This is a genomic window from Mangrovimonas sp. ST2L15 (genome assembly GCF_001280515.1).
In the GTDB taxonomy this organism is placed as follows: domain Bacteria; phylum Bacteroidota; class Bacteroidia; order Flavobacteriales; family Flavobacteriaceae; genus Mangrovimonas; species Mangrovimonas futianensis.
On the sequence record NZ_LBIQ01000030.1, the window covers coordinates 1382501 to 1440171 of the forward strand.

A 57671-nucleotide genomic window follows, 5' to 3' on the forward strand; every position below is an offset into this window, starting at 1 on the left:
TTCATCCCTATTTGGTTTAGGATTTGTGCTCATAAACGGAATATTATCAATCTCCAACCGTTCAGAAGTGGAAAAGAAAGTCATTTTTAAAGGATAGTTAAACAAGGAGTTTGTTAATGCTCCCTTGTCTAATACCAAGTAATCCCAACCTTTTTTCTTACATTCAAGAGCACAAGCGATTCCGATAGGACCAGCTCCTATAATAACGACATCTTTCATAATTTATAATTCCATTTCAAAATGAGGGCCTAAATTTTTTCTTCTTTTAATGTGAAGATTAAGAAACATCAAAAGTAATACACATAGGACTGCTAAAAAAGTTATGAGTAACCAAGTTGTGTTAAAACCTAACCCATCCACCATATGTAAGCCGGCATTATGGGCAATAATGTGAGAAATAGAAAAAGCAACACTGTAAAGTGCCATGTATTCTCCTTGGTTTCCTCTTTTGGCCTGTTGTAATGCAAAAGCATTTGAGAAGGGAAAGGTTATCATTTCTCCAACAGACATTAAAACCATTCCAACAATTAAAATTCCTACCCAAGAGAACATGTTTAAAATAATAAAGCTTAAACCTGTTAAAAGTGCCCCAAAAAGCATCAACCCAGTTTTGGTAAAAGTTTTTGTTTCTAACCACTTAATTAATGGCATTTCTATTATAAAAATTAAAAAGCCGTTGAGTCCCAAAAGCAGTCCTATATATTTTTCATTTAAACCATACACCTCCTTGTAATATATGGGCATTGTGGAGAAATATTGTAGAAATATGACACCAAATAGAATCATGGCCAATAGGAAAATCATAAACGGGAAATCTGTAAAGGCTGATTTTGGTTGCATATTTTTATAGTCATCTAAAACTTTAACTTTTTTGGGATGCAATACTTTCAAAAGGACTAAGCTTGCTGCAATACAAGTAATACCATCCACCCAAAAAAGACCTCCATATGACATGGAAGTTATAATATAACCACCAATGGCTGGACCAGCAGAAAAACCAAGGTTTATTGCAAGTCTTATTAATGTAATAGATCTTGTTTTATTTTCAATTTTGCTATAGCTGTTTAGAGCTACAAACATGGCAGGTCTAAAAAGATCGGCAACGGTCATCACCAAAAATATTCCCAGGCAAATCAGATTGAAAGTTTTTAAAAACTGTAGCGAGATAAATAATATTCCTGATAAAAAAAGACTGAAAACCATGACTTTATAAAAGCCAATTTTATCAGTGAGTTTTCCTCCCAACCAAGATCCGGCTACTGATCCTAAACCAAAGGCACTCATAATCCATCCAACCTGTCCCAATGAAAAATTTAGATCAGTTGTTAAGTAAAGTGATAAAAACGGTATAACCATAGTCCCCGCTCTATTGATTAGAGTAATCAAGGCCAACCACCAAACCTCTCTGGATAGACCAGAAAAAGTATTGAAGTACATTTTTATTAATTTAATCATGACTCTAGGATATAAAAAAAGTCCAACTGTGAAGTTGGACTTTTTAAAATTGTTTTCGTTAACAGTTATAGCATAATCACAATAGTAAAACCATCCATCTTCCTGATTCAGAAGCGGTTCTTTGTTTGCAAATTGTGACGTAAGATTTCATTAGATATTATTTTGTGAATCAAAACTAGTAAAAAATGTTTTAAGTTGTACTTTTAGAAACAAAAATAACGATGAAACTTTTTCAAATTTTCTTTCTATTATTAGCGATTTCTGCATGTTCCCAAAAAAGAGAGACTTTACCTGGAGACACAGAATGGCAAAAACAAATGAATGCTGATTTTAAAGATGCTACTAAATCACCTTTAAAAGAAAAGGATAGAAAAACGTTTAAGGGATTGGAATTTTTTCCTTTTGATTCCATCTATGTTGTTGATGCGATACTTACAAGAACACCAGAAGAAAAGCCATTTAAAATGAAAACAACTACCGACAGGCTTGCCGACTATGTCAAATACGGAATTGTTCAGTTTGAAATTGAAGGTCAATCCTTTAAACTAGATATATATCAAAATTTAGGTTTAATGGAAGAGGAAGGCTATGAAGATTATTTATTTCTACCATTTTTAGATAATACTAATGGCAAAGACAGCTATGGTGGTGGCAGATATGTTGAAGCACGTATTCCAAAAGGAAATAATATTGTCATCAATTTTAATGAAGCCTACAATCCTTATTGTGCTTATAATGATAAATATTCGTGTCCTATTGTACCAAGAAATAATTACTTAAATAGGAAAATAGAAGCTGGCGTAAAAGCATATGATGAGCACTAAACTAAAACCATTTTACAAGGTACATTCCAGCAAAAACAGCTAAAAACCCTATAATAAAACTGGCAATGGTATAAATAGCAAAGCTGGTAAAATCTCCTGTTTTTAAAAACACATGATTTTCATAAGCAAAGGTGGAGAAGGTTGTAAAGCCACCACAAAAGCCCGTTGCCATTAATAGGGTTTGTTCATGTGATAGTCCATTATTTTTAGAGGCATATCCAAGTATCAATCCAATGAGAAGGCTACCTAAAATATTAGCTACAAACGTACCGTATGGGATTCCTGTTTCTGAGCTGTTTAAGAATTTTCCAATTAAAAAGCGAAGGACACTACCTAGTCCACCTCCCAAAAAAACAAGAGCTAAGTGTTTCATTAAAGCAATTATTCTGCTGGTTGTTCTATAGCCACATATAATTCTGTAATCCAGTTGGCAGGATTGGGCTCCCGAGTTGGATCGGTGACATAAGATTCAATCATTGGGCCTGTTTCGGCGGGTTTTAAATCGTATTGTTTTAAATAAGCCATTGTTTGGTCCCAAGCTTGAGAAAGATTGCTGTAATCTCCTTTCAAGGTAGTTTTGACACCTTTAAAGGGATCCAATTGCCCAGTTAAAATATCCCCTTCTGGTATAATCACCCTATCAGTAGTAGGAATACAACAAGAAAACATAGTGGTGCCTAATGTTTCATCCCAAGAATGGTAAATGGTAAATGGCGGGCCTGCCATGGTAAGGTTGTTTTTCATGGCATAGGAGCTTACTTCGGTCATCATTTTTTCAATAGCTGTGCTCATTTCATCGAATCTACTGGATGTGGTCTTATAAATGTAAAAACCACCTCCGTGTTCGGAAATACCATTCACTTTAATGTCAAATTTCTTCATGGCAGCCATGGATATACTATCTAATTTTTCTAGACCTCGTTCAAAATCTGGACCAACCATTTTATCGAAACCTCCACTTAATGCAGCAAATCCTTTAAAAATAAATGGGAGGTTATCACCTGTCATGGTCCAAGTAACATTGGTTTTTCCATCATCTGTAGATTCAAAATCCCACAAAATATGGGATGGTTCATAATCATCAAATTGGATTTCCTGTATGATAGATTTATCAGTGTTAGCTGAAAGAGTTTTCATTTTTCCAATACCATCTTTGCCCTCCCAAGAATAGGATCCTCCTTCACCTTCAGTTTTATCGGCATAAGCTAATTTGATTGTGGGCTCCTTTTCAATCCAAGGAGACCAAGCTTCCCATTTTTTATAGTCAATGACTTCATCGTAAACTACCGACGGTGGAGCGTCAATGGTTTTGGTTCTAGAAACTTCATAGGAGTTTGGCTGAACGGCTACATAAATGGCAACACCAATAAAAGCTATAAGTAGTATAAATACTATTAATTTAAGGAATTTCATTAGAGAGAGTTGATTGTTAACAATCAAAGATAATCAATTTTACAAACATGTATGAAATGTTTAATTTTGTGGGAATACTAATTTAATTAAAATGATGTTTAAAACAAGTTTAAGGTTAATGCTGGTACTTCTACTAGTATTATCATGTGGTAAGGAAAAGTCTGAGCCAGAAGTAATGGTTAATGAGGAAAAATCAGAATCCTTTGAGTACGTTGTTGATCAATTTGCTGACCTTAAAATTTTAAGGTATCAAATTCCTGGATGGGAACAATTAAGCCTAAAAGAGCAAAAGTTGGTTTATTATTTAACCCAAGCCGGTTTATCAGGTCGAGATATTATCTGGGATCAAAACTACCGACATAATTTAACAATCAGAAAAGCTTTAGAGACGGTTTACTCTGATTTTTCTGGAGATAAAAATACTGAGGAGTGGAAGGCTTTTGAAGATTACCTAAAGCGTGTTTGGTTTAGTAATGGAATTCACCATCATTACTCCAACATGAAAATTAAACCAGGATTTTCAGCAGATTATCTAAAAGAATTATTAGCTTCTTCTGGAGCAACTTTAGAAGGAGATGCATTTGATGTTATATTTAATGAAAATGACTCAAAAAAAGTGAATTTAGCTCAGGGTGTTGATAATATTGCTGTTTCTGCCACCAACTTTTACGGTCCTAATGTGACTAGTTCTGATGTAGAATCTTTTTATGGGAACATGAAATCCCCAAATCCTGAAAAGCCATTGTCATTTGGTTTAAATGCGCAATTGGTCAAAGAAAATGGAGTGGTCAAGGAACGTGTATATAAATCGGGAGGTTTATATGGAGTAGCCATTGATGAAATTATTAAGTGGTTGGAATTGGCCAAGGGAGTTGCCGAAAATCAACCACAGGCCGATGCTTTAGGTTTATTGATTGAGTATTATAAAAGTGGTGATTTAAAAACTTGGGACGACTACAATGTAACCTGGACAGCTGCTACAGAAGGTAATGTGGACTATATAAATAGTTTTATAGAGGTTTATAATGATCCGTTAGGGTATAAAGGGTCTTATGAAAGTATCATTCAAATTAAGGATTTTGACATGTCTCAAAAAATGGCAGTACTTTCAGAAAATGCCCAATGGTTTGAAGATAATTCTCCATTAATGGATGATCATAAGAAGAAAAATGTCGTTGGAGTAAGCTACAAGGTTGTCAATGTAGCTGGAGAGTCTGGAGATGCTTCTCCCAGTACCCCTATAGGGGTCAACTTGCCAAACTCTAGTTGGATTAGAAAAGAGGTAGGTAGTAAATCTGTTTCCTTGGGAAATATTATCCACTCTTATAACAACGCAGGAAGCACTGGTAGGTTAAAGGAATTTTCCAATGACGAAGAAGAAGTTATGTTGGAAGAGAAGTATGGTCAATTGGCCGATAAACTTCATACAGCCTTGCACGAGGTGATAGGGCATGCTTCAGGACAATTGAATCCAGGTGTTGGAACAACCAAAGAAACTCTAAAAAATTATGCATCAACCTTGGAAGAAGGTCGAGCTGATTTAGTAGGATTATATTATTTATACAGCCCAAAATTGCAAGAATTAGGATTAGTTGATGATTGGAAATCTGTTGGGAAGGCTGCATATGATGGTTATATAAGAAATGGCTTGATGACTCAACTTATTCGATTGGAATTGGGTGATGATGTTGAAGAGGCCCATATGAGAAACCGCCAATGGGTGAGTGCCTGGGTTTTTGAAAAGGGAAAGAAAGATAACGTGATTGAAAAAGTATCCAGAGATGGAAAAACGTATTTCAACATCAATGATTATGAAAAGCTTCACGAATTATTTGGGGAACTATTAAGAGAAACACAACGTATTAAATCTGAAGGTGATTTCAAAGCAGTTCAAGAACTTGTGGAGACTTATGGCGTCAAAGTAGATCAAGATTTGCACTCTGAGATTTTAGAAAGAAATAAACAATTTAATTCAGCCCCTTACAGTGGTTTTGTAAATCCTGTATTGGTTCCAGAGATGAATGATCAAGGAGAGATTATTGCGATTAAAGTAACGCAACCGGATTCCTTTGAGGAACAAATGATGAATTACAGTAAACTATATCATTTTTTACCAGAGGTAAATTAAGTTATATGTTGAGACAAAAAAGAAAGAGGATGTGAAAACATCCTCTTTTTTATTTTTAGTTATTGGTTTACATGAATATAAACTTCAACATGGCTATAAAAGCAATAAACGATATAAAAGCAATCAAAACCCATATGGTACCTTTGTAGTATTTTTTATGAAGTTTTAAATCTCGTCTGTAAGTATAAGCAATCACTACAAAAAACACAACTGCAAATAAAATTGCAAAAACCAATTGTCCTTTACTGAACATATATTTATTTTTAAGCAAAAATAGACAAACAAGATATAATTATTGTGAAATGAAAGATAAAATTGAAGCCGTTAAACAATTCCATACAGCCTTTAAATTGGGATATTTAGAAGCGCCTAAGGCAGATCTTGGACCGGATAAAAATTTACTTCGCTACAAGTTGATGCGTGAAGAGAATGAAGAATATTTGGAAGCTGCCAATAACAATGATTTAGTAGAGGTCGCAGACGCTTTAGGAGATATGTTATATATATTATGTGGTACCATAATAGAGCATGGACTTCAACATAAAATAGAAGAAGTCTTTGAAGAAATACAAAGAAGTAATATGAGTAAATTAGGTTCTGATGGGGAGCCTATTTATAGAGAAGATGGTAAAGTTTTAAAGGGGCCTCATTATTTTAAACCAGATATAGAAACCATTCTTAACAAATAAAAAAAACGGAACCTTTAAGGTTCCGTTTTTTGAACTAGTCAACTTTGACTCTCCAACCAAATGGGTCTTCTGAGCGATTATATTGTATATCGGTAATTAATTTTTTCAATTTACTAGCATAACTATCTGCTAATTCAGGAAGATCATAGTCTGTTCCTTCATAGCCAAAGCCTGCAATAGGAGAAATAACGGCTGCGGTTCCAGATCCAAACATTTCTTTAAGTGAACCTTTCTCGGCAGCTTCAATAATTTCCTTAACAGAAACTTTTCTAACCTCTACAGGGATGCCATTGGCTTCTGCAATTTCAATAATACTTTTTCGGGTTATTCCGTCTAAAATTCTATCGCTTGTAGGAGCAGTTAATAAGGTGTTGTTAATTCGAACAAAAATGTTCATAGCACCAGCTTCCTCAATAAACTCATGGGTGTTATCGTCTGTCCAAATAACTTGGTTATATCCTTTTTCGATGGCTAATTGAGTTGGATAGAATTGACCAGCATAATTTCCGCCAGCTTTTGCATACCCAACACCACCATTAGCCGATCTCGAGTACTTTTGCTCAATAGCTACTTTAACTTTTCCAGAAAAATAAGATCCAGAAGGAGCAGTAGCAATAATGAAAGTATACTCCTCAGCTGGTGAGGCATGGAAGCCATTTCCTGAGGCAAAAATAAAAGGTCTAATGTAAAGAGAACTGCCACTGTCTGTGGGTATCCAATCAGCATCTACCTTTAATAGCGCTTTTAAGCCTTCCATGAAGTAGTCTTCTGGTACTTCTGGGATGGCTAATCTTTTAGCAGAAATATTCAAACGCTTGCAGTTATCTTCTGGTCTAAATAAATAGATATCATTGTTCTCATCTTTATAGGCTTTCATTCCTTCAAAGACAGATTGACCATAGTGAAATATCTTACTTGCAGGATCCAAGGTAAGGGGTTGATATGGTACAACTTTAGGCTCATTCCAAGAACCATTCTTGTAATGGCAAATTAGCATGTGATCAGAAAAAACTTTTCCGAATGATAAATTGTCAAAATCAGTTTCAGATAATTTTGAGTTCTTGGTTTTTTCAACCTTAATGTTTTCAGCTAAAATTGTAGACATTTTTTAAAAGTTTAAGAAGAGGCAAAAATACTGAATTTAAGCCTGATATAAAACTTAATGTTTACTTAAAAATACAGTATATTTGGCCCTAAATACTTTAATATTAAGCTATCATGAAACATCTTTTAAAAATTTTATTTATTACATTATTTGTTATTTCCTGTAAAAACGGAGGGGAAAATAGTCCAGAACCTTCTGAGGCTCAGGATGAAATAGCCTATGTGTCTTTTGGTGAAAAAATTCAAGCCGATCAGGCTTTGGCCGCTAAGGAGATGAATGAAAAATTTAAAGATTTAACACCAGGAGATAGTGTTCGGGTTAAAATGACTTCTAAGGTTAATAGTGTTTGTCAAACTAAAGGTTGCTGGATGCGTTTGGATCTTGGAAATGAAGAAGAAGTCATGGTGAAGTTTAAAGATTACGGGTTTTTTATGCCAAAAAATATTGCTGGCCAAGAGGTAATTATTGATGGTACTGCTTTTGTTGATGAAATGACCGTAGAAGAGCAAAAACACTATGCTCAAGATGCTGGTAAATCTGAAGAAGAAATAGCAGCTATTACTGAACCAAGAAGAACCTACACCTTTGTTGCTGACGGTGTTTTACTAAAAGAAGAATAATGAGAATACCAAGTATAGTCATCGTTCTTTTAATCTTTGCTACTGCTTGCAAAAGCAAGGAGACGGAAACACCAAAAGATAAAAAGGTCTATGATATGTATGAATTTTCAGAGATGGCTCTTTTGATGGAGCAAATGTATGGACATAATCAAAGAATCAAACAGGAAATTTTGGAGGGAAAAATTCCCACGACATTTCCTGTCGATTTTTTAAGAATTCACTCAGCAGAGATGACTAAGCCTGAGGAGCGTAATGCTAATTTTGAGGCATTTTCCAAAGTGTTTTTAGAAGCACAAAAGGAAATTTTTAATGATTCATCTAAAGTGTCTTTACCCGACAGGTTCAACACCATGGTAGATGCCTGTATTTCATGTCATCAAACTTCATGTACGGGGCCAATTCCAAGGATCAATAAATTGCGTATCCAATAGTTTGAAACGTCAAATAATTACAACGGGTGACGGTTCAAAAACCATTCAAATTGAAGAGTGGAATGAGCAGTATCATTCTGTCCATGGCGCCATTCAAGAGGCAAAGCACGTTTTTTTAAAGCATGGTTTACATTATTTTTTAGATCAGGGACAAGTTGTAAATGATGGCGGTAAAACCCTTTCTCAAAATGTTTCGATTTTAGAAATAGGTTTTGGTACGGGTTTGAATGCGTTTTTGACACTTTTGGAATCAAGGTCCAATAATTTACTTATTGATTACGTAGGGATTGAAGCTTATCCAGTTTCTGAAACTGAAATTTTAGAATTAAATTATCCAGATCAACTTCAATCAAAAAAAGGTTCAGATTTATACGAAAGGTTGCATCAAGTATCATGGGAGAAACCTCATTTAATTACTTCAGGTTTTCAACTCACCAAAATTCAAAAATTCTTTCATCAGATCACATTTAAGGAAACATTTGATATTATTTACTTTGATGCCTTTGGGTCTCGGGTTCAGCCCGAATTGTGGACGGAGTCAATTTTTGAAATAATGTTTTTAGCATTAAAAAGCGGTGGAGTTTTGGTCACTTATTCGGCAAAAGGTTCTGTGAGAAGAGCTATGCTAGCTGTAGGGTTTTTGGTCGAAAAATTACCCGGTCCACCAGGAAAACGAGAAATGCTAAGAGCGGTCAAACCTTTTTCTTGAATTTTTTTTGAATAGATTATTTTCTGTTAAAAGTTTCAAATAGTCGTGTTAAACCTAAATTAAATGATACAAGTATACTCTTACAAATATGTACCTTTGTTGATATATATTGAGAGTTTATGAGGGTTTTAATTACAGGAGCGACTGGTTTAGTGGGGAAGGAGATAGTAAAAAAATGTCTTGAGAATGATATTTCCGTTCATTATTTGACAACTTCAAAACATAAACTTCAAAATCAAAAAAATTATAAAGGCTTTTACTGGAATCCTTCCAAAAATGAATTGGATGCAGGTTGTTTTGATGGTGTTGATGCCATAATCAATCTTGCTGGTGCCACTATTGGAAGTCGATGGACCAAAAGCAACAAACAAGCTATTTTAGAGAGTAGGACCCAGAGTCTCCATGTTTTGAAGGAGGCCCTGTCAAAACAAGATCATTTAATTAGCCACCTTATTTCAGCCAGTGCTATTGGAATTTATAAGGATTCCTTGACCAAATATTATGAAGAAGGATGCAACCATTTATCAGATAATTTTCTAGGGATGGTTGTTAAGAATTGGGAAGCAGCTGCAGATGAATTCATGGATTTAGGAATAGCCGTTGCAAAAGTAAGAATCGGGTTAGTACTCGATACTAACTCTGGAGCCTTACCGCAAATGTTAAAGCCAATTAAGTATGGTTTGGGCGCTGTTTTTGGTAAAGGCAATCAATGGCAATCTTGGATTCATATTGAAGATTTGGCTGATATTTTTGTTTTTATTTTAAGAGAAGAATTACATGGGATATATAATGGAGTAGCTCCAAACCCCGTCACCAATCACGAACTAACACATTCTATCGCTAATGTTTTAGATAGGCCATTATGGTTGCCAAATATTCCTAAAGTTTTGATGAAAACAATCCTTGGAGAAATGCATATACTATTGTTTGAGAGCCAAAGGGTGAGTAGTAAAAAAATAGAAGAAAGAGGTTTTGAATTTAGTTTTCCAAATTTAAATCCAGCACTTCAGGATTTGTTAAAATAAAGAAGCCAGCTATAAAGCTGGCTTTTCTTCTAAATTTATATAAAATGTATTAAGACTTATTAGCAGTTAAGCTAATTTTTAACTCTACATCATCGTTGATAAATTTATCTCCTAAATCATCAAAAAATGATTTAGAGCCATATTTTACATTCCACTTAGAACGATCAATGCTGAAAGTTTCACTAGTTAAAGTCACGCTATCTTCAGTTTCATTCAAAGTAACTGGAATTGTAATGTTATTAGTAGCATCTTTCATTTTTAAATTTCCAGAAAGCATTAAGGCACCATCTTTTTTCTCAGATCCTGTTACAGTGAATTCTGAAGTTGGGAATGCTTCAACATCAAAGAAGTCTGCACTTTTCAAGTGACCAGTTAACTTTCCGTTCATTTCATCATCTGCAGGAATATCATTAACTTCCAAAGATCCCATGTCTACCTTGAAAGTTCCGCTTTCAACCAATCCGTCTTTAACAGTTAAAACACCACTTTCTAGAGCAATAGCTCCATGGTGCGATCCGGTTGGTTTGAAACCTTTCCAAGTAATGGTAGAGGCAGTAGTATCTACGGTATATTCAGTTGAAACGACAGTTGCTTCGGCTGTTTCTTCGGCTGCTGTAGTCTCTGCTTCTTTTGCTTTTTTACATCCAACAATAGCCATGGTAATAGCCACTACCATTAATACATTTAAAATTCGGTTTTTCATAATACAGGTTTTGTTTTAGTGTTAAGTGTAAAAGTAAACATTGGTCAATAATTTTTACATAAAAAAATATTAAAATTCTTTGGTGACATTTTGACATTTTTCCAATAATGGCAGTACTTTTGCCAAACTAATTTGAGAATTTAACGTTGAGTTAGAACCATGAGCAAGAAAGATAAAAAAGCTAAAGATTTGACAGATAATCAAGTGGAAGAACAAAATGTGGCCACAGAACAAGTAGAGCAAGCTTCAGAAATTTCTACAGAAGAAAAACTCCAAGAAGAGTTGAAGTTAGAAAAAGATAAGTTTTTAAGGTTGTTTGCAGAGTTTGAAAATTATAAAAGACGTACTTCCAAAGAGCGAATTGAACTTTTCAAGACAGCTAGTCAGGATGTGATGGTGGCCTTGTTGCCAGTTCTTGATGATTTTGAGAGGGCTTATAATGAAATTGCAAAAACCGAGGAAAAAGAACTTCTCAAAGGAGTCGAATTGATTAACAACAAACTTAGAAACGTCCTTAAAGGGAAAGGTTTGATGGAAATTGAACTTAACCAGGGAGATGATTTCAATGCGGATGATCACGAAGCGGTTACTCAAATACCAGCCCCATCAGACGATTTGAAAGGAAAAATCATTGATGTTGTTGAAAAGGGATATAAATTAGGTGATAAGGTAATTAGATTTCCTAAAGTTGTAACTGGAAAATAAGATATGGCAAAGAGAGATTATTACGAAATATTAGGAATAGATAAAAGTGCCAATGCCTCTGAGATAAAGAAGGCATATAGAAAGATGGCCTTAAAATATCACCCAGATAAAAATCCGGATGACAAGGATGCTGAGGCCAAATTTAAAGAGGCTGCAGAAGCTTATGAAGTTTTGAGTGATGCTGATAAAAAGGCCAAGTATGATCAGTTTGGACATCAGGCATTTGACGGTGCAGGCGGATTTGGCTCTGGAGGTATGAATATGGATGATATCTTTAGTCAATTTGGAGATATTTTTGGAGGAGCTTTTGGGGGTGGAGGTTTTTCTGGTTTCTCTGGATTTGGAGGAGGTCAGCAAGTAAGGCGAGTAAAAGGAAGTAACCTAAGAATTCGCGTTAAGCTTACTCTGGAAGAAATAGCCAATGGTGTAGAAAAGAAAGTTAAGGTTAAAAGGAAAGTTCAAGCTAAAGGAACCACATATAAAACTTGTGGAACTTGTAATGGTTCTGGGCAAGTTACTAGAATAACCAATACCATTTTAGGTAGAATGCAAACAGCTACCACTTGTAACGTTTGTGGTGGTGCAGGTCAAGTTATTGATAAAAAGCCTTCAGAAGCAGATGCTCACGGTATGATTGTTAAGGAAGAAACCGTAGCCATTAAAATACCTGCGGGAGTTGTAGACGGAATGCAGTTAAAAGTTTCTGGAAAAGGGAATGAAGCTCCAGGAAATGGAATTGCTGGTGATTTGTTAGTAGCCATTGAAGAAGCTAGACATGAAACCTTGCAACGTGAAGGGGATAATCTTCATTACGACTTGTATGTTAGTTTGCCAGATGCGGTCTTGGGTACATCTAAGGAGATAGACACCGTGACAGGTAAGGTGCGTATCAAAATTGAAGCAGGAGTACAATCTGGGAAGATTTTGAGATTGAGGGGAAAAGGAATTCCTAGCATCAATGGATATGGCAAAGGAGATTTATTGGTGCATGTCAATGTTTGGACTCCAAAGAATCTGAATAAACAGCAGAAAGAGTTTTTTGAATCCATGAAGGATGATGAAAACTTCACTCCTAAGCCAGAAAGTGGTGATAAATCATTTTTTGAAAAGGTAAAAGACATGTTTTCTTAAAGGAAATTGAAATAGAAATAAAAAAAGCCACAACTACTTGTGGCTTTTTTATTTTATAAGGGATAAAATTATAATAATTAAATATTTATTTATAAAAAAGTACTATATTTGGTTTATCACTATTTCTAAATAATAGTGGTATTTTTCTTTTTCATAGCAATTTTTTCCCATCCTTGAATTTATTTAAGGGTGGGTTTTGTTTTAAGGGTTTTCCCTATATTAAACTCAAATTAGGGAGTAAACCTTTAGTAGTTTTAATATATTTACACAATCGATTAGCTTTAGCTTTTAATGATATAATTTTATGGATAACTTATTAGAAACGCATGCAGTTTCTAAAAAATTTGGAAATTTTACAGCACTTAATGAAGTTTCCATTTCTGTTCCAAAAGGAAGCGTATTTGGGTTACTTGGTCCAAACGGAGCAGGAAAAACCACCCTAATAAGAATTATTAATCAAATTACCATGCCTGATACTGGAAAGGTGATTTTAGATGGAGAACCTCTAAAAAACCATCATATTCAGGATATTGGTTATTTGCCAGAAGAGCGTGGGTTGTACAAGTCCATGAAAGTTGGTGAACAAGCCATGTATTTGGCAAGACTTAAGGGGTTAAGTAAAGCTGAGGCCAAAGAAAGGCTTCAATATTGGTTTGATAGATTGGAAATTCATGGCTGGTGGAACAAAAAAATCCAGGAGCTTTCAAAAGGGATGGCTCAAAAGGTGCAGTTTGTAGTAACTGTATTGCACAATCCCAAATTACTCATTTTTGATGAACCATTTTCTGGATTTGATCCCATAAACGCCAATTTAATAAAAGATGAAATCTTGAGGTTGAAGGAAAATGGATCTACTGTAATTTTTTCAACACACCGCATGGAATCAGTTGAGGAATTATGTGATCACATTGCCTTAATTCACAAGTCCAATAAAATTTTGGATGGCCCATTGACGGAAATTAAGAGAACCTTTAAGAGTAACATCTATGAGGTAGGTATAAAGAGTCAAAATGATGTAGTTTTAGAGCAAGAACTTGCCTCCAAGTTTGAACTTTCCAAAGCAAATTTTAAAACCCTAGGAGAGGAGTTAAAACTAAATGTAAAACTTAACGCCGATGAATCAGCAAATGATTTGTTGAGATATTTAACTTCTAGAGGTGAAGTTTCTCATTTTGTTGAGCTTATTCCAAGTGCTAACGATATTTTTATTCAAGCGGTTAAAAATACCAAAATATGAACCACTTACCATTAATCATACAACGTGAATACCTTAACAAGGTTAGGAATAAATCGTTTATAGTGATGACCATTTTGAGTCCTATCATTATGATTATTTTGGTTGCCTTTGTTGCTTATTTATCACAATTAAATAACAATAAGGAACGAACTATCGTCGTATTGGATGAATCTGGTTTTTTGGAGGATGCTTTTCAGTCTACCGACAATACTACTTATAAATTTATAGATGATCTTTCCCTCGATGAAGCAAAACGAGATACTGAAGCTAATGGAGATTATGGTCTTCTTTATATTGAGGATGTCGATGATTTCAATGAATTGGGAGAACATATAAAATTCTTTTCTACGGATTCACCTTCCTTGATGTTAATGTCTGATTTGGAAAACAACATCCAAAAGGAGCTTTCTGAGATGAAATTAATTGAGGAAGGAATTGATATTGATAAGATTAAGGAATCAAAACTAAGAGTAAATATTGCCCAAGAGAGTTTTGTGGGTGAAAAAACCTCTAAAATAGACAGTATTGCTAAACTATTTTTTGGTTGTGCTGCTGGGTATCTCTTGTTCATGTTTATTATTATATATGGTAATATGATAATGAGAAGTGTGATAGAGGAAAAGACCAATAGAATCATTGAAGTGATAATTTCATCTGTTAAGCCTACTCAATTGATGTTAGGAAAAATCATAGGGACTTCCTTGGCTGGTATAACCCAGTTTCTTATTTGGCTTATCCTAGGGGGTGTTTTGGTTTCAATAGTTTCGGCTATTTTTGGAGTGGATGTTTTACAAACTCAGCCAGTAGACCAAGAAGCTATGAGACAAGCCATGGAAAATACTAATTCTCCAGAGTTTCAATCAATAGTAATAGCAATTAACAACCTTCCTATTGGTAATCTTGTAGTAGCATTTCTATTGTTTTTTCTTGGAGGTTACTTGCTGTACAGTTCTCTGTATGCAGCCATTGGAGCAGCAGTTGATAGTGAAACAGATACCCAACAGTTTCTTTTGCCTATTTTGATGCCCCTCATCTTAGCAGTTTATATAGGTGTTTTTACGGTTATAGAAGATCCTCATGGGACTGTTTCAACCATATTTTCGTTCATTCCATTGACTTCTCCTGTAGTCATGTTAATGAGAATACCATTTGGCGTACCTATTTGGCAACAGCTACTTTCGTTTGGTTTATTGGTGGCTACTTTCCTTTTTGCAGTTTGGTTTGCATCTAAAATTTACAGGGTTGGGATTTTAATGTATGGTAAAAAGCCTAGTTATAAAGAACTAATTAAATGGATTAGATATTAGAATGAGGGATTTCCTTAAATTTTTAAATAGAAATTTTGAATTAGGCAAAGACATTTCGCTAAGCTTGATGGATGTTATCATTGCGTGTATGGTGCTTTTAATGGCTACTATATTGTTGAACATCCTTAGAAAAATTATAACAAGGAACCTCCCCCTTGATGATAGCAAAAAATTTAAAGTTGTCTTTTCCTATGCGAGATGGCTTGTTTACATATTGATTTTGCTAATCACTTTTCATATGATAGGTGTTAATGTGACGGGAATCTTTGCAGCATCGGCAGCTCTCTTAATAGGAATAGGTTTGGCACTTCAAACACTTTTTCAAGATATCATATCGGGAGTCTTCATTCTGGTAGATCAAACGGTTCATGTTGGTGATATTATAGAGATTGAAGATAAGGTGGGAAGAATTGAAGAAATTAAATTACGTACAACTAGAGCTGTAACCATAGATAATAAGGTCTTGGTAATTCCAAACCATTTGTATTTGACCAATACCCTTTATAATTGGACCCAAAATGGTACTACCACTAGGGAGTTTGTAACGGTAGGAGTCGCATACGGAAGTGATGTTCAGTTAGTTAAAAAACTTTTAATTCAAGCTGCAGAATCTTCACCAGATGTACTTCCAGATCCACCACCGACTGTGGTTTTTACAGATTTTGGAAGTAGTTCATTAGATTTTAAAGTAATATTTACACTTAATGATAGTTTTAAAGGGCAATTTCCAAGGAGTGAAATACGTTTTGAAATAGATAGATTGTTTAGACAACATAATATTACGATTCCTTTTCCGCAAAGGGATATACATATCATTAAACCATAAATGCCTATGCCCAACCGACTCTCACGCCATGTCCTAATCTTTTTTTTGTTGTTTGCTATAGCTTTTTCGGCTAAGGCGCAATTAAGTGATTTGGCAAGGTTGGAATATTCATTTGTTCCCAAAAAGGAGTCAGAAGATGAGTATTACAGGTTAAGAGGGTTGGTCAATTTCCCAATTAGAGTCAAAGACAAGAATTTTATTGTTGTTGGAGCTGAATATAATGGTGTGATAATGCACCTTGAAGATCATTATCCATTTCCAAAGTCAGAATTGGATCGGTTTCATATCATTGATTTCAGTTTGGGATATACCTTTGTCAATAAAAAGGATTGGCGTTTTGGAGGTAAATTTGTTCCAAGAATAGCTTCAACTTTTTCAAAACCATTGACTTGGGAAGATTTTTTTATCAATGCCGGTGTTTATGCTGTTAAAGACAGAATGAAAGATGATACAGCACGAAAGCCCAATCGTCTGATTCTAGGGGTTACCTACAACAGTACAACTGGTTTGCCTTTTCCATTGCCTTATGTGAATTATCATAGAAGATTTCATCCGCATTGGTCCTACGTTTTGGGTGTTCCAAAATCAAATATGAAATATCATTTTGACCCACAAATGGACAAGGATGTTTTGCAATTGTATGTTACTTTAGATGGTTTTTATGGTCATGTTCAGAATAAGATTATGGTTTATGATAAGGAAGCCGAGTATATGTCTATGAGCATGGTTGTGACGGGTTTGGGCTATGAACATAGTTTTACAGATCACCTCGCTTTCTATATTTATACGGGTTACACCTTAAGGCAGCGGACTATATTGAGGGACAAAAATAACGACGAAGTTTTTAGATTAGATGATTTAAACACCTTCTACTTTCGTGGAGGTTTAAAATATAAAATATAAGATGCCAAAAATTTTAGTAATAGAAGACGAAGCAGCCATTAGAAGAGTCCTCGTGAAAATTCTCTCAGAGGAAAATGATAAATATGAACTTGAAGAAGCCGAAGATGGACTAAAAGGACTCGAAGCCATAAAGAATGAGGATTATGACTTAGTTCTCTGTGATATTAAAATGCCCAAAATGGATGGGGTTGAGGTTCTTGAAGCCGTAAAGAAAATTAAACCGGAAATTCCAATGGTGATGATTTCAGGACATGGGGATTTGGATACGGCTGTAAATACCATGAGATTAGGAGCGTTTGACTATATTTCCAAGCCACCAGATTTGAACAGACTTTTGAATACTGTCAGGAATGCCTTGGATAGAAAGGAATTGGTTGTTGAAAATAAGAAGCTAAAAAGAAAAGTCAGTAAGAATTATGAAATGATAGGAGAGAGCGCAGCCATTTCCCAAATTAAGGATATGATTGAAAAAGTGGCACCTACCGATGCTAGAGTTTTAATCACAGGACCTAATGGAACAGGTAAAGAGTTAGTGGCTCATTGGCTCCATGAAAAAAGTGAACGGTCTGTAGGCCCGATGGTTGAGGTCAATTGCGCTGCCATACCAGGAGAACTTATTGAAAGTGAATTGTTCGGTCATGTAAAGGGGTCTTTTACGGGAGCCAATAAAGATCGTGCAGGAAAGTTTGAGGCTGCCAACGGAGGGACCATTTTCCTTGATGAAATTGGAGACATGAGTTTGTCTGCACAGGCTAAAGTTTTAAGAGCCCTTCAAGAAAATAAAATTCAAAGAGTAGGGAGTGATAAAGATATTAAGGTAAATGTCAGGGTTGTAGCTGCAACCAATAAAAATCTGCAGAAAGAAATTGAAGATGGTAAATTTAGAGAAGACTTATACCATCGTTTGGCGGTTATTTTAATTAGTGTGCCAGGGTTGAATGATAGAAGAGATGATATTCCTCTTTTGATTGAATATTTTTCCGAAAAAATTGCAGAAGAGCAAGGGACTTCAAAGAAAACATTTTCAGATAAAGCGGTCAAATTACTTCAAGAGTATGATTGGACTGGAAATATTAGGGAATTGAGAAATGTGGTTGAACGGTTAATTATTCTTGGAGAAAAAGAAGTCACCGAGAATGATGTAAAACTGTTTGCTTCAAAATAAACCAAAAGGCTATTCAATACGAGCGGCTTTTTTTTGCATTGATAATTAAATCTGTTTTTCACTGAGGTGAGATTTACTTATCTTTCAAAGAAGAACAAAAATAATAATATGAAGGATATATCAGTTGATTCATTTATTGCACCAAACACGGTACATTTAGACACCATTGACACCAAGTATGATTTGGATGCTTCCGAAAAGAAAATAGAAAAGGAATTGGAGGAGGTGCGTGAAAAACTAGGTAAGTTTCAAGATAAACTTTATGCCCATTCAAAATATGCCGTACTTATTTGTATTCAGGGTATGGATACAGCGGGTAAGGATAGCTTGATACGAGAGGTGTTTAAAGATTTTAATTCCAGAGGGGTGGTTGTTCATAGTTTTAAAACACCAACCGATCTTGAGCTCAAACACGATTATCTTTGGAGGCATTATATCGCACTTCCTGCAAGAGGGAAATTTGCTGTTTTCAATAGAACACATTATGAAAATGTGTTGGTAACTCGGGTACATCCAAATTATATTTTAAACGAAAATTTACCAGACATCCATTCTGTAGCTGATATCAATGAAGCCTTTTGGCATAGTCGCTTTGAACAAATCAATAATTTTGAAAAACATATTGCTGAAAATGGCACTTTAATTTTTAAATTTTATTTACATCTGTCAAAAGAAGAGCAAAAAAACAGATTGATTAGAAGGCTTGATAAACAAGAGAAAAATTGGAAGTTTTCGCCAGGTGATCTTGAAGAGCGTAAACTTTGGGATGATTATAAGGCCTGCTATGAAGACGCGATTAATAGAACCTCTACACCTCATGCTCCCTGGTACATTGTGCCTTCAGACGATAAACCAACCACACGATATATCATTGCAAAAATTCTTTATGACACCTTAACTCGATATGAGGATATCAAAGAACCAGAATTAGATGATGACATCAAGGCCAAAATCGATTTTTATAAGAAGCAATTACAAAGCGAATAGATTTTATAATTTCTTTTACAAAAGGGTTCTTGTTAAGTGTTATTTTAGTGTCCTAAACCAATCAAGCTTATGAAATTAAAACTTGTTGCCTTACTATTTTTAGTATCTCTCACGGGGTTTGCCCAAACCGATGAAACTTTATTAAAAACAATTTATACCAATTCGTTAACCAAAGGAAAAAGCTACGAGTGGTTAAATTATTTGTCCAATGCTATTGGTGGTCGATTGTCGGGGTCATTAAATGCAGAAAGGGCTGTTCATTATACAAAGGATGAATTGGAAGCTTTAGGTCTAGATAGGGTATGGTTACAACCTGTTATGGTACCGAGATGGGTAAGAGGCGCCAAGGAGTATGCTTACATTAAATCTTCTTCGGGACAATCAACTACGGTTAATATTTGTGCTTTGGGAGGTTCGGTGGCAACAGATGCAGTAGGCCTAACGGCTAAGGTTGTTGAAGTCAAGAATTTTGAAGAATTGGAGAAATTAGGTAAGGAGCAAATAGAAGGCAAGATCGTTTTTTATAACAGGCCCATGCAAGCCGATTTGATTCAAACATTTGAAGCATATGGTGGATGTGTTAATCAAAGGTATAAAGGGGCTGTTGAGGCCGCTAAATATAATGCCGCTGGGGTCATCGTGCGTTCCATGAACTTACGTCTGGATGACCTGCCTCATACAGGTAGCATGACTTATGATAATCTGCCCAATTCAAAACGAATTCCATCTGCAGCTATAAGTACTAATGATGCAGAAATGCTCAGTAGTATGCTAGCTTTGGACAAAAACTTGGATTTTTATTTCCGTCAGAATTGTAAACAAATGTCCGATGTGGAATCTTTCAACGTTATTGGAGAAATGAAAGGGTCTAAATATCCAAATGAATATATCATTGTTGGCGGACATTTAGATTCCTGGGATTTAGGAGATGGGTCTCATGATGATGGAGCCGGAGTTGTCCAATCTATGGAAGTTTTAAGACTGCTCAAGGAAAGTGGTATTAAGCCGCAAAGAAGTATTAGAGTGGTTTTGTTTATGAATGAAGAGAATGGACTAAGAGGTGCTACTAAATATGCTGAGGTTGCTAAGGCTAAAGGGGAGAACCATATTTTTTCTTTAGAAAGTGATGCAGGAGGCTTTACGCCAAGAGGGTTTAGTTTTGATTGTTCTGATGCTGTCTTTAATAAAATTGAAGGATGGAAACATCTTTTCAAACCTTATTTGATTCACTATTTTGAAAAAGGAGGAAGTGGAGCCGATGTGGGTCCTCTAAAAACCGACACCAATGTTACTGCAGGATTAAGACCCGATTCACAAAGATATTTTGATCATCACCATGCATCCAATGATACCTTCGATGCCGTGAACAAACGTGAACTGGAACTTGGAGCTGCAACCATGACTTCCTTGGTCTATTTAATTGATAAATACGGAATTTCACCGATAGCAAATAATCCGAGCTTAAAAGATTAATCTGTATTTGGTTTGGTTTCGGATACCAATTGTAATTTGTTTTTTCCAAAGTCCAAGGTTCTGATAGGGAATGGAATATTGATGCCTTCTTTGTTGAAATGCTGTTTGATTAATTTGATAGCTTGATGTTTGGCTTCTAATTTGGGCTTGGGCTTGGTACTGTCTATCCAAAACCTGACAACAAAATTAATAGAGCTATCACCAAATTCTGTAAAGAAGAATTCAACCTCCTCATTTCTATTTTGCTTGAAGTGGTCGGTGATAATTTTTCTAACCAAATCTTCTACCTTTTGAAGGTCACTTTCATAGCCAATTCCGCATGCTACATCAATTCTTGATCTTTTTGACCAGGAATAATTCACAAAAGGGTTTTCAATAACCATAGAGTTTGGAATCACTACAAATTCGTTGTCTGTTTGCCGTATAAAGATGTTGCGCAAACTAATTTCTTCTACATAACCAGAAATATCACCAGTTTGAATAAAATCTCCCAACCTTATTTTTGGGAGAAAGGATAACAATAAACCAGAAAAGGAGTTATTCAGGGTGGCTTGTAGCGCTAAACCAATGGCTAGACCAATCACTCCTGCACCCGCTAGTACCGAGGTCAAAACTTTGTCCAAATCCATCACCCCTAGAGCTATAAAAAAGCCTATTATTAGAATGACGGCAAATAGGATTCGGCTTAAAATGTCTTTGATGGATTCCTGACTTATTTTCTTGAAAAGCACTTTTTTGGAAAATCTTCTGATAAACTTGGCCAGAAAATAGAACATGAACATGACCAAAACGGCCACGACAAAGTTGGGTAATTTTAAAATAATGGCTTCAAACCAACCATCTAGTTTGTCAATAAGATTAGAAATAGCTTTCGTTATTGAGAAATTCTTTTCCATTTGGAACTATTTGAAGGTTTATTGTAAGGGTGCGATAAAAGATAATTAAAACTGAAAAATCATTTTGTTAAAAATAAAATAAAAATGTTCAAAAGCCCGCTTCTAATGAAGAAAAAGAGCTAAATCACAATTTTTCCTTACCTTGATTTTAAGGGTGTTTTTATATGAAAAAGGGATATGGTTATTTCCCATTTTTTTGATAGGAAATAAAATCTCCTCGTCTAAAATTCCGTAAATTTAGGGCTTATAAATTTAGGCTTATGGATGTTGTAAATGATGTGTATAAAAGAGGTTATATACCTTTGATAGATTCTGAAAAAAAAGTGGATTTTGTATCGGAAATTAAGCGATTAAAGAAGGAAAAAAATGCGGTGATTTTGGCTCACTATTATCAAGAGCCAATTATTCAAGATTTGGCAGATTATGTGGGAGATAGCTTAGGTTTATCACGCAAAGCGGCAGAAACTGAAGCAGATATTATTTTATTCGCAGGTGTTCACTTTATGGCTGAAACAGCAAAGATTCTAAATGCAACCAAAAAGGTCATTTTACCAGACCTCAATGCAGGATGTTCATTGGCTGATTCTTGTAATGCTGAAGATCTTGCCAAGTTCAAAGAAAGGTATCCCAATCATTTGGTGGTTACCTATGTGAATACTTCTGCAGAAGTTAAGGCTATTAGTGATATTTGTTGCACATCTTCAAATGCCGAAAAAATTGTGCAATCCATACCTCTTGACCAACCTATAATTTTTGCTCCTGACAAAAATTTAGGTTCCTACATTAAGAATAAAACAGGTAGGGATATGGTACTTTGCGATGGAGCCTGTATTGTGCATGAAGCATTTTCATTGGAGAAATTAATAGCGCTATACCAAAAACATCCAAAGGCTCAAATTATTGCGCATCCAGAATCGGAGACCCATATTTTGAAAGTTGCTAACTATATTGGCTCTACTTCTGAACTTATAGACTATGTAAAAACCAATCCCAATAGTGAGTTTATTGTTGCTACTGAAGCTGGCGTTATCCATGAAATGCAAAAGGCGGTGCCAAATAAAATATTGGTTGCAGCTCCTGCCAAAGAGGATAACACTTGTGCCTGTAGTGAATGCGCTTACATGAAAATGAATACACTTGAAAAAGTTTATAGTTGCTTAAAGTATGAACTTCCTGAAATTCATGTGGAACAAGAAATCCAAGAAAGGGCATTGATTCCAATTCAAAGGATGCTAGACATATCTTAGAGGTAATATGACAAAATACGAAACAGATTTTTTAATTCTTGGATCGGGAATTGCAGGTTTAACTTGTGCCATACGTTTGGCTCAAGCAATGCCTGATAGAGTGATTTCCGTGGTAACTAAGGCAAATGAAAATGAATCTAATACCAAATATGCCCAAGGAGGTATGGCTGTGGTTTGGGATAAATTAGATTCATTTGAAGATCATATCAATGATACCTTAGTGGCGGGAGAATTTCATAATAATCCAGAGGTAGTGAGAATGGTGGTTGAAGAAGCTCCAAATTGTTTAAGACAATTAATTTCTTGGGGTGCAGATTTTGACGCTAACACCAAAGGTGAAATTGATCTTGGAAGAGAAGGAGGACATTCAGCCCATAGAATAGTACATCATAAGGATATCACGGGATTTGAAATAGAAAAAACACTATTGAAAAAGGTAGCAAGTTTAAGCAATATTTCAATGTTTCCTTATCATTTTGCTATCGACCTAATTACCGATCATCAACTAGGGCATGTTACTGGAGAAGGTTCTGAAGTAGGCTGTTATGGGGCTTACATTCTCGATCAAAAGACCAATGAAATTAACCGGTTTATGGCATCACAGACCATTTTGTGCACAGGTGGCATCGGGCAAGTTTATGCTTCGACAACCAACCCTTTGATTGCAACTGGAGATGGGATTGCTATGGCCTTTAGGGCGGGAGCCAAAGTAAAAGATATGGAATTCGTTCAATTCCATCCCACGGCTCTTTTTGAACCAGAACAGAGTCCTTCATTTTTGATTTCAGAAGCTGTAAGAGGTTTTGGTGCTTATTTAAGAAACAAAAACGGTGAGCGATTTATGCTTGCTATTGATGATCGTGCCGAACTTGCGCCAAGAGATGTAGTTGCAAGAGCTATCGATAACGAGATTAATACTTCGGGAGATCGGTTTGTCTATTTAGACTGTAGGCACTTAAATTATAAGGCTTTTTTAAAGCATTTTCCAAATATTAATGAGAAATGCTTAGAAATGGGAATTGATATACGGGAGCACATGATTCCCGTTGTTCCGGCAAGCCACTATGCCTGTGGCGGTATTGAGGTCGATACAAATGGAGCCACCAATTTGATTAATCTTTACGCAGCTGGAGAATGTTCTTGTACAGGACTTCATGGAGCAAATAGATTGGCGTCCAATTCATTACTAGAAGCTTTGGTTTATGCCAATCATATTGCAGATGCTATTATTGAAAAGGAAGAAGAACTGCATGGATTTCAAGGAGATGTTCCGGTTTGGAATGATAAAGGGACTTCTAAGCCTAAAGAACTGATATTAATTACCCACTACTGTAATACGATTCAAAGTATTATGTCTGATCTAGTGGGTATCGTCAGGGCTAATGACCGACTCAAAGAGGCCGCGAAGCATTTAGTGTATGTAGATCAATCCACACATGATTTGTATGTAAATTCCAAACTATCCGTTCAAATTTGCGAATTGCGAAATTTAAATACCATAGCAAGTCTTATTGTGAATCAATCACAAAAACAAACCAAAAATTTAGGAGGATTTTATAACATTGATTTGCTTCAATGATTCCTATTCTAGGGTGAATTTTGGTATATTGGCAATGAAAAACAAGTTACGCTTTATAGTAGCTTTCCAAATCTTTAAAAAATGAAAAAGAAGTATCTTTTAGTTTTATTAATGTCCATTTCTTTAATCCCAATGCAAGCACAGGAAAACACGTTGCCTTACAGAGAAATACCTGATGATTCAGAAACCTACACGGCTGGAACTGTAGCGGCAAGAATGATTGATGGTTTGGGCTTTAGGTATTACTGGGCTACTGAAGGATTGACAACGGCCGATTTAAAATTTAAGCCAAATTCGGAGGCTAGAACTTCTGGAGAGACAGTTGATCATATACTTGGACTTTCTCGTGTCATTGTTAATGCCACTCTTCAAAAAGCAAACACCAAAATGGATGATTCTGGTCTAACATTTGAAGAAAAGCGCGAATTGACACTGAATAATTTGAAAAGAGCAGCAGATATCTTGAGGGATAGTGAAGATATTTCAAATTTTCAAATTGATTTCGGAAGTCAAAAATTTCCTTTTTGGAATGCGATTAATGGACCAATAGCTGATGCCATTTGGCATTGTGGCCAAATAGTTTCTTTCAGAAGAAGTTCAGGGAATCCATTTACTTCAAACGTGAGTTTGTTTTCAGGAAAGTTAAAAGAGTAATAGACCTTAATTTTCTAAACTTTGGTTGATTAAACCTATTAAACCGATGGTTTGTTTTTTGGTTCTAAGAACCCCTTTAAGAGCAAATCTTTTTCGGAACAGACTCGTACGGATCCTATTTCTCGTGTTTATAGTTTTCAGAAGGGAGTCAAATATTTGTTTTCTTTGTTTTTCAGAATTTAAGTAATCAAATTCATCACTGAGGTATGGGGTTTCAAAGGCTTTATTATAGTACCAGTAATCGGCGTCCTTTTTAGAAAATTCAACTTCCCATTCAATTACGGAGTTGAACCGATCCACTTGACTGGTATAATAATAAGTTATGGAGTCCATTAATTTTTCATGTCCTTTGATTTCTATGATACCCATACTTCTCATTTTCTGAAAAGTTTGATCGTTTATTTTTATTTCATCGTATCGTGGTTGAAAAAGCGCGATTATGGAATCCACACTAAGATTTGAAACAGTTTTCGTTTGTAATAATTGGGACCTGTTTTTTGCTAAGTAGTTTAGGAAATCCATGTAGTCATTGAGTTTTAAGGTATCTGAAGACAAATCTAAAACCATACTTTTCAAGTAATTTTCTGATTGAATCTGTTCCTTTCTTTTCTCGTTCCAATTATTTACTTGTAAAGCAATCAAGATTCCAATCACTACTAGAATTATTTCACCAATAGCATATCTGGAATAAGCCATGAATCTGTTTTCTGAAGCAAGTTTTTTACGTAGATTCCTAAAAATAGTGATCATTTAAAAAGCATTTATTTATTAGTTTCTGTTTCTTCAATTAACTGAATAATTGTTGTTCTAGCTTGCAGTAACCAAGTACTTGTCAATTTATACATAAAAAGCTTGTCATCAATATGATTTTCAAATTTTGGATCTGAAAGTAAATGTGCATTGCTGATTATGATTGTGGATTGTCGATAATTGAAAAAATCTTCTTTGGAAGTGTCAACATTTCTCAAAGAGCCATTTTTCTTCAGATAACTTATTATTTCTTCTCCGGTTTTTTCGGTTCTTTGTTGTACTTCGGTCATTTCATTTTGCTGTCTAGACCATTTGTAAAGTAGAAGTTTTAAACGTTCGTTTTTTAGTTCAGCAATACTTCCTGAATTGCTAAGATTGTTAAGGAGATAAGCGCTTGGTTTCCAGTTTGGAGATTTTAAAGCATCAGAAAGCCATATATTTAAAGAGTCTGAAGAATGATTGGTGTGGGGTTGTGAAAACATATCAAAAACGCGTTCAAGTGAAGTAATAACTTGGTCTACTTCAATAGCAATGGAATCAAGATCTTTTAGGTTGTCTTCAAATTCACCTTGAAGATTTTGTAACAGAAGTTGTTCCTGTAAACCCGCTTTACGGTTTTCGTTCCAATTGTTTATTTGAAGCGCAATCAATATTCCGATAACCACTAATATAATTTCACCAATAGCATAGCGACTGTAGGCCATGAATTTGTTTTCGGAGGCTAGTTTTTTACGAATGTTTCTAAAGAGTTTTATCATTATTTCACTGCTTTAGATATTCTTCAATTGATATTACCAAATCCATAGCATATGATTTTGCAGTGGTGGCCCATATACAGTGATAATTTACTTCAAGAGCTAGGTACCTTAATTGGTTCTCAACATCTTTCTGTCCTTTTAATTTTTCCATTGGGTTTTCTAGATCAGATACGTCTAAAGTAAAAATGCCATAATTGTCCCTAAGAAATCGCGTGGTTTCATTAGCCCATTCCTCATGCTCTTCTATAGCATAACCTTCAAGGCGCTGACTTAAAAACCTGTAATAATCTCCTATTTTAGTTTTTAGGTTTTGATTTTGAATATTAGTAAAAGAGCCTGTTGAATAAAGTTCATTAATGACTGATTTGTTGAAAGAGGCACTTCCAAATCCACGACCAATCATGGAAAATGCTAAATAAGTAAATTCAGGGTTTAGAGAATCAGGGAAAGCCCCTTTCCAAATAGTATTCATGGAATCATTTTTGGAAAAATCTATCCATTCTATTTCGGTAAAAGCTTGAGTGTTCAAATTTGAATGGTCCAAAATGTAGAAGAGTCCTTTTAGCCTTGTTTTGTTGAAGGTAATACTTGATTGTAGGGATTCAATGTCATTGTTTAGAGCTTCTTTTAAGTTGCGTAAATAATTATTTGTTTCCTTATGTTCTATCCGATTTGCATTCCAATTGTTTATTTGAAGGGCGATTAAAATCCCTATAACTACAAGAATGATTTCACCAATGGCATATTTGGAATAAGCCATGAACTTATTTTTTGAGACTAGTTTTTTGTGGATATTTCCAAAGACCTTGATCATAACTTTTCAAAGTTTTGAAGTTCTTTTTTCAGAGAAAATGAAAACTCTTGAATGCTTAGGGCATATCTTAAAATAACTTCGGTGTAAGCTTTTTTCCAGTCTGACATGCGATGAAAATGATTGGTGAATTTGGTTGTGTCCACGTGACTCCAAATGGTATCACGTAGTTTTTTACCGCCATCAAAAAAATAATTTTCAAAAGGATAATAGGAATTGTTGGAATGAAGTATGTCAAAATACTTGTCGATAAAAAGTTCATTGGTTCTTTCAAAATCCTTTTGAACTTTAACTAGTAAAGTCATTGATTCCCTTAAATCTTTGGGATAGCTAATGCTGTTGTTGCCGATGAGATTGATTAAAGTGGTATTGTTAAAACTGTAGTCCGGTCTCACAAAAAACGGAAATTCATAACGGTACAATTTAATTATGGAATCATAATTTATTTCTGACGCTTGAAGGCGAGCCTGAAATGATTTAAGTACTGTGCTATCTCTTCTTAATTGGGTTATTAACCTATTTAAAAATAAACTGTCTTTTTCTATGTCATTGATGACAGAGATAGAGTAATCCTTTCTCAACTTGTTGTTTTTTCGGCTTTCATTCCAGTTGTTTACCTGCAGAGCAATCAAAATACCAATGACCACGAGAATAATTTCTCCAATGGCATATTTCATATATTTCCCAGTTCTACCTTGGTAGAGAAGGGTTTTCCTAATATTTCTAAAAAGTTTTATCATATGTTAATTCAGGGCATTATTAATTTCAAAAATGAGTTTTTTATTTTTTTCTTGGGTCTCTCCAATAAAATTGTTTTGGTAATCAATGGTCATAAACATACCATATAAATCGGTGTAGAACTTATTATCCTTGGTTACAACCATATCGTCCATTGATGGAAAGTTATTCGGGAATGGTGTTTTCTCCTTGATGGAAAAATGACTGAAATAATTATCAACAATGGCTCTTGTTCCCTGCCATACCCTTTCCTGATATTTTTCATAATCAAACTCGTAATAATCTATTAATTGGTTCCTGATGGTTTTATTGGAAATTAAATTCAGGTTTTCAGAGGAGATTAAGTTTTTAAAAGCAGTTTCTTTGGGTTTAAATAACTCATATTTGGTAAAGGGACCTGCATTTTCAATAAAAAGATGGAAGCGTTCCTCACTGGTTAGGGTAGCGTCAAAAATTTCCATGATGTTCTGGGTCACTTCGCTTTTTTCCTTGTTAAATGTGAGGACTTCCTGTAGTTTCAGGGAATCTATCTTCAGATTAACCATAATTTCAGAAAGAAACAGCTTTTCTTTCTTTTGATCTTGTTTCAATTTATTCCAGTTATTTATTTGAAGTGCAATCAAAATACCAATGACAACAAGGATAATTTCACCAACAGCATATTTGAGATATTTACCTGTTTTGCCTTCATTAAGAAGATTTTTACGGATATTTCTAAAAAAACTATTCATACCGGTCCAAAAAGTTTACTAGTGTCTGTGTTTCCTTTTTTATCTTCTGTAAGGAAGATATTAACTCATAATAGTTGCTATATTTCACTCCAACCAATCCGTTAAGTTCTGCACCCAAACCAGACAGGGTTGCTTTAGACCAAATGCTATCAGCTAATTTTGATTTAGGGTCTATATGACCTACATCTTTAAATGGATAGGATCTGGTGTATAAAATGGTGTTGTCCAAATAAATACCCACATCATTTGAAAAGCTTTGTAAATATCCTTGTTGTAAAGCATCAAGGTTCAATAAAGTTTCCTGAACTTCTTTAGGGAGTAAGTTTATATTTCCAGTAGCTCTTAAACTATTAATGGTGTTGTTATTAAAAGAAATACTAAGAGGTACCCAAGGATTAAATTCAAACCTAGCCATATGCACTAGAGTATCAAGAGTTAGGTCATCATTTGACATTCTTCTTTTTAAGTCTCCCAATTTAGAACTATCTTGAACGGAATTTTCAATCACTTTTTTTAGGGCAATAAGATCTTTGTTCAAGTCAAATTTTAAGGCTTGCATGCTGATTTTAGCCGTTTTTTTTCCTTTATAGGTTTCATTCCAGTTATTGATTTGTAGCGCTATTAAGATCCCAATAACAACCAGAACAATCTCTCCAATAGCATATTTAAAGTAACGGGATGTTTTACCTTCATGGAGAAGTGATCTTCTGATATTTCTAAAGAATTTTATCATTTAGATTTTTTTAATTCTTGATCAATAAGATTTAAGAGGTCTTGATTAAATTTCAATAGACTAGTAAAACGTACCCTTAATGCATAGGCATAGGCCAACTCGTTGTTTGTTAATCTTAAAAACTCGGTCGTTTTTAGGGCCTCCAGTATGTGATGGATTTCTTCTGGATAAGGTTTGAATGAATTTTTCCGGTCGTATGGGAACAACGAATTCATATAGGTGGCATATTCCGTTCTAAGGTTTCCCAAATAGGTTTCTGTATTATCAGAATACTGGTAATACATAAGAAGGGCTTGTGTAAGGTTTTTGTTCCTAATTAATCTTAAATTTCCCGTGCTGATAATGTCTTTATAGGTGCTTTGGTTTTCAAATAGGGCAGTTCTGCTTGCAACGCCACCATAGCCAAGAGTATCAATAAAATTGAGAGTATCCTTGATTTGCGTTGGCTGATAAACATAAGCTCGAGCCAATAAAAGAGCTTCAATTTTTTTGGGTACTGAATTTACAAAGTACTCCATTTTGGAAGAATCAGAACGCAAATCTGAAACAAAGCCTTCAAGATATTTTCTTTCAACGAGTCTATCTTTTTTTAAGGAATTCCAATTGTTAATTTGTAAAGCAATCAAGATTCCAATTACAACCAATATGATTTCACCTATAGCATATCTGGAATAGGCCATGAATTTGTTTTCGGCTGCAAGTTTTTTTCGAATTTTTCTAAAAAATTTAATCATAACTCATTGATCAATTGGGGGATAGGTGGTGTGTTAAAGATAATCAACATTATGGATTTAATTTCTATTTGGATATTTGTTGCCTATAAACTTAAAACTGGAAATAAATAAACTGTTCGCCACTACCTTGGGCAATAACTATTAAAAAGGTCATGATGGCCCAAACAACTCCTAAAACCCACGGTGAAGTTTTAAGTGATAATTCTTTCATGGAAGAATTTCTCATAAACCAATGACATAGAAACATGATTAGAATAAGCGTGGTAACTTTTAGGATAGTAAAGGTTTCTAGAATTTTCTCTCCATCGGTTTGCATGTAGAACATAGATTTGATCATGTTCCAAGCAGTTTCAAATTTTCGAGCTCTAAAGAAAACCCAAGTAATGTTGACACAACTAAAAGTGATAAATGCCAAGAAGATGCCATTGTATTTAGTGATTTCAAAAGGCAGATACCTTCTTTGAAGTCGCTCCAAGATGAGGTAGGTACCATGGAGTCCACCCCATACCATAAACGTCCAAGCGGCTCCATGCCAAAGTCCACCTAAAAGCATAGTAAGCATTAGGGCCACATATAAGCGGGTAATTCCGTGACGATTTCCTCCCAAGGGGATGTATAAATAATCCCGTAACCAACTGGATAGGGAGATATGCCAACGGCGCCACAAGTCTGAAAACCCCAGGGAGGCATATGGGTATTTGAAGTTGTCTGGTAAAATAATTCCCAACATCAGGGCAATACCAATGGCACAGGTAGAGTAACCGGCAAAATCAAAAAAGATTTGTCCAGAAAAGGCAATGGTTCCTACCCAAGCATCGACTCCATGTAACAAGCTTTCGCTTCCAAAGACTTGATCGGCGGTTTCCGACAATAATGTATCTGCCAAAACCACCTTTTGAAAAAGACCTATGGTAAGAAGAAACAAGCCCCAGATAAATTGATTAGCAGTCGCTTTTTTCTCTTCATAAAATTGCGAAATCAACTCTTGAGCTCTCACAATAGGACCAGCAACCAATTGAGGAAAGAAGGTGACGTATAGCGCAAAATCTAAAAACGTTTTGGCTGGTTTTATTTTGTTTTTATAAATGTCTATGGTGTATGACATGGTCTGAAAGGTGTAAAAAGAGATTCCCATGGGGAGTATGATATCCATAGGTTTTGCCTTAAAATCCAATCCAATCAGATTCATGAAATAAACAAAGTTTTCCAAAAGGAAATCTCCATATTTAAAGAATGCTAAAAAACCCAAATTAACAAGCAAACTGAGCATGAGCCAAAATTTGCGAGATTTGGTATTTGTGGTTTTAGACAATTTTTTACCTGCTGTCCAATCCACCACCGTCGAAATCCATAGTAATAAAATTAAGGGAGGATTCCACATGCCGTAAAACACATAGCTCGAAACGAGCAACATGGCTTTTTTACCTTTCCAGCTAAAAAGCGGAGCGTAATAAAGGGCCAAAACAATGATTAAAAACAGAACGAAACTTAAAGAATTAAATAGCATGGTTAGTTGGTTTTAAGGTTAGTCAAGGCTCCCTCATGTTCCATGATTTTGAGCATTTCAAGAGTGAAGTATTCAGCATCTTCTTTTGATAAATGTGATTCTTCTGGACAGGTTAATTCCTTTAATTGCGGATAATCTTCAAAGTGATAGGAGTCTACCTTGCTTAATTCGACCAATTGGTCCCAGAATTCGTTTCTTGGTAAGAATTTATTTTCTGCAGCCCGTAACCCACCGCTAGAGGGGCATCTCACTAATATGGCTTTACCTCCCTTAGCTTTAAATGCTTCAAGATCTTTTAAGAAAAATTCGGTAGTTGATTTCTTATCAGGTGGCGGAGCTAAACTTCCAAAGAATTTCCACACCCTGATCACTGAATTGGCAAAAGTGGTATCGGTTGCCGTCTTTTGAGCCATACACATATTGCGATCTAAATTGACATCACCAAAGTAATAGAAAGGCGGCGCCGGGTCTTTTCCCAATCTACTTTTCAAGTGGATTCTTCTAAGTAATGATTTCAAATCAATATCATCATCCCATTCTTCTTCATCCGCAGACATGAAAACAAAATTCTGTTGCAGAGGGATTGAAAGTTGATAGTTCAACCATTGTGCATGGGTTTTATCGAAGTAATAATCTACCTTGTTTTGCCCTCTGGACCAAGGAGAAGCTTTGGGATATGTTGTGGAAAAAAAGAGTCCAGGGGTGACACCAATAATGACCGTTCCTGTAAAATTGGTGTTATTTACCAAGTCATGAAAGGTTGGTAGGGGTGAGGTGCCTGGAATAGCAAGTTGAATGGGAGCCTTTCCATAGAAATTTTCAAAGGTTTTGACTTGAAAATCAAAATAAGCTCGGGAGGAGCCAAATATAACTATATCATTTTTTTGAGCATCATCAACTTTTTTACGATGTTCGCTCCAAAGGTCTTTGTCATCATTTAAAGTTGGATAATATCCTTGGGATCGCCAATACATTTCCCAAGCAGTAATTCCTGTTAAAAATAGAATTGTAGCTAGAATTAAAGAGTTTTTTAGATTCATAGTTAGTGAGGTTTAGTTAGTTGCTTTTTAAGGTGTCCATCTTTAATAAGTTGATTGACCATGTCTCTGGTGTAGACTTTGGCATCTTCCATATTGAGATGGGACCAGTCGGGTAAATAGTACTTGGACATGAACGGGTAGTCTTCAAAATGATAGCCGGGGCAACCAGACATTTCAATGAATTTATCCCAAACCAAATCACGAGGGAGCATTCTTTTGGAATATTTGTTCCATCCTTCTTCGGCTTTATGTCGAATGAAAATGATTTTGCCTCCCCGTTTTTTAAACTTATCTATAAGGATTTTATATTCTTCAAATACCCTGGGAATTTCATCCTTGATGTCCTCGTAAATGGGTAAAGTAGGGATCACCTTATCCCATTCATCTGTAATTTCCTTTTGATAGAATTTGTTATCTGTAAGCCTAGGAAACATAAGGAGGTTTCTTTTTTCGTCATTGTAGCCTATATTCTTTAGCTTGAAGTTTGAATTTGGTACCCTGTTACTTAATGAGATGGTGCCTATCAGGGATTTTAAATCCAAGTCGTTATAAGATTTTGCCTCAGAGGCAGTGAGAAAGACAAAGGTTCGTTGTAAGGGTTTGGATAAGATGAACCCTAATTTTTGAGCAGGAGTTCGGTTGTAATAGTGATCTACCCATAGGTTGGCTACCCGCATTCTGTCGTCCGTACCAAAAATATCAAAAAAGGCAACTGGAGTAACTCCAATAATCAAAGTGCCATTAAAATTGGTATTGTTTACTATATCCTTAAAAAAAGGTTTGGGAGGTTTTCCATTGGCAGTCAAATGAATGGGTTGAATACCCATTTCCTCCTTCCATGTCCACGTGTTAAAATTATAACCTGTTCTAGAAGCACCTAGCAAAATAATATCTTGAGAGGTCGCTGTTTCTGCTTTAGCTCTTTCTTCGGCATAAAGGTTTCTGTCATCCTCCAAATAGGCAATATAATAGTCAGTATTGGAGCGCCAATAAAGTTCCCAAGAAATGAGACTAATCAAGCTTAATGCTATGGCGATTAAAAGTGATTTCTTGAGATTCATAACGTCATCTTTTAAATTTTAAGGATATACCATAGGTTAATTTTCGCCATAACCATTCCATAGGACCATACTTGAAATAGGACAACCAAACCTTACTAAAAATCATTTGCAGGAAGAATATGGTAAAAGCAATAATCATAATCACCGTAAAGCCTAATTTCCCAGCCAAACCAAATCCTATTCCGTAAAAAATAATAATAGAAATGATAGTCTGCGATAAATAGTTGGTGAGGGCCATTTTACCCACTGGTTGGAACCACTTCAATACACCGGTACCTTTTTTTACCCAAAGCGCTATCCCCGCAGCATAGGCCATGGCTAACGGTACGGTCCCTAAAGCATAGTATAAAATCTTAAGAAATTCTTGTTCTTTGTTGCCATTACCATAAAATTCCAAATTGGCGCGAAGAAAGTTAAAGGGCAGTCCTATGATGAGTCCCCAAATGAGAACTTTTTTCAAAAATGATTTGTTATTGAGAAGGTCTTCGTTTAAAATTTTTCGTCCAGTCCAAAGCCCTATTAGGAATACGCCAAATACTTTAAACTCCCTACCTTCATCTAGTATTCGACCAATGCGCACAAAGCCTTTACCGAGACTCATTTTGAAATGGTCGATTAAATTTGGGTTTTGTAAATATGCTGGGAAGTTGGTTACCTCTCTACCATTCCACTCCATAGTGGGCATTCCAAAATGGTGAAAAATCACCAAACTTTGATCGAAAGCAATTCCTGGATAGTGGATACCTGTTTCTTCCATAAAGACCCAATTGACAATTGGGAAGAAAATAAGAAGGGCCGCTAAAGAGAGGAGTGTTCTATTTTCCATTTTGATAAACCAAATTAGAATAAAACCTAACACGGCATAAAGGGTTAAAATGTCACCTGGCCAAAGCAAAAACAGATGAATGCATCCAATTGCCAATAACCAAAACATACGTTTTCTGAAAAAAGGCGGAAAAGGTTTGTTGTGATATGTTAAATTTTGAAACTGAATCACGCATCCAATCCCAAACAATAGAGAAAAAATGGAATAAAACTTTCCGTCAATTAGGGCATACATGATAAAATCAAGCGATTTATCAAATGCGAGATTGGCCCAACCAAATCGAAATTCTTCGGGAAAGAAGAAAATGCCAGAAAAGAAAGGGATGTTTGCAGTAAAAATGAATAATATGGCGATACCTCTTAAGATATCCAAATACACAATTCTGTCTTCCTTGGAAATGGGTTTTACTATGTTATTTTCCTGATTCATGTTTTTTTGAGGATTGATTGAAAAATTCAATTGTTTCTAAATGTTTCTTAATTTTTATAAATCGGAAAGTCAAGAGTCCGAAAACAATGAAGGCCAAAGTGAAGATGAAAATCAAAGGCCAAGAAAATTTTTCTTGAACCCAACCATATATAATAGCTCCGGCAGATATTCCTAAGTTATTCATCATCATGAATAGAGTGAATTGGGTGGCCGAGATTTTATTCCAGCTTAATTTCATAGATAAGGCAATGGCGGCAATATTATAAAGTGTTATAGATAAACTATACAGGATTACAAAACTGTAAATTATAAAGGTGCTGTTCCAATAGGAGGAAACCAAACTAAAGCTTAGAATAACGATGCTCATAAAGGTTAAGATGATGGCTATCATTTTTTTTGTTCCGAAGAGGTCAATGATTACACCGCCCACAAACATGCCTATGAACCCTGCCATAATGGTAGCTAGAGAATAAACATTAGAAAATTCGGTATTTGTCCACCCTAAATTTTGAACGGTGAAAATAGGGAGCAAGGTTTCATATATTCCAGAAAATGTTCCTATAATGAACATGCTTATCGCCAAAAGGAAGCTGGAGGGTAAAATAGTTACTTTGAAAAGGCTTTTAAGTAGATCCTTCCAATTTGTTGATTGTGCCTGAATTGCCGTTTCGTTGGGTTTTCCAGAAGTCCATGGAAACAACTTTTCTCCAGGACGCTCCCTAATGAATAAAGGCACCATAATCAACAAAATTATGATGAAGGACATGAAAGTGATAGCGTTGGAAAAGCCGATAGTATTTATGAGAGCGGTTCCCCCTAGTAAGGCTAAAGATTGCCCAATGACTCGAGATCCCCACATGACGCCATTGGCTCTGGCTTGTTGGTTTAAAGGAATAACATCAACGGCCATTCCATCTATACCAATGTCTTGCATAGCACCAAATAAAGACACAATGAAACCAAGGGTCATGAGCAGCCCTAATTCATTTAAAGGGTCTTCCACCATTCCAAACGCCAGAAATCCAAGAAAGAGACACGCTTGACTAAAAATAATCCATGGCCGCTTCCTCCCCATGGGTAACCAAGTGTAGCGGTCCATCATAGGAGCCATAATTAGCTTAAAACTCCAAGGTAGCGTAACCATGGCAACATAACTGGCAATATCACTTGCGGGAATTCCATTCATGGCCAACCAAGCTGGTATGGCATAAAAAAGAACTCCTATTGGAATACCTTCACAAGCATACAGAGCGGAGAAAACTAAATATCTTAAAACAGCATTTTCGGTGAGAAACCCTCTTTTTTTTAGTTGGTTTATCTCAATTTGTGCATCATGAGATTTCATTTGGATTGTTGTTCAAGCTCAAAACACACCATTCAAATTTTGTGAGGTTTAATGGGCTTAATTTATAGTTTGTTAGTTTGGAAATGTCAAAATAAAAGATAGAATCCCACGAAAAGCCACCGGGGATTCTATATGAAATTAAATTTGGGTTAATTTGATAAGTCGGCCATTCTTTTATATAAATAGGACCAGGCGTCTTCTAAGCAACCCCGAAATTTGTTCCTAGTTTCCATCATTTTTTTCTTTCCATGAGCCTTTTCGTAGACTTCCCAAACGCTGGCTTCATCCATATCTAGGTCTGAGAATTTTTCATAAGGGTTGCTGATGAAATAATCGGCGTCATCTGGATCTCCACCAATGACTCCGTACCAATAAGCAGTTCTTTTTTCACCTTGGGATACCATGGCGGCCCCAACATCCTTTACTACTTCAGCAAAGGTTGTTGAATTATTTACCTTAAAATTGGTAACCCAAACAAGGCCTGTATTTGCCAAAGCTTCAGAGCTTCCCCAGTCAGGGATACTTCGAGCTAAGGAAGATTTTATTTTTTCAACATGAGGCATAATTAAATTCATGACCACATGGTAACATTCTTTATTGGCGTCCTTTGGAGGTGCATCAAATTCGGCCCAATTGGCCATTCTCCCAGTAATGACATAAACAGAGCCTTCACCTTGAATTCTTCGCCACATATTCCATTTATCATCTCCGTTGTTTTCTAGATAACATTCTTTCCAGGCTTTCACACCTTGAACAAAACTGGCATCCTGACCTAATTTGACTGTAATTTCAGTGACATCAAGGATAAAGCCTTTGTTTTCTTGCGCCAAAAATAACATTGGTACAAAAAACAATACATACATTAATTTTTTCATTGGTTTTGGTTTTAAATTGATTAATAGAAATATATAGTACTTGCAGAGCAAGAATTTATTTGTCCTTAAATCAATTTAGGGCAACCAAATAACTAAAATAGTGAAGGGGCCATTCCGATAAAAATGGGGAATACTAGAAGTTTATTCTGTGGGAGAATACTTAAATGTACAAAAAAATATTTTAAAAAAATAAAGGCAGCTAAATTAGCTGCCTTTCCCTATTAAAAATCTATTTCAATTTGATTTTTTATTATATCATCAAAGGTTTCCCTTTTTCTTATCAATTTGGCCTCGTTGTTAATCCACAACACTTCAGCTGGACGGTATCTAGAGTTGTAGTTTGAAGCCATGGAATAACAATAGGCACCAGCATTTTTAAATGCTAATATATCACCTTCTGTTATTTCATTGATTCGTCTGTTGTTGGCAAACGTATCTGTTTCGCATATATATCCAACGACACTGTAGAACCGTTCACGCCCATTAGGATTGGAAATGTTTACGATTTCATGTTGCGAACCATAAAGCATGGGTCTTATAAGGTGATTAAATCCTGAGTCTATTTGCGCAAAAACCGTTGAGGTAGTTTGCTTAACCACATTGACTTTGGTTAAGAAGTAGCCACATTCACTTACCAAGAACTTACCGGGCTCAAAAGCCAGGGTAAGGTCTTTTCCATACTCTTTACAGAACTCATTGAATCTTTTGGTCAATTTTTTTCCAAATTCCTCAATGTTGGTTTCAATATCGCCCTCTTTGTAAGGCACCTTGAAACCAGAACCAAAGTCCATAAATTCCAATTGTTTGAAGTGTTTTGCAGTTTCAAACAAAATTTCACTGGCATAAAGGAATACATCAATATCCAAAATATCACTACCAGTGTGCATATGGATCCCATTAATTTTCATCTTGGTATTTTCAACAATTCTTAAGATGTGCGGAATTTGGTGAATAGAAATTCCAAATTTGCTATCAATATGTCCAACAGAAATATTGGTGTTACCGCCTGCCATGACATGTGGATTGATTCTAATGCAAACTGGTGTGTCTGGGAACTTGGTTCCGAATTGTTCCAAAATGGAAAGGTTGTCAATATTGATTTGAACACCCATACTCGCGGCTTGTTCTATTTCTTCCAAAGAAACCCCGTTAGGCGTATAGATGATTTCCTTAGGCTCAAATCCTGCTGCAAGTCCGAGTCTTACTTCCTGTATGGAAACGGTATCCAAACCAGAACCTAAACTTTTCAATAATTTTAATACAGAAATATTTGAAAGCGCTTTACAAGCATAATTTACTCTTAAATGTTTGACCTTATTAAAAGCAGAGGTTAAGCGTTTGTACTGGGAAATGATTTTTTCAGCATCATAAACATAAACGGGACTTCCAAAGTCTTTTGCAATTTGTAATAAGGTATTTGCTTTCATATTGAAATTAAAAATAAATAAACTACAAAACTACATAAGTAATCTGGATTCGCATAAATAAAATGTTAGGTATCTATAAATTATTGAATATATGTTATCACATTGATACAAACTTTAAAAATTATTGGTAAAATGGCATAGGATACTTACTTTTGTTTGACTTTAAATTTGACAAAACAAGATGAATTTACACGAATATCAAGGAAAAGAAATTTTAAGCAGTTTTGGTGTACGAGTTCAAAGAGGAATCGTTGCTCAAAATGCTCACGAAGCTGTAGCAGCAGCTAAGCAGTTAACTGAAGAAACAGGAACAGGTTGGCATGTTATTAAAGCTCAAATCCATGCTGGTGGTCGTGGTAAAGGTGGAGGTGTAAAATTGGCCAAAAACCTTAAAGAAGTTGAAGAATTGGCAGGTCAAATCATCGGAATGAACTTGATTACACCACAAACTTCTGCAGAAGGTAAAAAAGTACATCAGGTTTTGGTTGCTGAGGATGTTTACTATCCTGGTGACAGTGAGCCAAATGAATTCTATATGTCAGTACTTTTAAATCGTGCGACAGGTAAGAATATGATTATGTATTCAACTGAAGGTGGTATGGATATTGAAACGGTTGCAGAAGAAACGCCTCATTTGATATTTACAGAAGAAATTGATCCTTCAGTAGGATTGTTACCATTCCAAGCAAGAAGAATTGCCTTCAACTTAGGACTTTCTGGAAATGCTTTTAAAGAAATGACCAAGTTCGTTTCGGCGCTTTACACGGCTTACGTGAAATCAGATTCTTCTTTGTTTGAAATTAACCCAGTTTTAAAAACAAGTGATGATAAAATTTTAGCTGTTGATGCTAAAGTAACTATAGATGATAATGCGCTTTACAGACACAAGGATTATGTAAACCTTAGAGATTTACGTGAAGAGAATCCTATTGAAGTAGAGGCTAAGGAAGTCGGATTAAATTATGTTGACTTAGACGGAAACGTTGGCTGTATGGTGAACGGAGCTGGTCTAGCAATGGCAACCATGGACTTGATTAAGCAAGCTGGTGGAGAGCCTGCCAATTTCCTTGATGTTGGAGGAACAGCTGATGCTGCTAGAGTAGAGGCTGCTTTCAAAATTATTTTGAAAGATCCGAACGTGAAGGCTATTTTGATTAATATTTTTGGAGGTATTGTACGTTGTGACCGTGTGGCGCAAGGTGTTATAGATGCTTATAAAAATATGGGAACTATCAATGTGCCAATTATTGTTCGTTTACAAGGTACCAATGCCGATGTTGCTAAAGAATTAATTGATAATTCAGGATTGGATGTGTTAAGTGCAACCCAATTCCAAGAAGCTGCGGATAAGGTTCAGGAAGTATTGGCTTAATGGTCAATAAAGGATATAGATTTAAAAGCTCCCACTTAGGGAGCTTTTTTTTATTAGTACTTGACGCAACCTTTTGATGCTTCAAGCATCTAATTATTAAAGCTATTATCTATGAAACCAACCTCCACAATTTTGATTTTAATAAGTATTATTTTATTATCCTGTAATGATAATGATGACTGTTGTGTGACACCTCCAGATAACTTTGAAGGTAATAAATTGGCTTATCTCAAAGTGGATTATACAACCAATCAATTTCAAGGAGGGATGGTTTTTTCCTTTGGAGATGATCAACCTGATGCCTTCACTATTTCTTCTGATTATCACGCACCTGGTGATTTTGGAAGTATTCAGTTGTATTATACACCATTGAACGAATTGATTTTTGATGGGACTATTATCTGGATGGGATTGGGAGAAATGCAATTTCCAGAAAGCTTGATGTCTGCAAACTCATTTGAAACCATTTCCCAGCCGGTTTCCATTCCAGATGAAGCTTTGTTGGAACCTGTTATGTATGATGAATATGCCTATTATCCAGAAGAGATTGACTATACTTCTATTTGGGAAAATATTGATAACCTAAATCTTGTTAAGAGTTTTAGGGACAGCAATCCAGAATCTTCAGTAAAATTCTTTCTTTATACCCCAAGTGTTGGGGTAGGTAACCCAGAAGATTGGTATTGGTTGGTACTTCTAAAAAATTAATCAAATTGAGAAGCCATGAGCCAAAGGTAGGCTTCCAAAAATTGATGGTTCCACATCGTCTTGTCATTTATGCCACCTTCAACAACCTTGTTGTGGATGTTATTTTTATGAACACCTTTTCTTTCTAGGAGGGAAACCATTCGTATTTGGTTTGCTATTAAATCCTCTTTGTTATTAGTTCCTGCTAGAAAATAGAATCTTGAGGTGTCTGGTATATCCATTTCTTGTACATATTCATAAATAGATTCACTAAACCAAAATGATGGTGAAAAAACACCTGCATTTCCAAAGGTTTCAGGATTTCTAATAACAGCATAGAAGGAAAACAAACCACCAACAGTTGATCCCCAAATAGTCGTATGTTTTGCATTTGGTTTGGTTCTATAGGTTGCATCAATTTTTGGCTTCAGCGTGTTTTTTATAAAATCAATATAGGCATCACCATTTCCGCCGCCATAAGAGTCATTTTTAAAAGGGGTTAATTCTGCTAGTCGCTTCTTTTTAGTATTTTCAATTCCTATTATTATACTTTGAGGATGATCAAGAGAGTCTAAAATTTTATCAATAGCCCATTCTTCCTTGTTGCCTTTTTTAGTGCTGAAAAGGTTTTGACCCTCTGGCATATAAATCACAGGGTATGCATTTTTGGTGGATTGATAAGATTCTGGAATATAAACCCAAATTTTTTTAGAAACCTTGAGCTCTGGTGAGTAAATCTTTAATAAATCAATTTGTTGATTATCAGTATTTTGAGCATTGCCTAAAAAGCAAAAACTTAAAAATATAAAGTGGAGAAAAGAGTTGAATCTCATGATTTTCAGAAGATTACGATTGACAAAAGTTCAAATTATTCGATAAAATGTCAATTATTTTTCGACAAGTTACAAATTCTTGCCGATTATAAAATGGGGCTTCTCCTTATCTTTACATAGTCTAATTAATCCAATTCCTCACATGATAAATCGGGTAGAAAAACTAAGCCTCTTATCTGAAATGATTTCGTTTGCCAAAGGCGATCAGGAATTAAAACCTATTGAGTATAATTTTTTGTTGTCTATTGCGAAGCAACTGGATATTTGCCGTGAGGATTTTGACTATCTAATAGAGAATCCTATTAATTATATCCATCTTAATTCGCATAGCGAACGTATTGTGCAATTTCATAGGTTGGTTTTATTGATGAATATTGACAATGAAAAGGACCCTAAGGAAATTTTACGATTGTACAATTATGGTTTGAGAATGGGTTTAAGCCATGAAAGTATCTCTCGTGTTCTATATTTAATGGAGAGTTTCCCTAACAAAATTGTTCCGCCAGATGTTCTTATAGACATTTTCAAGGTACAATACAATTAATCTTGTTTGAGCTTATCCAGTTGATCTTGATAAGCTTTTATTTTATCCCTGAATTTAGCGGCTTCCAAAAAGTCTAAAGATTTGGCTGCATGTTCCATGTGCTTTCTATTTTCACGTACCAGTTTTTCTAAATCTTTTTTGGATAAATAATCATTTTCCGGTTCTGCTGCTTGAGCAACTTCGCTTTCATATTGATACGTCTTTAATCCAGACTTGGCCAAGGCACTGTCGATACCTTTTTTAAGAGGCGTAGGTGTTATGTTATTTGCGGTATTGTAATTTATTTGTTTTTCGCGTCTGTAATTGGTCTCGTCAATAGTTCGTTGCATGCTATTGGTAATTTTGTCAGCATACATAATGGCTTTCCCATTAATATTTCTTGCAGCACGACCAACAGTTTGTGTTAAGGATCTTTCGGATCTCAAAAAGCCCTCTTTATCAGCATCCAAAATGGCGACTAACGATACCTCTGGTAAGTCAAGCCCCTCTCTTAAAAGGTTGACGCCAACCAAAACATCAAATAACCCTTTCCTTAAATCTTGCATAATTTCGACCCGCTCTAAGGTGTCTACATCACTGTGAATATACCTTACCCGTATTTGAATTCGTGCTAGATACTTCGTAAGTTCTTCGGCCATACGTTTTGTCAGGGTAGTGACCAATGTTCGCTCATCTTTTTCAACACGTTGTTGAATCTCTTCAATTAGATCATCAATTTGGTTTAAGCTAGGTCTTACTTCAATAATAGGATCCAATAAGCCAGTGGGTCTAATCACTTGCTCCACATAAATACCTCCAGATTTTTTTAGTTCATAATCTGCAGGCGTAGCACTTACGTAAATAACTTGATTTTGTAAAGCTTCAAATTCTTCAAACTTCAAAGGACGGTTATCCATGGCAGCTGGAAGTCTGAAACCGTATTCCACCAAATTCTCCTTTCTGCTACGGTCACCGCCGTACATGGCATGAACTTGAGAAATCGTCACGTGACTTTCATCAACAACCATTAAATAATCATCAGGGAAATAATCCAACAAACAGAAAGGTCTGGTTCCTGGCTTTCTGCCATCTAGATACCTAGAATAATTTTCAATTCCCGAACAGTATCCCAATTCCCGAATCATTTCCAAGTCAAATTCGGTTCGCTCCTTTAATCGTTTGGCTTCAAGATGTTTGCCAATATCCTTAAAATAGTCGTATTGTTTTACCAGGTCATCCTGTATGTCCTTAATGGCATTTTGAAGCACTTCAGGAGAGGTTACAAACATATTAGCTGGATAAATATTGAGTCTTTCATAATGTTCAATAACCTGATTTGTTTGCACATCAAAGGCCTCAATATCTTCTATCTCATCTCCAAAAAAATGGATTCTGAAAGCATTATCAGCATAACCGGGAAAGACGTCAACCGTATCTCCCTTTATTCTGAAATTTCCGTTATTAAATTCGGCTTCAGTTCTTGAGTAAAGACTTTGAACAAGTTGGTGCAAAAGTTTGGTTCTTGAAATGACTTGATCACGTTCAATGGTAATCACGTTTTTTTGAAATTCAACAGGGTTACCGATACCATATAAACAAGATACCGACGCGACAACCAAAACATCTCTTCTTCCTGAAAGTAAGGACGAAGTGGTACTCAGTCTCAATTTTTCTATTTCTTCATTTATAGATAAATCTTTTTCTATATAGGTTCCCGTAACTGGAATGTAAGCCTCTGGTTGGTAATAGTCGTAATAGGATACAAAATACTCAACGGCATTATCTGGAAAAAACTGTTTGAACTCTGAGTAAAGTTGGGCTGCCAAAGTTTTGTTATGAGCTAAAACCAGGGTAGGTTTCTGAACATTTTCTACGACATTGGCAATGCTAAATGTTTTACCAGAACCAGTCACACCCAAAAGGGTTTGGTATTTTTCATCAGAATTTATTCCCTCTGTTAATTGCCTGATGGCTTGGGGTTGATCGCCAGTTGGGTTAAATTCAGATTTGACTTGAAATTTCATAGGTTCAATGTAATAGAATTATCGAATCAATGCAAAATGTCCCAGATATACTTTTCCATTTGGTAAAGTCGCTTTATACCAATAATCATTACTGGGCATTAATTGATTTTCATAGAAACCACTCCAACCAGCATCGTTCCCAAGAAGTGTTGTTAACAGTTTTCCGTAGCGGTCAAATATTTGAATGGTCATGCCATAAAATTCGGGACTTACACCATAAGGATTCCAGGTGTCGTTTTCACTATCGCCATTGGGGGTGAAAAATTTCGGGAACCCCAGAATAGCCACTTCTTCGGTAACTGTGCCACAGCCATCCAAGTTTAGAACTTGAACGGTATGAAATCCAGCTGGAACGTTGAAAAAAATATGAGACAGCTGGAATTGGCCGCCATCCAACCCAAATAAATAATCTCCATTACCAGTAACGTTGACAGTTAAGGAGCTAGGAGCATCCGTGGTTTGTATGTTCTCAATTTGAGCTGGTTCTGATGCTAGAACATCAAAATTCCTAATGGCTGAACAACCGTAAAGATTGGTAGCCAAAACACTGTAGGTTCCTAACTGATTGATTTCAATATTGGGTGTGTCAAAACCTAAAGGCATTCCATTTAAGGTCCATTCATAGGTAAGTGGAGCGGCATTATTAGGATTGGCAGAAAGTGTTATGGTTTCGGGATAAAAGTTTGTACAATATTTTATTTCTTCGTCGGGAGGTAAAACAGGGTTCTCATAAACCTGTAATATCAACTCAGCAATACTGTAACACATACTGTTGTTATCAATCCTTACATAAATGGTTTGGTAATAGGCTTGCTCGTTGGTATAGCTCGAAGGCAATGAATTTACACTGAGTTCGGCATCTTCCAGTGAATAGAAATAGGAGACTTGCGAACCATTTGGTACAAGGGCTTGAATTTCAGTTGTGTAAGCACTTAAGTTAAAATCGGCAAAGCCATCATTGGGACTTTCATCACATTGTGTGAGGGCCTCTAAATCCAAATCATTTTGAGAGACATCCAACGTTATTTCAGCAATTGCAAAACATCCAAAAGTGTTTTCGACTCTTGCGTAAACCACTTCGGAAAGTGACGAATTGTTATAGTTTGTCATGTTTTCTATAGGAGAATCCTCTTCTTGTGCCTGTTCCAGGCTATTGTAAAACCCCGAAATGAATTGGTCATTGTTTGTGATCACCATCTCTTCGGCAGTGAGTAAATTGTAGGTACTCAATCCATCACCGTTGAAATCACAATTAACCAAGTTTGCATTAGTTGGGTTGGGATTCTCAGAATACTCAATAGTAATTTCGCCATAGGAAATGCAATTGTTTTCTAAGTTAACTTCAACATGATATGTTCCTGCTTCTGTCACTTCATATTCTGTACAATTAAGACATGGGATAGTAGGGATGGGGTCTCCTTCTTTGTACCACAAGTAAGAAGCACCGTTGGATGGTTCTACGCTTAGGATTAATGACTCGCCTTCGCAAAGTGGATTGCCTGTTGATATTAATCTATCGGGGCCTAAATCGGATCCAAGTTGAAAGCTACCCGCTTCTAAAAATACGGCTGAGTCATATCGGTAGTTTTGTTCATCAGCGATCACCAACTTAACATGATACGTTTGATTCGGGATGACATTTGCTTCTGCCGTCAAAATGCTTGTTTGTCCATTAAAGTTTATAGGTGCAGAAGGACCATTCCAACTACCAAAATATTCTTCATTGATTGGGTTACATCCTCCTGGAATACCAGAATGAACTGTAGTAACCTTAACCGGAGTTTGCGTGTTGGGGACTAAAGCAATATTGGTGTATTGTTGTTGGTCTGCTGGTCTGATTAAAAACCCGAATAGGTCTGAATATTGACAGGTGTTGCTATTACCTTCTTGATATTCTTCTGAAGCAAAAATGTATCTGAATTTTATTTGGTCTGCTACGGAAACAAAATCAAATTCCAGAATGGAGGCATTGGTTGTATTTGATTCGTCCAAAATATTTTCCAAATCTTGATCTCCACCCCAATTGGGTGCATCATCGTCACTTAAGGAGGTATTGGGACCTGGAACATTTTGAAGCCTTCCAGTACTTAGAACGAGCCCACTATCAAATGGAAAACTAGATCCGTTGGCTTCAAAATAACCATAACTTTGATCGGAACCTCCAAAATTACCACCTACCACATTGGTTACTATAATATCAGTAATACAATCACTGTTGATAAGAATATCTTCAATGAGTTGTTGAGGGGTATAGGTTTGGCTATCCACGGTTACATTCTGTGAAAAGCTCTTTATGGAAAAAAAAATAAAGAATGCTAAAAAGTAGTTCTTCATTAAGGAAAATTATGAGGCAAAGATAGCCATAATTAATAGCCAAACAGGTATAAAAATCTGTTAAACCTTAGCGTTTTAAGGTGAAATGACTCTTTACGTCAAACGCTCTTTGACCTTTCACCACCTTTGCAACAAACCAGTAATCGGTGGCCGGCATATTTTCTCCATTATAGGTGCCATCCCAACCTGGAGAATCGTGGGTCAAAGCAGTTAATAATTTTCCGTATCTATCAAAAATATAAATGATGGTACCCACAAGTTGGTCAACACCTGCAATATGCCAGGTGTCATTGTCCCCATCATTGTTGGGAGTAAAATAAAGTGGATAATCAATGACAACAATTTCTTTGATAGCTGAGGCACATCCATTAAAGTCAATCACTTCTATGGTATGAACGCCCCAAGACACATTATAAAACACGTTTGATTCCTGTGGTGTCCCCCCATCAATGGCGTATAAATATTCGCCAATACCATTCACCGTTACCGTGACATTATTCGGATCTGCAAAGTCTACAGACTCGGTGAATTCTATGGTGGCAGTTTCTGATTCAATGACTTCAAATGATGTGGTTGTGGAGCAACCATCAATAGTTGTAACCGTAACAGAATAGGTTCCTGGATAGATTATTTGAGTTTGAGGAGTGGTTTGACTATTGGACCAAATATAGGTGTCGGTGTCGAAACCAGTTTCTGCCGAGACTACCAAGTTTTCAGCATTTAAACATATGGTTGAATCTGGGATTTCAACCAATGGAATTCGATGGACAAAAAGCTGAAAGGTCGTGATGCTGAAACAGCTTGTTTCATTATTCTCCACCCGTATAAAAATGGTTTGTCCGTCAAAGGCATTGTAATTCAAATCCAAAATTTCATTATTTTCATTAATGGCATTTTGAAGTGTTTCATAATAACCAGTGGTATAATTCTGTGGATTCAAACTTCCTATGACCTGACTGGTTTGCTGAGATAGGTCGAAAGTTAACAGGCCATCAAAATCATCATCACATGACTCTAGGTTATTTGGTTGATTGATATTAGGGTTTGGATAGGTAACCAAGTTGAATGAGTAAACTGTATAGCACCCAGTTTCCAAATTTTCAATTCTAATGAAAATTGTATCGCTATTGGATATGATTGTGTAACTGGTGTCTAATGGATTGATATTGGCATCTGCATCCGATCCATTTGTATAATATGTAATACTCAACCCAGTGGGGTCGTCAACAATAATAGTGTTGATGATGTTCAGGTCAAAACCAGAACTGTTACCTTGGCATAAAGGATATTCTTCAAACTCGTTTATTTCAGGAGGAAGGTTTAAATTGATATTTATGGGCACTACAGCATAGCAATTGGAAACCGTATTATTTATTTTGACGTAAACTGTTTGTGGGTTGGTAATGTTGGTATAGCTTTCTGGGTTTGGAATACTAATGATGTCATTTTCGACATCTTCCATCGTTTCATGATATGAGATGACAATGTCATCTTGCCTGACATCCAAGATTTCCAATTCGGCAAGTGTTAGGTCATGAGTGGCATAACCATCATCATCACAAAACTCAATATCCGAAGGAAAATTTACCTCAGGTGCAGGAATTACATTGATATCAAAACTAGTAATAGCATTACAAAAAGTACCATTAGCTATTCTCACAAAAATTTCTTGTGGATTAGCTGTGTTGGTGAAATCTAAATTGGTTATAGGAGCAAAATTATTGGTTGCGTCATAACCTGAAAAGTGAAAACTAATTTCAAGATTATCATTAATTCCTTGAGAGATTTCATCTATTTTGGTGTTGAGGTCCACCTCAATTACACCATCATTAGACATGTCATCACATAAAAATAAATCTAACGGTTCATTGTATTCTGGTAGTGCACCTACATTCAAAAGGAAGGAGGAGACTCCAAAACACTCTTGATCGGATAAATTTTCAACCCGACAGTAAATAATTTGGGGATTAACTGTATTTTGGTAAGCACTATATTTATCAAGGATATTGGTTCTGTTTATAGCGTCATTTTCAGTCTCAAAATAAAGCACTTGTTTATCGGTTTGCCCATTCAAAATTTCCTCATCCTTTTCATATAAATGAAAATCTCCAAAGTTATTGGAATCTGCCTGACAATTGATGAAGTCTGTAATGCCACCTTCAGGAAAAACGGGTAGCGTATTGATGTAAGCATAAAATGAGACAAAAGTATAACAGCCCGTGTCGTCATTTTCTATTTTAACATGAAGTTGTTGAGTCGCTGTAGTGACATTGGTTGGATCTGGAACGGGATTTATATTTGCAACAGCGTCTTCAAAATCGGTGAAAAAAGTAAAGGTTAATCCAGTGGTGTCATCGATAATTTCTGGGATTTTAGTTTCTAAATTAACCGTAAAATAACCATCGCCATCATCGTCACATTCTATAATGTCACTAGGAACATTGACATCAGGAACACCAATAATTTCGATTTCAATGGGTAAAATATCATAGCAGTTGGTAGAAAGGTCAATAACTTTAGCCCAGATGATTTGTGGGTTGGCTACATTATAGAAAATAGGCGGAAGCAAATTTTCAACATTGGTGGCATCTTCTTCGGTTAAAAAGAATTGTACGGCAGATTGACTAATGTCTCCCACAATATCAGGTATAAGACTTTGTAGGTCAATTGATGTGTATCCATCATTTATATAATCATCACAATATTGAAGGGGCTCCATTTCATCCAATTCAATGGGAGGGCTAAGAAAAACATTTACAGAAATCAGTCGTTCACAGTCTTCTCCTGAAATGGTTAGATATAAAATAGTTGGGCTTTCTGTAACTGTATATGGTACGTTCTGAGGAATCGCATTAATTTCATCAACCTGATCTTCAAATGTTTCGAAATAGGTCACATCAAATGATTCGGTAAACTCTCCTATTAGTTGTTCTGTAATTTCAGTTAAGTCTATATCTTGCGTGCCGTCGTTACTGCTATCATCACAAAAATAAAAAGAGGAAGTAGAAAATTCAGTTTCAATAAGATCTACATAAAGTGTCACTGGAACTATGGTAAGACACCCTGTTTCATCATCAACAACCCTTATATATATTGTTTGTAGTTCTTCGACCACATTTTCATAATTCGATTCGTTGGCGATCGGATTACTTCCAGTTTCGGCATCTTCGTAGGTTTCATAAAAACTTATTGAGACTCCAGTCATTCCTTCCAAAACATCATCAATGATAGAGGTTAGGTCAAAGACATCAAAGCCATTTTGATCTTCCTCACAGGCATTAATCCAAAAGGGCTCTGAGGTGTCCACGTCCGGATTTGGGATTACCGTAATGTATATGGTCGTTGTTACAAAACATCCTGTTTCAGCATCATAAATTCTAATGTAAAGTGTGTTTTCGGGATTGGTATTTACATAAGAAAAAATAGGATTATTCCCAAGAGTGGCATCTTCTTGATTGTAGTGGTAGCTGATGTAGATATCAGGATTTCCTTGAGAGATTTCATCGGAAATAGGTCCTAGATCTATCTCTGCGAAGCCATTAGATTCTGGCCCAGAGCAGACCGTTACGGGCTCAGGTTCTGAATATTCAGGTAGCTGGTTGACAATAAGGTCAAAACTGGAATAGGCCAGGCAACCGTTTTCTGTATCTTGAATTCGTATGTATATCGTTTGGGGATTACTTGTATTTTGGTAAGGGGACGATAAGGGATTACTTCCACTCTGAGCTTCTTCCATACTTAAATGGTAGCTTATATTGTAACTAGAAGGAGGCACAGAACTTAGAACTTCACTGTTCTTTATGTTCAGGTCAAACAATTCCAGACCATCTTGGGATGGATCGTCACATAATGAATAATTGGAAATCGGCTCAGAGGTTTGCTCTGAGTTAAGAATAATTTCCGCTTGGTCTTCTATGGTACAACTCGTATTGCTTATTTGAAAGGAAATTTCAACTTTGTAAATACCCGACTGTGTCACTGTCAAGGTTTCATTTGTTTCTCCACTTATTGGTACACCATTTAAAAACCACTGATAATTAGCATTTGGATTTTCTATATCAGCATTTAGAACATAGGATTCTCCACAGGTGTTAATATCAGGTCCTAAATCTACTGTTGGATTAAAACTGTTTCCTTCAATAAATACAGCAGAATCGTAGTTTTTGTCAGTTTGATCAGCAATAACCATTTTAATATGGTATTGAACGTTTGGTTCTATAGATGCGGTAGCAGTCATGACCACTGTTCTTCCATTGAAATTGGTATCTCCCATATTAAACCCCGCAAAATATTCAATGTTCTCGTCAGGGCAAAACTCGACTATCTCTGGGTGAATTGTGTTGGTGTTAACAGGAATGGATGTGTCTGGAATTACGGCAATATTTGTATAAGGATCAGTAGTTCCCGCTTCTTTGATTAGAAGTGCAAAACCGTCGGAATAGTTGCAAGGGAAATTGGAGTAATATTCTTCGGAAGCTAGAATATATCTAAATTGGATGACATTAGCTAAGGTGGCAAAATCAAACTCAATTGAAGTCGCATTCAAGGTGTTATCGATACCTAATGCGTTTTCCAAATCGGGGTCTGTGCCCCATGAATCATCACCTTCGTTTAGGTGGGTGCCAATCAACGTGTTTCCAGCCGATTGAATGGTTCCTGTTGATAATATAATTCCATCTTGAAAAGGAAAGTTTGAAGTGGCCTTTTCAAAATATCCGTAAGAATTTATGTTGATGTTTTGCCCATTGACATCACTTGAAATATTAGAAATCTCAACGCAACCTTGGCCCAAATTCTGTTGAATTAAGGTTTCTAAAGTGGCCGTTGAAGTCGCGATTTGCTGAGCATGTATGTTAAAAAATATACCTAGCAAAACAACTAAAAAACAAATAGATGGTTTGCTCATTTTATTGTAGCAATTTTAATTTTTTTGAAAATGAGAAATTTAAATGTAACAAAAAAATCCCCGATTAGGGGGATTTGTAGATTATATTTGATAAAAAGTGATTTTTCTTTGCTAAGTCATTATCTTTTTAGGGTAAAATGATTCCTTACTTCAAACTGTTTTTCTCCTTTTTTCACTTGAGCTAAGAACCAATAATCATCAGAAGGCATGTTGTGACCATTGTAGGTTCCATCCCAACCTTTTGAATTGGAATTCATGGTTTGTAAAAGTTTTCCGTAGCGATCAAAAATATAAACCATAGTGCCTTCAAGCTGCTCTATTCCGGCTATTTGCCATAAGTCATTGTCGCCATCGTTATTTGGAGTAAAGAAGGTGGGCGCATTGATTACCATGATTTCTTTGAAAGCGGAGGCACATCCATTTAAGTCTATAATTTCGATGGTGTGAAGACCCCATGAAACGTGGTAGAACACATTAGATTCCTGAGGCGTACCACCATCTAAAGTGTATAAATAATTTCCAATTCCGCTAATTGTAACCGTAATATTACTCGGGTTAGAAAAGTCTATGGTTTCTGTGAAATCAATGCTGGCCTGTTCTGATTCCATTACCTGGAAGGTTGTCGTTGTAGAACACCCATTTTCAGTAGTAACCGTAACAGAATATTCGCCAATTTGGTTTATTTGAATTTCTGGTCCTATTTGATTGGTAGACCATAAGTAACTATCATTGTTATAACCGGTAAAAGCTGAAACTACTAAAGGCTCTTCACTATTCAAACAGATGGTCTGGTCAGGGATATCAACCAAAGGAATTCTATTGACAATGCAGTTAAAACTAGTGATACTAAAGCAGCCTGTTAGATTATTTGTTACTCTAGTAAATATGGTTTGTCCATCAAAAGCTAAATAATTTAAATTTGAAATAGGATTGTCTCCAGCTGCAGCTTCTTGAAGAATTTCATAATACGTAATTGTAAAATCTTCGCTTCCTTGATTTCCTAATATAGTATTGTTTTGTTGGCTTAAATCAAAAACCAGCATACCATCAGAATCATCATCACAACTTACCAAATCATTTGGTTGATTAGCATTCGGTAGGGGATTGACGTTTAGGTTGAACGAACCAATAGAGTAACATCCTGAAATACTACTTATAGCTCTTACATAAATAACAGAATTGTTGGATGTGTAGCTAAACGTATCTCCTATCGGATTCGCATCGGCCTCTGCATCTGCTTGAGATGTGTAAAAAATAAAAGTTACGTTTTCTGGGTCTTCCACTAAAGAATCAAAAGCGTTGGGTAAATAGTAACTTGTTGTAGAATTGTGACATATTTCTTCTGTGAAAGTGTTAATTACAGGAGGAGCATCCACAATAAGGTTAACAGGAACAGTTACAAAACAAGAGGTAGTAGGGTTTGTTACCCTGATATAAATAGTTTGTGGATTTGATAGGTTCTCATAGTTTTCTGGATCTTGAATAGAATTAATGTTTGCTTCTAAGTCTTCTTCACTTTCATGATAAGAAATAATCAAATCATCCTGTCTTACCTCTAAAATTTCTTCCAAGGTCACAGATAAATCAAAAATACTTGTTCCATCGTGGTCTATATCACAAACCACAAAATCAGATGGCATGTTAACTTCTGGAGCTTGAATAACATTCAATCCAAATTCAGCAATACCATAACAGTAACTTCCATTTTCAATTTTCACATAAACTTGCTGTGGATTCTGAATATTGGAATAGTCTAATGGTAGTTCATTCTCTGAATTTTCGGCATCTTCAAGCGAATCGTAAAAGGTTATTGTTAAGTCGTCTGAAATTCCCGTCGAAACTTCATTGATGACTTCTTGCAAATCAAATACTTCAGAACCATCATTTGTATAATCATCACACAAATATTTGTCTTCAGGTAAGTTGAAAAGTGGTATTGAGCCCACCTCTATAGTAAATGAGGATACGCCAAAACAACCTTGGTCGGTTATATTTTCAACACGAACCCAAATGGTTTGAGGATTAGATAGATTGCTGTATGCAGTATTCTTGTCAATTGCATTTTGTCGGTTTAGAGCATCAATTTCACTTTCAAAATAATATGCAATTTTACCAATCTGTCCATTAAGAATCTCACTGTCCTTGTTTACAAAATAAAAGTCAGCGGTTTGATTACCATCAGATTCACAGTTTTGATAATTTGAAATGGCAGGGAATTGTGGTTGCGTATTTACTATAACATCAAAGATAGCTAGGGTATGACAACCAGTTTCAAGACTTTCAACCCGCGTGTAAATGGTTTGGGTATTGGAATTGAAATTGGATGGATTAATAATAGCATTGGTATTTGAATTGGCATTACCTTGAGACGTGTGAAATGAAATGGACACGTCACTATCATCTCCAACTATTTCAGATATTTTGCTTTCTAGGTTAACTTGATAATATCCGTCATAATCATCATCACAAATGATTATGTCACTGGGTTGATTTATACTCGGAGCAGCTAGAACGGTAATTTCAAGTGGTTGTACATCATAGCATTTGGAAGTTGTGTTAGTGACTCTTACAAATACATTGACAGGGTTTGTAGTATTGGTATAATTGAAAGGAAGTTGATTTTCATTGTTTTCGGCGTCTAACTCAGTTAAAAAGTATCTGACCTGGGCATTTGGTATGCCTTGATTAATGAATCCATTAAAATCCGATAGGTGAATAGAGGTAAATCCATCTTCATTATTGTCACAATAAGTAACTGGTTCTAAAGGTTCCAAAAAGACACCGGGTGCAACAATTAAATTTAAATCTGTGTAGTATAGACAATCGTCTTTTTGAAAAGTGACATATAAAGTATGCGGGCTATCATCTACCATATAAGGAACTGATTGATTTATTGCATTTTCAAAGTTGTTTTGATCGCTTTGTGTTTCGTAATATGTTACCGTTATGCCTTCCATTCCATTGATCATGCTAATTGCGATTTCTTGTAGGTCAAAATCTTCAATTCCATCATTTGATGCGTCGTCACATGCAAATTGATTGGTAACATTTGATCCTTCATTTAAGGCATTGGCCATAATATTAATAGGAGCGTAAGAGGCACAACCGGTTTCTGGATTTACAACACGAATATATACCATTTGAGAATCAGCAACTGTATTATCATATGATTCTGGGTTGTCTATGGGGTTGTTCCCTGTTTGGGCATCCTCCATAGTTTCATGGTAACTAACTGTCATACCAGATAAACCGGCCAATACATTATCCAAAACAGATGTTAAGTCAAATGTTTCAAAACCATCTCCGTCTTGTTCACAAGCGTTTATTGTTTGGGTTTGGTTGTTAATTCCAGGAGCATCTAGTATATTAATAATAAAGCTGCTGGCAGTGTAGCACCCTGTCTCTGAATCTTCAACTCTTACAAAAATTTGTTCAGATGTGTTAGTATTGACATAGGGAAGTGGAATAGGGTTTGCGCCACTTTCTGCTTCATTCTGCGTTGTATGATACGTAACTATATAGTTTTCATTTCCTTCACTTATGGCCTCCGTAGTTTCTGCAAAGTCTATTTCTGCAAAACCATCCACACTACCATTGTCGCAAATATCAATCTCCTCTGGTGTGTTGATTTCTGGAATGTCATTTACTATTAAATTGAAACTAGCATAAGAAACACAACCATTATCTAAATCTTGAATTCTTACAAAAATTGGTTGTGGGTTTGAGGTATTAGTGATTGGAGCTGTTATGGCATTTGAATTATTTTGGGCATTTGATTGGGAGGAAAAATAGGTAATTTGGAAATTGGTTCCAGAAACAACATCTAGAACTTCATCGTCCATATTTGATAAATCAAAACTTGCCGTATTGTTATTTCCAGAATCACATAATATATAATCTGGAATACCTTCAGCCGTTTGTGCCGAATTTAAAATAACTTCAATGGTGTCTTGAATTTCACAAGAGGTGTTATTAATAGGCATGGATATGCTTACAGTATAGCTTCCCGAGTTGACTGCAGTTATCTGGGGACTTGTTTCAGAAGGGAGTAGCTGACCATTATAATACCAGCTATAAAGAGCTAAATCATTGTCTGTTTCAGCATTTAGATCGGTGCTATTGGCACAGGTTGTAATATCTTCACCCAAATCAACACTGGCATTAAAACTATTAGCTTGAATGAAAACTGCCGAATCATAATTTTCATCAGATTGATCTGCAATAACCAATTTAATGTGATACTGTACGTTAGGTTGAATGGAGGCACTTGCAGTCATAACAACGGTTCGTCCATTAAAGTTGGTGTCACCAAAATTATATCCATCAAAATATGCTTCATTTTCGGCCTGACAAAACCCTACAATTTCTTCATGAATTGTACTAGTATTCACTGGGATATCGGTTCCTGGAATTAATGCAATATTAGTATAGGGTTGTGATGATCCAGCTTCCTTGATTAGAAAGGCAAAACCATCGGAATATTCGCAAGGGTAGTTAGCGTAGTACTCCTCAGAAGCCAAGATGTAATTGAATTGTACTAAGTTAGAAACCGAAACAAAATCAAATTCTACAGAAGTAGCATTAAAGGTATTGTTAATTCCCAAGGCATTTTCCAGATCAGAGTCTGGACCCCATTCAGGTTCCCCTTCATTCAAAGTATTGCCATTGGCAACATTTCCCGAGGATGTGATAGAGCCAGTAGAAAGAATCAAACCGTTTTGAAAAGGGAAATTTGAACTAGCTTGTTCAAAATAACCATAACTATCGATACCCATAGGAGCACCATTAGCATTTGATTGGACGTTAGAAATTTCTACACAACCTTGTACCAAGTATTCTTCAACTAAGGTTTGAATACTAATATTAGAATTGGTTGAAATTTGTTGGGATTGGGCACTAAAAGCCAGTATACCAACCAATACCATAAGTAGGTAGCACTTTTTCATTAGTTCAGTTGTTTATGATTGGTCTTGCGACCAAGATTTGGGATTAATCAGGTACAAATATAGATAAAAATAGATTAAATGCAAAAAAATACGACGAAATGCATTTTTTTATACGATTATCTAGTCAAATAAACCCAACCTGTTAGGATGTCATAGGCCGGGTCATTAAGGTTTAAAATATAAAAATAGGTGCCTGTTGGAAGCGGTTTGTGAAGGTTATTGAGGCCTTTGTTTGCCTCTCCAAACCACTTGGTCTGGTTATTGCCTTCAAAAATCAACGTGCCATATCTGTTGTAAATCAGCAGGTTATGGTTTTCAAAGATGTCGTAGAGACCTTGGATGTTGAACCAGTCATTAAACCCATCCCCATTAGGTGTAAAGACTTCAGGAATATAGGGTGGACAGTTTTCCGTAGTTAAATCGAAGGTGTAAATATTGAAGCAAGAGTCGGTCGGAATTTTAACAAAAATAGTTTCTGGATCCACACTATTTTGATAATTTTCTGGGTCAATAATCTCAAAATCACCTAAAAACAGGTCATCTAATGATGTGAAAAAATCAGATTCTGAATAATTAGGGAGATCTTGAATATGCTCTACTAAATTGAAAAAGGCCTTATTAAAACCTAAATCACATCCCTTCATGGGGGCTAGTTCAAGAATTTCAAAAGGAGAAATTTCTAGACCAATCAAATCGAAATTATTGGTTTCGTTGAGTTCTGTAACTATTCCGGTTCCATCGCCAATATCATCGGCCATCACAGTGATGGTGACATAATTTTCGAAGTTTGAGGGCAAATCAATCAGTAACTCAAAATATTCTGATTCACCAATTTCAATGTCATCATTTGTATACACCGTATCTAAAAGAGTGTTGTCAGCATAAATAGATACTGGGGTGTTTGCTGGCAAATAATCGGTGGCATTGAAATTATTTATATAGAAGTTCAGGGCTATCTGCTGGTTGCCGCAAAGAACTTGAGCCTCTGTTATATCTGTTGTGGCATCCGGAAGTTGACTATTTAAGACAGTAATTATGTTATTCAATATGATGAGGTCTGCAGCAAAGT

Annotated in this window: 50 protein-coding genes (2 of these 50 running past the window's edge); 22 read left to right on the forward strand and 28 right to left on the reverse strand. The window is 35.8% G+C overall.

The window, feature by feature from the left end; all coding sequences use genetic code 11:
• Together ZA07_RS10010 and ZA07_RS10015 are read right to left on the reverse strand one after the other, a co-directional pair.
• Window positions 1-219: the start of a YpdA family putative bacillithiol disulfide reductase gene (locus tag ZA07_RS10010; protein WP_053971543.1), read on the reverse strand. The gene continues 750 nt to the left of window position 1, outside the view; 219 of the gene's 969 nt are visible here — the first part of the coding sequence; the start codon lies at window positions 217-219; the stop codon falls past the left edge of the window.
• A 3-nt stretch (window positions 220-222) separates the two neighbouring features.
• Entirely contained in the window at window positions 223-1455 is a 1233-nt protein-coding gene (locus tag ZA07_RS10015) for an MFS transporter (protein WP_053971544.1), read from the reverse strand.
• Between the two features lie 221 nt (window positions 1456-1676).
• On the opposite strand from ZA07_RS10015, the gene ZA07_RS10020 reads away from it, so the two are divergent.
• On the forward strand, window positions 1677-2279 hold the full coding sequence (locus ZA07_RS10020; RefSeq protein ID WP_053971545.1) for a DUF1684 domain-containing protein: 603 nt from the start codon (window positions 1677-1679) through the stop codon (window positions 2277-2279).
• Window position 2280: 1 nt separating this feature from the next.
• On the opposite strand, the gene crcB is transcribed toward ZA07_RS10020, so the two are convergent.
• Window positions 2281-2652: a fluoride efflux transporter CrcB gene (gene crcB / locus ZA07_RS10025; RefSeq protein ID WP_053971546.1), complete on the reverse strand. Its 372-nt coding sequence runs from the start codon at window positions 2650-2652 to the stop codon at window positions 2281-2283.
• 8 nt (window positions 2653-2660) lie between these two features.
• Window positions 2661-3692, reverse strand: coding sequence for an SRPBCC family protein (locus ZA07_RS10030; protein ID WP_053971547.1), 1032 nt, complete (start codon window positions 3690-3692; stop codon window positions 2661-2663).
• A 91-nt stretch (window positions 3693-3783) separates the two neighbouring features.
• Here ZA07_RS10030 and ZA07_RS10035 point away from each other — a divergent pair, with 91 nt between their 5' ends.
• Window positions 3784-5820: a dihydrofolate reductase gene (locus ZA07_RS10035; protein WP_053971548.1), complete on the forward strand. Its 2037-nt coding sequence runs from the start codon at window positions 3784-3786 to the stop codon at window positions 5818-5820.
• Window positions 5821-5887: 67 nt separating this feature from the next.
• On the opposite strand, the gene ZA07_RS10040 is transcribed toward ZA07_RS10035, so the two are convergent.
• Complete coding sequence (locus ZA07_RS10040; protein WP_053971549.1) at window positions 5888-6073, reverse strand: hypothetical protein; 186 nt, start codon at window positions 6071-6073, stop codon at window positions 5888-5890.
• Window positions 6074-6122: 49 nt separating this feature from the next.
• Between ZA07_RS10040 and ZA07_RS10045 the strand changes: the two genes are divergently transcribed.
• The gene (locus ZA07_RS10045) at window positions 6123-6509 is read left to right on the forward strand and encodes a nucleoside triphosphate pyrophosphohydrolase family protein (RefSeq protein ID WP_053971550.1); all 387 of its coding nucleotides are present in this window, start codon (window positions 6123-6125) and stop codon (window positions 6507-6509) included.
• 34 nt (window positions 6510-6543) lie between these two features.
• Here the strand turns inward: ZA07_RS10045 and ZA07_RS10050 are convergent, their stop codons facing one another.
• Window positions 6544-7614 (reverse strand): branched-chain amino acid aminotransferase, encoded by a 1071-nt coding sequence (locus ZA07_RS10050; protein WP_053971551.1) that lies wholly within the window; start codon window positions 7612-7614, stop codon window positions 6544-6546.
• 113 nt (window positions 7615-7727) lie between these two features.
• On the opposite strand from ZA07_RS10050, the gene ZA07_RS10055 reads away from it, so the two are divergent.
• From ZA07_RS10055 to ZA07_RS10070, 4 genes are all read left to right on the forward strand, one after another.
• Window positions 7728-8234, forward strand: a complete 507-nt coding sequence (locus tag ZA07_RS10055; RefSeq protein WP_053971552.1) for a DUF4920 domain-containing protein — start codon at window positions 7728-7730, stop codon at window positions 8232-8234.
• Window positions 8234-8665 carry a hypothetical protein gene (locus ZA07_RS10060; protein WP_053971553.1) on the forward strand — a complete coding sequence of 144 codons (432 nt, stop codon included), beginning with the start codon at window positions 8234-8236 and terminating at the stop codon, window positions 8663-8665. The genes ZA07_RS10055 and ZA07_RS10060 overlap by 1 nt, the downstream gene beginning before the upstream one ends.
• Before the next feature lies 1 nt (window position 8666).
• Window positions 8667-9374 carry a tRNA (5-methylaminomethyl-2-thiouridine)(34)-methyltransferase MnmD gene (gene mnmD, locus ZA07_RS10065; RefSeq protein WP_053971554.1) on the forward strand — a complete coding sequence of 236 codons (708 nt, stop codon included), beginning with the start codon at window positions 8667-8669 and terminating at the stop codon, window positions 9372-9374.
• A 119-nt stretch (window positions 9375-9493) separates the two neighbouring features.
• Window positions 9494-10399 (forward strand): TIGR01777 family oxidoreductase, encoded by a 906-nt coding sequence (locus tag ZA07_RS10070; protein ID WP_053971555.1) that lies wholly within the window; start codon window positions 9494-9496, stop codon window positions 10397-10399.
• 49 nt (window positions 10400-10448) lie between these two features.
• Here ZA07_RS10070 and ZA07_RS10075 read toward each other — a convergent pair whose 3' ends face one another.
• Window positions 10449-11102: a YceI family protein gene (locus tag ZA07_RS10075; protein WP_053971556.1), complete on the reverse strand. Its 654-nt coding sequence runs from the start codon at window positions 11100-11102 to the stop codon at window positions 10449-10451.
• Window positions 11103-11261: 159 nt separating this feature from the next.
• Between ZA07_RS10075 and ZA07_RS10080 the strand changes: the two genes are divergently transcribed.
• The 9 genes from ZA07_RS10080 (at window position 11262) to ZA07_RS10120 (ending at window position 20836) form a co-directional block, all read left to right on the forward strand.
• The gene (locus ZA07_RS10080; RefSeq protein WP_053971557.1) at window positions 11262-11807 is read left to right on the forward strand and encodes a nucleotide exchange factor GrpE; all 546 of its coding nucleotides are present in this window, start codon (window positions 11262-11264) and stop codon (window positions 11805-11807) included.
• Between the two features lie 3 nt (window positions 11808-11810).
• Window positions 11811-12938 (forward strand): molecular chaperone DnaJ, encoded by a 1128-nt coding sequence (gene dnaJ / locus ZA07_RS10085; protein ID WP_053971558.1) that lies wholly within the window; start codon window positions 11811-11813, stop codon window positions 12936-12938.
• 304 nt (window positions 12939-13242) lie between these two features.
• Window positions 13243-14175 carry an ABC transporter ATP-binding protein gene (locus tag ZA07_RS10090; protein WP_053971559.1) on the forward strand — a complete coding sequence of 311 codons (933 nt, stop codon included), beginning with the start codon at window positions 13243-13245 and terminating at the stop codon, window positions 14173-14175.
• On the forward strand, window positions 14172-15482 hold the full coding sequence (locus tag ZA07_RS10095; RefSeq protein WP_053971560.1) for an ABC transporter permease: 1311 nt from the start codon (window positions 14172-14174) through the stop codon (window positions 15480-15482). The genes ZA07_RS10090 and ZA07_RS10095 overlap by 4 nt, the downstream gene beginning before the upstream one ends.
• Before the next feature lies 1 nt (window position 15483).
• Complete coding sequence (locus ZA07_RS10100) at window positions 15484-16308, forward strand: mechanosensitive ion channel family protein (protein WP_053971561.1); 825 nt, start codon at window positions 15484-15486, stop codon at window positions 16306-16308.
• Between the two features lie 6 nt (window positions 16309-16314).
• On the forward strand, window positions 16315-17211 hold the full coding sequence (locus ZA07_RS10105; RefSeq protein ID WP_231628667.1) for a DUF6268 family outer membrane beta-barrel protein: 897 nt from the start codon (window positions 16315-16317) through the stop codon (window positions 17209-17211).
• 1 nt (window position 17212) lies between these two features.
• On the forward strand, window positions 17213-18376 hold the full coding sequence (locus tag ZA07_RS10110) for a sigma-54 dependent transcriptional regulator (protein WP_053971562.1): 1164 nt from the start codon (window positions 17213-17215) through the stop codon (window positions 18374-18376).
• Between the two features lie 108 nt (window positions 18377-18484).
• Complete coding sequence (locus ZA07_RS10115; protein ID WP_053971563.1) at window positions 18485-19363, forward strand: PPK2 family polyphosphate kinase; 879 nt, start codon at window positions 18485-18487, stop codon at window positions 19361-19363.
• A 69-nt stretch (window positions 19364-19432) separates the two neighbouring features.
• Window positions 19433-20836, forward strand: coding sequence for a M20/M25/M40 family metallo-hydrolase (locus ZA07_RS10120; RefSeq protein WP_053971564.1), 1404 nt, complete (start codon window positions 19433-19435; stop codon window positions 20834-20836).
• Here the strand turns inward: ZA07_RS10120 and ZA07_RS10125 are convergent.
• Window positions 20833-21732 carry a mechanosensitive ion channel family protein gene (locus ZA07_RS10125; RefSeq protein WP_053971565.1) on the reverse strand — a complete coding sequence of 300 codons (900 nt, stop codon included), beginning with the start codon at window positions 21730-21732 and terminating at the stop codon, window positions 20833-20835. The genes ZA07_RS10120 and ZA07_RS10125 overlap by 4 nt on opposite strands.
• A gap of 260 nt (window positions 21733-21992) precedes the next feature.
• Between ZA07_RS10125 and nadA the strand changes: the two genes are divergently transcribed.
• The 3 genes from nadA to ZA07_RS10140 all read left to right on the forward strand — a co-directional run bounded on the left by nadA (window position 21993) and on the right by ZA07_RS10140 (window position 25212).
• Window positions 21993-22979 (forward strand): quinolinate synthase NadA, encoded by a 987-nt coding sequence (gene nadA, locus ZA07_RS10130; RefSeq protein WP_053971566.1) that lies wholly within the window; start codon window positions 21993-21995, stop codon window positions 22977-22979.
• Window positions 22980-22986: 7 nt separating this feature from the next.
• Window positions 22987-24558, forward strand: a complete 1572-nt coding sequence (gene nadB / locus ZA07_RS10135; protein ID WP_053971567.1) for an L-aspartate oxidase — start codon at window positions 22987-22989, stop codon at window positions 24556-24558.
• Between the two features lie 81 nt (window positions 24559-24639).
• Window positions 24640-25212: a hypothetical protein gene (locus ZA07_RS10140; RefSeq protein ID WP_053971568.1), complete on the forward strand. Its 573-nt coding sequence runs from the start codon at window positions 24640-24642 to the stop codon at window positions 25210-25212.
• Window positions 25213-25218: 6 nt separating this feature from the next.
• On the opposite strand, the gene ZA07_RS10145 is transcribed toward ZA07_RS10140, so the two are convergent.
• The 14 genes from ZA07_RS10145 to lysA form a co-directional block, all read right to left on the reverse strand.
• Window positions 25219-25962 (reverse strand): DUF6090 family protein, encoded by a 744-nt coding sequence (locus tag ZA07_RS10145; protein ID WP_053971569.1) that lies wholly within the window; start codon window positions 25960-25962, stop codon window positions 25219-25221.
• An 11-nt stretch (window positions 25963-25973) separates the two neighbouring features.
• Window positions 25974-26720: a DUF6090 family protein gene (locus ZA07_RS10150; protein WP_053971570.1), complete on the reverse strand. Its 747-nt coding sequence runs from the start codon at window positions 26718-26720 to the stop codon at window positions 25974-25976.
• A 4-nt stretch (window positions 26721-26724) separates the two neighbouring features.
• Window positions 26725-27480, reverse strand: coding sequence for a DUF6090 family protein (locus ZA07_RS10155; protein WP_197276735.1), 756 nt, complete (start codon window positions 27478-27480; stop codon window positions 26725-26727).
• A 50-nt stretch (window positions 27481-27530) separates the two neighbouring features.
• A complete protein-coding gene (locus tag ZA07_RS10160; RefSeq protein WP_053971572.1) occupies window positions 27531-28271 on the reverse strand; it encodes a DUF6090 family protein in 741 nt (246 codons plus the stop codon).
• 3 nt (window positions 28272-28274) lie between these two features.
• Window positions 28275-29000: a DUF6090 family protein gene (locus ZA07_RS10165; RefSeq protein WP_053971573.1), complete on the reverse strand. Its 726-nt coding sequence runs from the start codon at window positions 28998-29000 to the stop codon at window positions 28275-28277.
• Window positions 28993-29733 carry a DUF6090 family protein gene (locus tag ZA07_RS10170; protein WP_053971574.1) on the reverse strand — a complete coding sequence of 247 codons (741 nt, stop codon included), beginning with the start codon at window positions 29731-29733 and terminating at the stop codon, window positions 28993-28995. Before ZA07_RS10170 ends, ZA07_RS10165 begins: the two co-directional genes overlap by 8 nt.
• Window positions 29730-30467, reverse strand: a complete 738-nt coding sequence (locus ZA07_RS10175) for a DUF6090 family protein (RefSeq protein ID WP_053971575.1) — start codon at window positions 30465-30467, stop codon at window positions 29730-29732. The genes ZA07_RS10170 and ZA07_RS10175 overlap by 4 nt, the downstream gene beginning before the upstream one ends.
• Window positions 30468-30558: 91 nt before the next feature.
• Window positions 30559-31974, reverse strand: coding sequence for an MBOAT family protein (locus tag ZA07_RS10180; protein ID WP_053971576.1), 1416 nt, complete (start codon window positions 31972-31974; stop codon window positions 30559-30561).
• A gap of 2 nt (window positions 31975-31976) precedes the next feature.
• Window positions 31977-33014, reverse strand: a complete 1038-nt coding sequence (locus tag ZA07_RS10185; RefSeq protein ID WP_053971577.1) for a hypothetical protein — start codon at window positions 33012-33014, stop codon at window positions 31977-31979.
• A 2-nt stretch (window positions 33015-33016) separates the two neighbouring features.
• The gene (locus ZA07_RS10190) at window positions 33017-34075 is read right to left on the reverse strand and encodes a hypothetical protein (protein ID WP_053971578.1); all 1059 of its coding nucleotides are present in this window, start codon (window positions 34073-34075) and stop codon (window positions 33017-33019) included.
• A gap of 4 nt (window positions 34076-34079) precedes the next feature.
• Window positions 34080-35330: a DUF418 domain-containing protein gene (locus ZA07_RS10195; RefSeq protein WP_053971579.1), complete on the reverse strand. Its 1251-nt coding sequence runs from the start codon at window positions 35328-35330 to the stop codon at window positions 34080-34082.
• A complete protein-coding gene (locus ZA07_RS10200; RefSeq protein WP_053971580.1) occupies window positions 35314-36675 on the reverse strand; it encodes an MFS transporter in 1362 nt (453 codons plus the stop codon). Before ZA07_RS10200 ends, ZA07_RS10195 begins: the two co-directional genes overlap by 17 nt.
• 149 nt (window positions 36676-36824) lie before the next feature.
• Window positions 36825-37550: a hypothetical protein gene (locus ZA07_RS10205; RefSeq protein WP_157492111.1), complete on the reverse strand. Its 726-nt coding sequence runs from the start codon at window positions 37548-37550 to the stop codon at window positions 36825-36827.
• Between the two features lie 221 nt (window positions 37551-37771).
• The gene (gene lysA, locus ZA07_RS10210) at window positions 37772-38977 is read right to left on the reverse strand and encodes a diaminopimelate decarboxylase (protein WP_053971582.1); all 1206 of its coding nucleotides are present in this window, start codon (window positions 38975-38977) and stop codon (window positions 37772-37774) included.
• Window positions 38978-39158: 181 nt separating this feature from the next.
• Between lysA and sucC the strand changes: the two genes are divergently transcribed.
• The gene (gene sucC, locus ZA07_RS10215; protein WP_053971583.1) at window positions 39159-40349 is read left to right on the forward strand and encodes an ADP-forming succinate--CoA ligase subunit beta; all 1191 of its coding nucleotides are present in this window, start codon (window positions 39159-39161) and stop codon (window positions 40347-40349) included.
• A gap of 111 nt (window positions 40350-40460) precedes the next feature.
• Window positions 40461-41057 carry a hypothetical protein gene (locus ZA07_RS10220; RefSeq protein ID WP_053971584.1) on the forward strand — a complete coding sequence of 199 codons (597 nt, stop codon included), beginning with the start codon at window positions 40461-40463 and terminating at the stop codon, window positions 41055-41057.
• Here the strand turns inward: ZA07_RS10220 and ZA07_RS10225 are convergent.
• Window positions 41054-41869, reverse strand: coding sequence for an alpha/beta hydrolase (locus tag ZA07_RS10225; RefSeq protein WP_053971585.1), 816 nt, complete (start codon window positions 41867-41869; stop codon window positions 41054-41056). The two genes, ZA07_RS10220 and ZA07_RS10225, sit on opposite strands and share 4 nt — an antisense overlap.
• Window positions 41870-42011: 142 nt before the next feature.
• On the opposite strand from ZA07_RS10225, the gene ZA07_RS10230 reads away from it, so the two are divergent.
• Entirely contained in the window at window positions 42012-42413 is a 402-nt protein-coding gene (locus tag ZA07_RS10230; RefSeq protein ID WP_053971586.1) for a hypothetical protein, read from the forward strand.
• Here the strand turns inward: ZA07_RS10230 and uvrB are convergent.
• The 5 genes from uvrB to ZA07_RS10255 form a co-directional block, all read right to left on the reverse strand.
• Window positions 42410-44416 (reverse strand): excinuclease ABC subunit UvrB, encoded by a 2007-nt coding sequence (gene uvrB / locus ZA07_RS10235; protein ID WP_053971587.1) that lies wholly within the window; start codon window positions 44414-44416, stop codon window positions 42410-42412. The genes ZA07_RS10230 and uvrB overlap by 4 nt on opposite strands.
• 18 nt (window positions 44417-44434) lie before the next feature.
• Window positions 44435-46750, reverse strand: coding sequence for a T9SS type B sorting domain-containing protein (locus tag ZA07_RS10240; RefSeq protein ID WP_053971588.1), 2316 nt, complete (start codon window positions 46748-46750; stop codon window positions 44435-44437).
• 67 nt (window positions 46751-46817) lie between these two features.
• On the reverse strand, window positions 46818-51656 hold the full coding sequence (locus tag ZA07_RS10245; protein WP_053971589.1) for a T9SS type B sorting domain-containing protein: 4839 nt from the start codon (window positions 51654-51656) through the stop codon (window positions 46818-46820).
• Window positions 51657-51775: 119 nt separating this feature from the next.
• Window positions 51776-56602 (reverse strand): T9SS type B sorting domain-containing protein, encoded by a 4827-nt coding sequence (locus ZA07_RS10250; RefSeq protein WP_197276723.1) that lies wholly within the window; start codon window positions 56600-56602, stop codon window positions 51776-51778.
• A gap of 116 nt (window positions 56603-56718) precedes the next feature.
• Window positions 56719-57671: the 3' portion of a gliding motility-associated C-terminal domain-containing protein gene (locus tag ZA07_RS10255; RefSeq protein ID WP_053971590.1), read on the reverse strand. The gene runs 877 nt beyond the window's last position; 953 of the gene's 1830 nt are visible here — the last part of the coding sequence; the start codon falls outside the window, past its right edge; the stop codon is at window positions 56719-56721.

What these genes read in the sequence shown, in the direction of transcription:
- ZA07_RS10015 (WP_053971544.1), bottom strand. Translation starts at nt 1,455, where the DNA reads ATGATTAAATTAATAAAAATGTACTTCAATACTTTTTCTGGTCTATCC.
- ZA07_RS10020 (WP_053971545.1), top strand. Translation starts at nt 1,677, where the DNA reads ATGAAACTTTTTCAAATTTTCTTTCTATTATTAGCGATTTCTGCATGT.
- crcB (WP_053971546.1), bottom strand. Translation starts at nt 2,652, where the DNA reads ATGAAACACTTAGCTCTTGTTTTTTTGGGAGGTGGACTAGGTAGTGTC.
- ZA07_RS10030 (WP_053971547.1), bottom strand. Translation starts at nt 3,692, where the DNA reads ATGAAATTCCTTAAATTAATAGTATTTATACTACTTATAGCTTTTATT.
- ZA07_RS10035 (WP_053971548.1), top strand. Translation starts at nt 3,784, where the DNA reads ATGATGTTTAAAACAAGTTTAAGGTTAATGCTGGTACTTCTACTAGTA.
- ZA07_RS10040 (WP_053971549.1), bottom strand. Translation starts at nt 6,073, where the DNA reads ATGTTCAGTAAAGGACAATTGGTTTTTGCAATTTTATTTGCAGTTGTG.
- ZA07_RS10045 (WP_053971550.1), top strand. Translation starts at nt 6,123, where the DNA reads ATGAAAGATAAAATTGAAGCCGTTAAACAATTCCATACAGCCTTTAAA.
- ZA07_RS10050 (WP_053971551.1), bottom strand. Translation starts at nt 7,614, where the DNA reads ATGTCTACAATTTTAGCTGAAAACATTAAGGTTGAAAAAACCAAGAAC.
- ZA07_RS10055 (WP_053971552.1), top strand. Translation starts at nt 7,728, where the DNA reads ATGAAACATCTTTTAAAAATTTTATTTATTACATTATTTGTTATTTCC.
- ZA07_RS10060 (WP_053971553.1), top strand. Translation starts at nt 8,234, where the DNA reads ATGAGAATACCAAGTATAGTCATCGTTCTTTTAATCTTTGCTACTGCT.
- ZA07_RS10070 (WP_053971555.1), top strand. Translation starts at nt 9,494, where the DNA reads ATGAGGGTTTTAATTACAGGAGCGACTGGTTTAGTGGGGAAGGAGATA.
- ZA07_RS10075 (WP_053971556.1), bottom strand. Translation starts at nt 11,102, where the DNA reads ATGAAAAACCGAATTTTAAATGTATTAATGGTAGTGGCTATTACCATG.
- ZA07_RS10080 (WP_053971557.1), top strand. Translation starts at nt 11,262, where the DNA reads ATGAGCAAGAAAGATAAAAAAGCTAAAGATTTGACAGATAATCAAGTG.
- dnaJ (WP_053971558.1), top strand. Translation starts at nt 11,811, where the DNA reads ATGGCAAAGAGAGATTATTACGAAATATTAGGAATAGATAAAAGTGCC.
- ZA07_RS10090 (WP_053971559.1), top strand. Translation starts at nt 13,243, where the DNA reads ATGGATAACTTATTAGAAACGCATGCAGTTTCTAAAAAATTTGGAAAT.
- ZA07_RS10095 (WP_053971560.1), top strand. Translation starts at nt 14,172, where the DNA reads ATGAACCACTTACCATTAATCATACAACGTGAATACCTTAACAAGGTT.
- ZA07_RS10100 (WP_053971561.1), top strand. Translation starts at nt 15,484, where the DNA reads ATGAGGGATTTCCTTAAATTTTTAAATAGAAATTTTGAATTAGGCAAA.
- ZA07_RS10105 (WP_231628667.1), top strand. Translation starts at nt 16,315, where the DNA reads ATGCCCAACCGACTCTCACGCCATGTCCTAATCTTTTTTTTGTTGTTT.
- ZA07_RS10110 (WP_053971562.1), top strand. Translation starts at nt 17,213, where the DNA reads ATGCCAAAAATTTTAGTAATAGAAGACGAAGCAGCCATTAGAAGAGTC.
- ZA07_RS10115 (WP_053971563.1), top strand. Translation starts at nt 18,485, where the DNA reads ATGAAGGATATATCAGTTGATTCATTTATTGCACCAAACACGGTACAT.
- ZA07_RS10120 (WP_053971564.1), top strand. Translation starts at nt 19,433, where the DNA reads ATGAAATTAAAACTTGTTGCCTTACTATTTTTAGTATCTCTCACGGGG.
- ZA07_RS10125 (WP_053971565.1), bottom strand. Translation starts at nt 21,732, where the DNA reads ATGGAAAAGAATTTCTCAATAACGAAAGCTATTTCTAATCTTATTGAC.
- nadA (WP_053971566.1), top strand. Translation starts at nt 21,993, where the DNA reads ATGGATGTTGTAAATGATGTGTATAAAAGAGGTTATATACCTTTGATA.
- nadB (WP_053971567.1), top strand. Translation starts at nt 22,987, where the DNA reads ATGACAAAATACGAAACAGATTTTTTAATTCTTGGATCGGGAATTGCA.
- ZA07_RS10140 (WP_053971568.1), top strand. Translation starts at nt 24,640, where the DNA reads ATGAAAAAGAAGTATCTTTTAGTTTTATTAATGTCCATTTCTTTAATC.
- ZA07_RS10145 (WP_053971569.1), bottom strand. Translation starts at nt 25,962, where the DNA reads ATGATCACTATTTTTAGGAATCTACGTAAAAAACTTGCTTCAGAAAAC.
- ZA07_RS10150 (WP_053971570.1), bottom strand. Translation starts at nt 26,720, where the DNA reads ATGATAAAACTCTTTAGAAACATTCGTAAAAAACTAGCCTCCGAAAAC.
- ZA07_RS10155 (WP_197276735.1), bottom strand. Translation starts at nt 27,480, where the DNA reads ATGGCTTATTCCAAATATGCCATTGGTGAAATCATTCTTGTAGTTATA.
- ZA07_RS10160 (WP_053971572.1), bottom strand. Translation starts at nt 28,271, where the DNA reads ATGATAAAACTTTTTAGAAATATTAGGAAAACCCTTCTCTACCAAGGT.
- ZA07_RS10165 (WP_053971573.1), bottom strand. Translation starts at nt 29,000, where the DNA reads ATGAATAGTTTTTTTAGAAATATCCGTAAAAATCTTCTTAATGAAGGC.
- ZA07_RS10170 (WP_053971574.1), bottom strand. Translation starts at nt 29,733, where the DNA reads ATGATAAAATTCTTTAGAAATATCAGAAGATCACTTCTCCATGAAGGT.
- ZA07_RS10175 (WP_053971575.1), bottom strand. Translation starts at nt 30,467, where the DNA reads ATGATTAAATTTTTTAGAAAAATTCGAAAAAAACTTGCAGCCGAAAAC.
- ZA07_RS10180 (WP_053971576.1), bottom strand. Translation starts at nt 31,974, where the DNA reads ATGCTATTTAATTCTTTAAGTTTCGTTCTGTTTTTAATCATTGTTTTG.
- ZA07_RS10185 (WP_053971577.1), bottom strand. Translation starts at nt 33,014, where the DNA reads ATGAATCTAAAAAACTCTTTAATTCTAGCTACAATTCTATTTTTAACA.
- ZA07_RS10190 (WP_053971578.1), bottom strand. Translation starts at nt 34,075, where the DNA reads ATGAATCTCAAGAAATCACTTTTAATCGCCATAGCATTAAGCTTGATT.
- ZA07_RS10195 (WP_053971579.1), bottom strand. Translation starts at nt 35,330, where the DNA reads ATGAATCAGGAAAATAACATAGTAAAACCCATTTCCAAGGAAGACAGA.
- ZA07_RS10200 (WP_053971580.1), bottom strand. Translation starts at nt 36,675, where the DNA reads ATGAAATCTCATGATGCACAAATTGAGATAAACCAACTAAAAAAAAGA.
- ZA07_RS10205 (WP_157492111.1), bottom strand. Translation starts at nt 37,550, where the DNA reads ATGAAAAAATTAATGTATGTATTGTTTTTTGTACCAATGTTATTTTTG.
- lysA (WP_053971582.1), bottom strand. Translation starts at nt 38,977, where the DNA reads ATGAAAGCAAATACCTTATTACAAATTGCAAAAGACTTTGGAAGTCCC.
- sucC (WP_053971583.1), top strand. Translation starts at nt 39,159, where the DNA reads ATGAATTTACACGAATATCAAGGAAAAGAAATTTTAAGCAGTTTTGGT.
- ZA07_RS10220 (WP_053971584.1), top strand. Translation starts at nt 40,461, where the DNA reads ATGAAACCAACCTCCACAATTTTGATTTTAATAAGTATTATTTTATTA.
- ZA07_RS10225 (WP_053971585.1), bottom strand. Translation starts at nt 41,869, where the DNA reads ATGAGATTCAACTCTTTTCTCCACTTTATATTTTTAAGTTTTTGCTTT.
- ZA07_RS10230 (WP_053971586.1), top strand. Translation starts at nt 42,012, where the DNA reads ATGATAAATCGGGTAGAAAAACTAAGCCTCTTATCTGAAATGATTTCG.
- uvrB (WP_053971587.1), bottom strand. Translation starts at nt 44,416, where the DNA reads ATGAAATTTCAAGTCAAATCTGAATTTAACCCAACTGGCGATCAACCC.
- ZA07_RS10240 (WP_053971588.1), bottom strand. Translation starts at nt 46,750, where the DNA reads ATGAAGAACTACTTTTTAGCATTCTTTATTTTTTTTTCCATAAAGAGC.
- ZA07_RS10245 (WP_053971589.1), bottom strand. Translation starts at nt 51,656, where the DNA reads ATGAGCAAACCATCTATTTGTTTTTTAGTTGTTTTGCTAGGTATATTT.
- ZA07_RS10250 (WP_197276723.1), bottom strand. Translation starts at nt 56,602, where the DNA reads ATGAAAAAGTGCTACCTACTTATGGTATTGGTTGGTATACTGGCTTTT.